Annotated in this window: 53 protein-coding genes (2 of these 53 cut by a window edge); 28 read left to right on the forward strand and 25 right to left on the reverse strand. The window is 45.8% G+C overall.

Annotation, left to right across the window (positions count from 1 at the left end; all coding sequences use genetic code 11):
* A protein-coding gene (locus AC0VYA_RS00960; RefSeq protein WP_475489772.1) for a hypothetical protein crosses the window boundary here: on the reverse strand, positions 1-831 show its 5' portion. 282 nt of this gene lie to the left of the window's left edge; only the first 831 of its 1,113 coding nucleotides appear in the window; its start codon is at positions 829-831; its stop codon lies off the left edge, out of view.
* 168 nt (positions 832-999) lie between these two features.
* On the opposite strand from AC0VYA_RS00960, the gene AC0VYA_RS00965 reads away from it, so the two are divergent.
* Positions 1,000-1,602: a glutathione S-transferase N-terminal domain-containing protein gene (locus AC0VYA_RS00965; protein WP_473477474.1), complete on the forward strand. Its 603-nt coding sequence runs from the start codon at positions 1,000-1,002 to the stop codon at positions 1,600-1,602.
* 64 nt (positions 1,603-1,666) lie between these two features.
* Here the strand turns inward: AC0VYA_RS00965 and AC0VYA_RS00970 are convergent, their stop codons facing one another.
* The 4 genes from AC0VYA_RS00970 to AC0VYA_RS00985 form a co-directional block, all read right to left on the reverse strand.
* A complete protein-coding gene (locus tag AC0VYA_RS00970; RefSeq protein ID WP_475491012.1) occupies positions 1,667-2,119 on the reverse strand; it encodes an NfeD family protein in 453 nt (150 codons plus the stop codon).
* Positions 2,103-3,059: an SPFH domain-containing protein gene (locus tag AC0VYA_RS00975; protein WP_006992346.1), complete on the reverse strand. Its 957-nt coding sequence runs from the start codon at positions 3,057-3,059 to the stop codon at positions 2,103-2,105. Before AC0VYA_RS00975 ends, AC0VYA_RS00970 begins: the two co-directional genes overlap by 17 nt.
* 134 nt (positions 3,060-3,193) lie before the next feature.
* Positions 3,194-4,525, reverse strand: a complete 1,332-nt coding sequence (gene pepQ / locus AC0VYA_RS00980; protein WP_011573135.1) for a Xaa-Pro dipeptidase — start codon at positions 4,523-4,525, stop codon at positions 3,194-3,196.
* Positions 4,526-4,619: 94 nt separating this feature from the next.
* Positions 4,620-6,533, reverse strand: coding sequence for a lytic transglycosylase domain-containing protein (locus tag AC0VYA_RS00985; protein ID WP_475489773.1), 1,914 nt, complete (start codon positions 6,531-6,533; stop codon positions 4,620-4,622).
* A gap of 307 nt (positions 6,534-6,840) precedes the next feature.
* Between AC0VYA_RS00985 and fadB the strand changes: the two genes are divergently transcribed.
* Genes fadB through AC0VYA_RS01000 form a run of 3 tightly spaced genes read left to right on the forward strand, consistent with a single transcriptional unit; the run spans position 6,841 to position 10,370 of the window.
* A complete protein-coding gene (gene fadB / locus AC0VYA_RS00990; protein ID WP_475489774.1) occupies positions 6,841-9,000 on the forward strand; it encodes a fatty acid oxidation complex subunit alpha FadB in 2,160 nt (719 codons plus the stop codon).
* Positions 9,001-9,021: 21 nt separating this feature from the next.
* On the forward strand, positions 9,022-10,182 hold the full coding sequence (gene fadA, locus AC0VYA_RS00995; protein ID WP_473477484.1) for an acetyl-CoA C-acyltransferase FadA: 1,161 nt from the start codon (positions 9,022-9,024) through the stop codon (positions 10,180-10,182).
* 50 nt (positions 10,183-10,232) lie between these two features.
* Positions 10,233-10,370, forward strand: coding sequence for a hypothetical protein (locus AC0VYA_RS01000; protein ID WP_475489775.1), 138 nt, complete (start codon positions 10,233-10,235; stop codon positions 10,368-10,370).
* A 272-nt stretch (positions 10,371-10,642) separates the two neighbouring features.
* On the opposite strand, the gene AC0VYA_RS01005 is transcribed toward AC0VYA_RS01000, so the two are convergent.
* Positions 10,643-12,598 carry a TonB-dependent receptor plug domain-containing protein gene (locus AC0VYA_RS01005; protein ID WP_475491013.1) on the reverse strand — a complete coding sequence of 652 codons (1,956 nt, stop codon included), beginning with the start codon at positions 12,596-12,598 and terminating at the stop codon, positions 10,643-10,645.
* Between the two features lie 479 nt (positions 12,599-13,077).
* On the opposite strand from AC0VYA_RS01005, the gene AC0VYA_RS01010 reads away from it, so the two are divergent.
* Both AC0VYA_RS01010 and AC0VYA_RS01015 read left to right on the forward strand, forming a co-directional pair.
* Positions 13,078-14,355, forward strand: a complete 1,278-nt coding sequence (locus AC0VYA_RS01010; protein ID WP_011573140.1) for an MFS transporter — start codon at positions 13,078-13,080, stop codon at positions 14,353-14,355.
* Positions 14,356-14,429: 74 nt separating this feature from the next.
* Complete coding sequence (locus AC0VYA_RS01015) at positions 14,430-14,927, forward strand: hypothetical protein (RefSeq protein WP_011573141.1); 498 nt, start codon at positions 14,430-14,432, stop codon at positions 14,925-14,927.
* Positions 14,928-14,994: 67 nt separating this feature from the next.
* Here AC0VYA_RS01015 and AC0VYA_RS01020 read toward each other — a convergent pair whose 3' ends face one another.
* A complete protein-coding gene (locus AC0VYA_RS01020) occupies positions 14,995-16,746 on the reverse strand; it encodes an FAD/NAD(P)-binding protein (protein WP_475489776.1) in 1,752 nt (583 codons plus the stop codon).
* Positions 16,747-17,159: 413 nt separating this feature from the next.
* On the opposite strand from AC0VYA_RS01020, the gene AC0VYA_RS01025 reads away from it, so the two are divergent.
* Positions 17,160-19,739, forward strand: a complete 2,580-nt coding sequence (locus AC0VYA_RS01025) for a CotH kinase family protein (RefSeq protein ID WP_475489777.1) — start codon at positions 17,160-17,162, stop codon at positions 19,737-19,739.
* 92 nt (positions 19,740-19,831) lie between these two features.
* Here AC0VYA_RS01025 and AC0VYA_RS01030 read toward each other — a convergent pair whose 3' ends face one another.
* A complete protein-coding gene (locus AC0VYA_RS01030; protein WP_475489778.1) occupies positions 19,832-20,722 on the reverse strand; it encodes a dienelactone hydrolase family protein in 891 nt (296 codons plus the stop codon).
* A gap of 229 nt (positions 20,723-20,951) precedes the next feature.
* On the reverse strand, positions 20,952-21,551 hold the full coding sequence (locus tag AC0VYA_RS01035) for a TetR/AcrR family transcriptional regulator (protein ID WP_475489779.1): 600 nt from the start codon (positions 21,549-21,551) through the stop codon (positions 20,952-20,954).
* A gap of 149 nt (positions 21,552-21,700) precedes the next feature.
* On the opposite strand from AC0VYA_RS01035, the gene AC0VYA_RS01040 reads away from it, so the two are divergent.
* Entirely contained in the window at positions 21,701-22,435 is a 735-nt protein-coding gene (locus AC0VYA_RS01040) for an SDR family oxidoreductase (RefSeq protein ID WP_475489780.1), read from the forward strand.
* A 354-nt stretch (positions 22,436-22,789) separates the two neighbouring features.
* Complete coding sequence (locus AC0VYA_RS01045; protein ID WP_475489781.1) at positions 22,790-23,668, forward strand: ADP-polyphosphate phosphotransferase; 879 nt, start codon at positions 22,790-22,792, stop codon at positions 23,666-23,668.
* Between the two features lie 3 nt (positions 23,669-23,671).
* Here AC0VYA_RS01045 and AC0VYA_RS01050 read toward each other — a convergent pair whose 3' ends face one another.
* Positions 23,672-24,694 (reverse strand): patatin-like phospholipase family protein, encoded by a 1,023-nt coding sequence (locus tag AC0VYA_RS01050; RefSeq protein WP_475489782.1) that lies wholly within the window; start codon positions 24,692-24,694, stop codon positions 23,672-23,674.
* Between the two features lie 242 nt (positions 24,695-24,936).
* On the reverse strand, positions 24,937-26,133 hold the full coding sequence (locus tag AC0VYA_RS01055; RefSeq protein WP_475489783.1) for a pyridoxal-phosphate-dependent aminotransferase family protein: 1,197 nt from the start codon (positions 26,131-26,133) through the stop codon (positions 24,937-24,939).
* Between the two features lie 357 nt (positions 26,134-26,490).
* On the opposite strand from AC0VYA_RS01055, the gene AC0VYA_RS01060 reads away from it, so the two are divergent.
* Positions 26,491-27,174: a YitT family protein gene (locus AC0VYA_RS01060; RefSeq protein WP_475489784.1), complete on the forward strand. Its 684-nt coding sequence runs from the start codon at positions 26,491-26,493 to the stop codon at positions 27,172-27,174.
* Here the strand turns inward: AC0VYA_RS01060 and AC0VYA_RS01065 are convergent.
* From AC0VYA_RS01065 to AC0VYA_RS01100, 8 genes are all read right to left on the reverse strand, one after another.
* Complete coding sequence (locus AC0VYA_RS01065; RefSeq protein ID WP_475489785.1) at positions 27,156-27,575, reverse strand: VOC family protein; 420 nt, start codon at positions 27,573-27,575, stop codon at positions 27,156-27,158. The two genes, AC0VYA_RS01060 and AC0VYA_RS01065, sit on opposite strands and share 19 nt — an antisense overlap.
* A 123-nt stretch (positions 27,576-27,698) precedes the next feature.
* On the reverse strand, positions 27,699-28,997 hold the full coding sequence (locus AC0VYA_RS01070) for an adenylosuccinate synthase (protein WP_011573151.1): 1,299 nt from the start codon (positions 28,995-28,997) through the stop codon (positions 27,699-27,701).
* Positions 28,998-29,078: 81 nt separating this feature from the next.
* Positions 29,079-29,264: a DUF2065 domain-containing protein gene (locus tag AC0VYA_RS01075; RefSeq protein ID WP_011573152.1), complete on the reverse strand. Its 186-nt coding sequence runs from the start codon at positions 29,262-29,264 to the stop codon at positions 29,079-29,081.
* A gap of 56 nt (positions 29,265-29,320) precedes the next feature.
* Positions 29,321-30,820 carry a sensor histidine kinase gene (locus AC0VYA_RS01080; protein ID WP_475489786.1) on the reverse strand — a complete coding sequence of 500 codons (1,500 nt, stop codon included), beginning with the start codon at positions 30,818-30,820 and terminating at the stop codon, positions 29,321-29,323.
* On the reverse strand, positions 30,820-31,539 hold the full coding sequence (locus tag AC0VYA_RS01085; RefSeq protein WP_475489787.1) for a winged helix-turn-helix domain-containing protein: 720 nt from the start codon (positions 31,537-31,539) through the stop codon (positions 30,820-30,822). The genes AC0VYA_RS01080 and AC0VYA_RS01085 overlap by 1 nt, the downstream gene beginning before the upstream one ends.
* A gap of 105 nt (positions 31,540-31,644) precedes the next feature.
* On the reverse strand, positions 31,645-32,364 hold the full coding sequence (locus AC0VYA_RS01090) for a spondin domain-containing protein (RefSeq protein WP_011573155.1): 720 nt from the start codon (positions 32,362-32,364) through the stop codon (positions 31,645-31,647).
* 10 nt (positions 32,365-32,374) lie between these two features.
* Entirely contained in the window at positions 32,375-33,079 is a 705-nt protein-coding gene (locus tag AC0VYA_RS01095) for a spondin domain-containing protein (protein ID WP_011573156.1), read from the reverse strand.
* Positions 33,080-33,263: 184 nt separating this feature from the next.
* Positions 33,264-34,349, reverse strand: coding sequence for a hypothetical protein (locus tag AC0VYA_RS01100; RefSeq protein ID WP_011573157.1), 1,086 nt, complete (start codon positions 34,347-34,349; stop codon positions 33,264-33,266).
* A 377-nt stretch (positions 34,350-34,726) separates the two neighbouring features.
* Here AC0VYA_RS01100 and AC0VYA_RS01105 point away from each other — a divergent pair, with 377 nt between their 5' ends.
* Positions 34,727-34,948 (forward strand): hypothetical protein, encoded by a 222-nt coding sequence (locus tag AC0VYA_RS01105; RefSeq protein WP_011573158.1) that lies wholly within the window; start codon positions 34,727-34,729, stop codon positions 34,946-34,948.
* An 85-nt stretch (positions 34,949-35,033) separates the two neighbouring features.
* Here AC0VYA_RS01105 and AC0VYA_RS01110 read toward each other — a convergent pair whose 3' ends face one another.
* On the reverse strand, positions 35,034-36,107 hold the full coding sequence (locus AC0VYA_RS01110; protein ID WP_475489788.1) for a peptidase M42: 1,074 nt from the start codon (positions 36,105-36,107) through the stop codon (positions 35,034-35,036).
* 81 nt (positions 36,108-36,188) lie between these two features.
* Complete coding sequence (locus AC0VYA_RS01115) at positions 36,189-37,091, reverse strand: phosphoribulokinase (protein WP_011573160.1); 903 nt, start codon at positions 37,089-37,091, stop codon at positions 36,189-36,191.
* 377 nt (positions 37,092-37,468) lie between these two features.
* Here AC0VYA_RS01115 and ompR point away from each other — a divergent pair, with 377 nt between their 5' ends.
* Both ompR and envZ read left to right on the forward strand, forming a co-directional pair.
* On the forward strand, positions 37,469-38,194 hold the full coding sequence (ompR, locus tag AC0VYA_RS01120) for an osmolarity response regulator transcription factor OmpR (protein WP_475489789.1): 726 nt from the start codon (positions 37,469-37,471) through the stop codon (positions 38,192-38,194).
* Positions 38,195-38,219: 25 nt separating this feature from the next.
* Positions 38,220-39,518 carry a two-component system sensor histidine kinase EnvZ gene (gene envZ / locus AC0VYA_RS01125; protein ID WP_011573161.1) on the forward strand — a complete coding sequence of 433 codons (1,299 nt, stop codon included), beginning with the start codon at positions 38,220-38,222 and terminating at the stop codon, positions 39,516-39,518.
* Between the two features lie 54 nt (positions 39,519-39,572).
* Here envZ and hslO read toward each other — a convergent pair whose 3' ends face one another.
* Together hslO and hslR are read right to left on the reverse strand one after the other, a co-directional pair.
* A complete protein-coding gene (gene hslO, locus AC0VYA_RS01130) occupies positions 39,573-40,466 on the reverse strand; it encodes an Hsp33 family molecular chaperone HslO (RefSeq protein WP_011573162.1) in 894 nt (297 codons plus the stop codon).
* A gap of 32 nt (positions 40,467-40,498) precedes the next feature.
* On the reverse strand, positions 40,499-40,915 hold the full coding sequence (gene hslR / locus AC0VYA_RS01135; RefSeq protein ID WP_475489790.1) for a ribosome-associated heat shock protein Hsp15: 417 nt from the start codon (positions 40,913-40,915) through the stop codon (positions 40,499-40,501).
* A gap of 158 nt (positions 40,916-41,073) precedes the next feature.
* On the opposite strand from hslR, the gene AC0VYA_RS01140 reads away from it, so the two are divergent.
* From AC0VYA_RS01140 to AC0VYA_RS01200, 13 genes are all read left to right on the forward strand, one after another.
* Positions 41,074-41,769 carry an SDR family NAD(P)-dependent oxidoreductase gene (locus tag AC0VYA_RS01140; RefSeq protein ID WP_473477518.1) on the forward strand — a complete coding sequence of 232 codons (696 nt, stop codon included), beginning with the start codon at positions 41,074-41,076 and terminating at the stop codon, positions 41,767-41,769.
* Positions 41,770-41,865: 96 nt separating this feature from the next.
* Complete coding sequence (gspC, locus tag AC0VYA_RS01145) at positions 41,866-42,768, forward strand: type II secretion system protein GspC (protein ID WP_475489791.1); 903 nt, start codon at positions 41,866-41,868, stop codon at positions 42,766-42,768.
* A 5-nt stretch (positions 42,769-42,773) separates the two neighbouring features.
* Positions 42,774-44,843: a type II secretion system secretin GspD gene (gene gspD / locus AC0VYA_RS01150; protein WP_475489792.1), complete on the forward strand. Its 2,070-nt coding sequence runs from the start codon at positions 42,774-42,776 to the stop codon at positions 44,841-44,843.
* A gap of 2 nt (positions 44,844-44,845) precedes the next feature.
* Positions 44,846-46,423, forward strand: a complete 1,578-nt coding sequence (gene gspE, locus AC0VYA_RS01155; RefSeq protein ID WP_011573167.1) for a type II secretion system ATPase GspE — start codon at positions 44,846-44,848, stop codon at positions 46,421-46,423.
* A gap of 1 nt (position 46,424) precedes the next feature.
* Complete coding sequence (gspF, locus tag AC0VYA_RS01160) at positions 46,425-47,645, forward strand: type II secretion system inner membrane protein GspF (RefSeq protein ID WP_475489793.1); 1,221 nt, start codon at positions 46,425-46,427, stop codon at positions 47,643-47,645.
* The gene (gspG, locus tag AC0VYA_RS01165) at positions 47,645-48,085 is read left to right on the forward strand and encodes a type II secretion system major pseudopilin GspG (RefSeq protein WP_006992299.1); all 441 of its coding nucleotides are present in this window, start codon (positions 47,645-47,647) and stop codon (positions 48,083-48,085) included. The genes gspF and gspG overlap by 1 nt, the downstream gene beginning before the upstream one ends.
* Before the next feature lie 42 nt (positions 48,086-48,127).
* Positions 48,128-48,736, forward strand: coding sequence for a type II secretion system minor pseudopilin GspH (gspH, locus tag AC0VYA_RS01170; RefSeq protein WP_475489794.1), 609 nt, complete (start codon positions 48,128-48,130; stop codon positions 48,734-48,736).
* Complete coding sequence (gene gspI / locus AC0VYA_RS01175; RefSeq protein WP_475489795.1) at positions 48,733-49,128, forward strand: type II secretion system minor pseudopilin GspI; 396 nt, start codon at positions 48,733-48,735, stop codon at positions 49,126-49,128. Before gspH ends, gspI begins: the two co-directional genes overlap by 4 nt.
* Positions 49,121-49,813 (forward strand): type II secretion system minor pseudopilin GspJ, encoded by a 693-nt coding sequence (gspJ, locus tag AC0VYA_RS01180; RefSeq protein WP_475489796.1) that lies wholly within the window; start codon positions 49,121-49,123, stop codon positions 49,811-49,813. The genes gspI and gspJ overlap by 8 nt, the downstream gene beginning before the upstream one ends.
* Positions 49,810-50,814, forward strand: coding sequence for a type II secretion system minor pseudopilin GspK (gene gspK / locus AC0VYA_RS01185; RefSeq protein ID WP_475489797.1), 1,005 nt, complete (start codon positions 49,810-49,812; stop codon positions 50,812-50,814). The genes gspJ and gspK overlap by 4 nt, the downstream gene beginning before the upstream one ends.
* Before the next feature lie 79 nt (positions 50,815-50,893).
* Positions 50,894-52,087, forward strand: a complete 1,194-nt coding sequence (gene gspL / locus AC0VYA_RS01190) for a type II secretion system protein GspL (protein WP_475489798.1) — start codon at positions 50,894-50,896, stop codon at positions 52,085-52,087.
* Position 52,088: 1 nt separating this feature from the next.
* Entirely contained in the window at positions 52,089-52,568 is a 480-nt protein-coding gene (gene gspM / locus AC0VYA_RS01195) for a type II secretion system protein GspM (protein WP_475489799.1), read from the forward strand.
* Entirely contained in the window at positions 52,565-53,308 is a 744-nt protein-coding gene (locus tag AC0VYA_RS01200; protein ID WP_011573175.1) for a type II secretion system protein N, read from the forward strand. The genes gspM and AC0VYA_RS01200 overlap by 4 nt, the downstream gene beginning before the upstream one ends.
* 93 nt (positions 53,309-53,401) lie before the next feature.
* Here the strand turns inward: AC0VYA_RS01200 and AC0VYA_RS01205 are convergent, their stop codons facing one another.
* Positions 53,402-54,373: a class 1 fructose-bisphosphatase gene (locus tag AC0VYA_RS01205; protein ID WP_006992291.1), complete on the reverse strand. Its 972-nt coding sequence runs from the start codon at positions 54,371-54,373 to the stop codon at positions 53,402-53,404.
* Positions 54,374-54,598: 225 nt separating this feature from the next.
* On the opposite strand from AC0VYA_RS01205, the gene mpl reads away from it, so the two are divergent.
* Together mpl and AC0VYA_RS01215 are read left to right on the forward strand one after the other, a co-directional pair.
* Positions 54,599-55,945, forward strand: coding sequence for a UDP-N-acetylmuramate:L-alanyl-gamma-D-glutamyl-meso-diaminopimelate ligase (mpl, locus tag AC0VYA_RS01210; RefSeq protein ID WP_475489800.1), 1,347 nt, complete (start codon positions 54,599-54,601; stop codon positions 55,943-55,945).
* Positions 55,946-56,004: 59 nt separating this feature from the next.
* Entirely contained in the window at positions 56,005-56,775 is a 771-nt protein-coding gene (locus AC0VYA_RS01215) for a S1/P1 nuclease (protein WP_011573177.1), read from the forward strand.
* Positions 56,776-56,849: 74 nt separating this feature from the next.
* Here the strand turns inward: AC0VYA_RS01215 and hemE are convergent, their stop codons facing one another.
* Positions 56,850-57,671 carry the 3' portion of a uroporphyrinogen decarboxylase gene (gene hemE / locus AC0VYA_RS01220; RefSeq protein WP_475489801.1) on the reverse strand. The gene runs 246 nt beyond the window's last position, so the window shows 822 of its 1,068 coding nt (coding positions 247-1,068); its start codon lies off the right edge, out of view; the stop codon is at positions 56,850-56,852.

A 57,671-nucleotide genomic window follows, 5' to 3' on the forward strand; every position in this document is an offset into this window, starting at 1 on the left:
AATCGCAGCAATGGTGCTATCGATGGCATGCCAAATTTGGTCGTGTTCGAAGGCTTGGCCAATAGGGGCGTAATAACCCATTACTTCCCATTCTAATTCAGCATTACCCTTGGCAATTGAACTGCCTATTTCCGCCGAATAAGCTAAATCAGGGCGCGCGCCGATATTGTAAGCATCAACGGATAAGCCCACGCACACAGCGATATCGCCAAAGCGGCTGGGAACATAGTAAATGGCTTCAAACGCCGCGCGCTTTACGCCCATCCAACCATGCACAACAGGCTCTTCTAACGCGAACTGGCGTACTTCATCAGGCAAGTCCTCACCGTATTTATCGATAAATAAATGGGACGGGTCTTGGGCGAGATGCGCGTCTTGTACCCACACTTCATATTCTTGACGATTGTCCGCTTTACCGCGGCTTTTGATACCGTATGACAAGTTAATAGGGCGACAAATGTCGCGATTTTCACCGTCTTTATGAAAAAACTCTGATCGAAAGCGTTTGATAAAAGGCGCATCGCTGCCAGCAATTGCGGCGGTCGGGTAACGAAAACCAATTTCACTTTTGGGGATAATATGAAAGCCCGCAATGCTTTTTTCAAGCTGGCTTTTAACGCTTCTCAGCACGTCTACATTCGGCACGACTATGCTGCGCTCTGGTTCAATGGTTAAGCGGCGCCCATCAGGGGTAATGAACTTAGGGGTTTTGTGAAACTCATGATGGTTCAAACCTAATTGCGTGACATATTCACTGCGCAACAGAGCTAATTCAGAGAACAAGGCATCGTGATTTCTAATGTGTTTAAACAAAGGGCGTTGATCAGCCATAGGTGCATTCTTCTCTATTGTGGGTTACTTTCGCATTTCGCTTGTGGTCATAAGTTTAATATTCTTGTTTGTTTATATGGATTTATGCAAAGAATTACAAGCGTTAAAGGTGAGTATAAAGTCAGTTTTATCAGCCCCAATTTTTGATTAAGTGTAAGGTAATTAAAGATGAAAATTTATGCGGATGCACAATCTGGCAATTGCTACAAAGTGCAATTGATGTGCGCGTTATTGAATATTGAGCACGAGTGGATCCATGTTGATATATTGGCCGGCGACACCAATGCCCACGCTTTTTTAGCCAAGAACCCCAATGGCAAAATCCCCTTGCTTGCTCTGGATGATGGTCGTCATTTATGGGAATCAAACGCCATTATTAATTATTTGGCCAGTGGCAGTGACTTACTCCCTAGCGACGTCTTTGCTTTAGCCAAAGTGCAACAATGGCAGTTTTTCGAACAATACAGCCATGAACCTTATATTGCTGTAGCGCGCTTTATTGCTAAATATCTAGGCTTGCCCGAGAGTAAAAAAGCCGAGTATGAAGCTAAGCAAGCGGGTGGGCACAAGGCGCTAGCTGTTATGGAGTCACAGTTAACCCAGACGCCATTTTTAACCGGTCAGAGTGTCACGGCGGCTGATGTTAGCTTGTATGGCTATACACATGTCGCGCATGAAGGAGGATTTGATTTGTCGCTGTATCCTAATGTGCAGGCGTGGTTGTCTCGTATCGAGGCTTTGCCCAATTACATCGCGATGGATGCAAGCTAGGGCAAAGCATAAGCGGTAAAGCCTTGTACTGAATGCCGAGCGCTGAGCGTCGAGAGCTGAGCGCCTAGGCGCAGGGGGCAATAGTAAATTGCCCTACATCTACAGCAATGACCTCAACTTTGGTGCCGCTAGTGATGGGGTGCTCGCTGACTAAGCGCCAATCTATCCCCGAAAAGTGGTAAATCGCCGGTTGTTCAGCGCTGGTGTCTGTGGCAAGTATAAAGCTGTGTCCAATCAGGTCATTACTGGCTTTTTTGGGATCCACGTCTTTTTGCATATTTTTAAGGGGTTTCCATAAAAATACCGCGAGCACTGCTGTAAATAACGACACAAACAAGGTCGCGTTGAGGGCGGTATCCGCCACAATACCAAATTGAATTAAAATGCCCGTTATAACGGCAGCACAACCCACAAAAAACAACACAAACGTGGAAAATCCCAGCACCAGAATTTCAATTGCTAACAGTAAGAGGCCAAGGCTGATTAAGCCTATGCCTAAATTATCGCTTAGCCACATCATGTTTTGCTCGATTTAGTGAGTTAATAATGGTGGTGGCTTGTGCCACAACGCCTGCGATATCAGTGCCGCTATCTGGCAGTAACACCACGGATGATTCTTTGGCAATTGCCTCTTTGGCCTCAATGGCTTTCGTGGCTAAGTCCAGCTGAATGGCTTTTTGGCCTTCTTCCGTTGCAGCGGCCTCACCGACTTGGCGTAGCGCCTCAGCCTGCGCAGCAGCAACCGCAACAATCGCCTTTGCTTCACCTTCAGCGCGCAATACGGCTTCTGATTTATCCGCTTCGGCGGCGAGTACCACGGAGGCCTTTTCACCTTCAGCGCGATTGATGGCAGCTTGCCTGTCACCTTCTGATTCGAGTATCTGGGCGCGTTTTACTCGCTCCGCTTTCATCTGGGCTTCCATGGCTTCCATAACGGATAGCGGCGGCACAATATCTTTAATTTCATAGCGCAGCACTTGAATGCCCCAAGGGCCTGATGCTTCGTTGATAGACGCAACAATATTGGTGTTTAGGATGTCGCGCTCTTCAAAGGTTTTATCTAGCTCCATTTTACCCAGCTCAGAACGCATGGTGGTTTGCGCCAATTGCGTTACCGCAAACACATAGTCATCGATACCGTACGTGGCTTTATACGGGTCAAGCACTCGAAAATACAATACGCCGTCTACCGACAGGGAAATATTATCTTTAGTGATCGCGCTTTGCTCGGGTACATCTACGGCTTTTTCTTTGAGTGAACGATCTGCAGCCACTTGGTCGATGAAGGGCACAATAAAATTTAGGCCTGCTTCCTTGGTAGATTGATATTTACCAAAACGTTCGATCACGTAAGCGCGGTTTTGCGGTACAAATTTGATAGAAGATTTGAGCAGCACAATCACAAACACTAAAAGCAATGTTTGCACTGAGAGTAAATAACTGAGTAGAACGTCCATATATCTCTTCCTATTTAAATGCCCTGTGGGCGCTAGCGTTGATGTTACTTATGTTAGCTTTTTTATTTTTGAATTCTGTTCTTATGTCAAGTTAACGCAAGGGGCAAGTCGCTACACAAGCCCCAGTCGCGAGCCTAGTTTAAGCCTAAGTCTCGGGTCATATTTTCGTTTTTATCACGATGCACAATAATATTGTCTTCAATGCGAATACCGCCGAAAGGCCTAAACGTATCAACAACATCCCAGTTAATGAATTTAGATTTCTCTGTGCTTTTTAAATCCGCTAGTAAGCTATCAATAAAGTACAAACCAGGCTCTATGGTAAACACTTGGCGCGCTTCAATCATACGGGTCGTGCGCAAAAATGGGTGCTCAGCGGGCGGCGGATTAGGCGTGCCGCGATCATCCGCTACATGGCCAGCCACATCGTGAACCTGTAAACCCAAGAAATGTCCTATTCCATGGGGGAAAAAGGTACTGACTATTTGCTCGGCCAAAATATCGTCGGGAGACAGGTTAACAATGTCAAACTGATGCAGCAATTGGGCAACTTGCGCGTGTGCGGCAATGTGTATGTCGCTGTATGGCACACCCGGCTTCAATGAATCCGCTAAGCTTAATGTGACCTGATGCATGCCGTTAATTAATTCAGCGAAGTGACTGCTATTGGGGATACTCCCGTTGCAATAGGTGCGGGTGATATCTGCCGCATAACCATGAAAACTAGCACCAGCATCAATCAAAAACGAGCGTGACTCACTTGGGGCAACAACGTCTTGCTCCATGTAATGCAATATCGCGCTGTTCTCATTTAATGCCACAATATTGTTATACGGCACCTGGTTATCGCTTTGACGCACAGCAGCTAAATAGGCTTGATTGATATCGAACTCACTTTTACCGGCCTTGAAAGCCGCGGCTGCCGCGTTGTGCCCGGCCACCGCTAATGCGTTGGCTTGACGCATACACACTAATTCATAGTCTGTTTTATAAGCGCGCTGGTAATGCAGATAGTTTAATACCCTATCAGGGTTCACTAAATCAAAGCCCAATGCTTTAGCCACTTCAATGTATTCACCGATGTAAGCGAAACGGCTTCTGTCATAAGGTAAGTGTTTCTCAACGGCATCAGCCTGAGTGAGCAGCACGACATCGAACTGTTCAACCCAAAAATCGTTAGGCTCGGGGGGGACTTTATGCCAGAAGTCTTTAGGGCGATAAAAAATCAGTTTGGGCTTGTCACTGCCGTTTACGATCAGCCAACAATTAGGATTATCAATGACCGGTAACCATGCTTTAAATTGTGGATTACATTTAAAGGGATAATTGTTGTCATCCAAGAACATGCGCTTGGCTTGGCCAGAATGAATAATTAAGCCATCAATACCCTCGCGCGATAACGCTTCTTTGGTGCGGGATTGTAATTCTGATATGTGTTGCGGATAAAGTTCGGCTAGCTGCTGCATTTTTGTTGTCCATTGCCCTTGGGTGTTTCATCCTTTTACGTTACCACAACCCAGGATCACCGCGCTAGCTAGGGTTACTTGAGGTAACTAAAAGTTATTGCTGTATGGGGGCTATCTGCATGTCCACCAACTCTTTAAACACCTGACTGGGTTGGCCTAAGCGCTGGGCGTATATTTGTTTATAAGCCATTACGGCTTTTACATAGTTACGGGTTTCTTTGTAAGGAATCGTTTCCACCCATATATCCATGGGTACGGCATCGCGCTCGGGTAACCAATCCAATACTTTGCGCCATCCGGCATTATAAGAGGCCGTAGCGAGTACCGGATTGTTGTCCATTTTATCCATTAGGTAGCGCATGTATTGGGTGCCAAAAGCCACGTTCTGCTCAGGGTCAAATAGGCTGCTGCCGCCCACTTTCTTTTTGGCTAAGTAGTTAGCCGTGCCTGGCATAAGTTGCATCAGCCCCCGGGCGCCCGCGTGTGAATTAGCATCAGGCATAAACGAGCTTTCGCGGCGCACAATAGCAAAGGCCCATGCGGGGTCGACTTGGTTTTTGTTGGCGCTGTTGATTAAGCTTTTATCAAAGGCGATTGGAAAGCGTCGCTCCAAATCGTCTAAATAGCCTACTCTGGCAAAAGTGAATATCGCTTGGTCATGCCACTTCCAGCTGTCTGCCAGTACGGCCGCCATCAAACTTTGTTGTTCGTTTAACCCTTGTTGTAAGTCGTACCATTCGCGCCTTGCACTCAAGCTTCGGTCAAGTTGCAAAAACTCATAGGCGCGTTTAGCTTGAGGCATATTGGCAACCTCCAATAATTGCTCAGGGCTAAAATTTAAGGTTTTGTCATGCAAGCTAGGCTGCTTAGCCAGTTTACCGCTGGCCATAAAGCCGTAGTAGTGACGTTGATCCGCTAATTTATTAAAGGTTTGTTGTGCTAAATCACCGGCTTCTAACTGCTCGTAAGTGCGGCCAAGCCAATATTGAAAGGCTAAATCTTGGGTGATGCCAGACGGGGCTGATTCAATTAGTTCCAGCGCATGTTGCCAGTTGCCAAGGCGCAATACGTGGGCCAGATGCCAGCGAAATAATTCGATGTCGGTGGAATCTGCACTGGCTTTATCAAGCCACAAATCAGCTTGTGGGTGATCAGCAACCGCCAAAGCAATAGCGAAGCGCTCGGTCATCGCTTTGCGCTGGGGAGCGCTAAAAGCAAACCGTTTCTCTAGCGCGTACCAGCTTTTTAAGGCTAAATCAGGCTGACTAAACGCTAGGCGCTTTAAACCGTAAATCAGTATTTGGGTTTCTTTGCTGACTAACTTGTGAGGAAATTTCGAACTACGGCTCACGTAGCTAGCGTCTCGGCGCACTGCTAGCCACAAGTCAGCTAGATAGCGTTCGTTTTCTGGTAGCAGTTTTTGTAAATAAGGCACTAGCGTGTGTTTGCCGCTAGTGGCAGCAAGCACTAAGCGCTGCCAAACCATGTCTTTGGTGAGTAAACCTTCTTTTTTCCATTCACGAAATACATAGTCACATTCCTTGGGTTGTGACTGACCCACAATCCATAATCTGGGTACTTCGGTTAACGCGACTTTGCGATCAGCAGGGTCAGACAAACGATATTCAATGTTTTTACACGCTAGTTGGACGTTGCCGGTATTAGTATACGCGGCCAAAAATTCCGTTTTGCGTTGCGACTTGGCCAAATATTGCAGCCATTTTTTGCGTAATGAACGGTCCAGCGGGGTATTTTCATATTTCCCTAAGAAGGCTTCTATTTCTGGACCATTTTTTCTATTGATGTTGTTCATCAATGCTTTCAACTGGACATACGGTAGCAAAGGATAGTCTACTAATTGCGCAACCAGCCTTTGGTAATCAGCGCTTTGTGGGTTGTTAGCCAATGATTCTGCTTCGACGAAGATTTCACGCTGATGTTGTAGTTTTTGCTCTGCTGAAGAAAGAGTTGTCGTTGCTTGAGACGAAAAGCATACCAGCAGTAGCAACAGAATATGGAGAATACGCAGAATAACCCTGCCTCATTCGTTGGTTAAATAACTTCCATAAGATATCTGCAATCAGGGCTAGGGGACAACCTAAGTTTCAACATATTTAACTGGCATGACCAGTTGAATTATGGCAACGTACCCCAATTTGATAATTGTTATAAATTAGTTGTTGTTTTGATATTAAGATATTAACCAAATCGTTGCTTCACGATTGCACTGACAGCAGCGGAAAGTCGGTGATCGAAATCTAAACAGTCATACAGTTTAATACCCTCAATCCTGGCCAAAGCCAAAGGAGAAAATAATGATATATGAAGGCAAAAGCCTCAACGTAACGCTGTTGCCAAACGGCATTGCAGAGCTTGTATTCGATGCTCAAGGTTCGGTGAATAAATTTGATCGCCAAACGGTTAGCGAGCTTGACGAAGCGACTCAAGCCCTTAAAAGTCAGTCAGATGTAAAAGGGGTCTTGGTGCGCTCGAATAAGTCGACCTTTATCGTGGGTGCTGACATTACTGAATTTACTGGCTTATTCGATATGCCTGCTGAAGAAGTATTAACTTGGGTAGCGAAAACGTCTCAGGTGTTCGATAGATTCGAGGACTTACCTTTCCCGACGATTTCGGCTATTAATGGCTTTGCGCTAGGTGGGGGTTGTGAAATGACGTTAGCCTGTGACCTGCGTGTTGCAGACACCACAGCAGCCATTGGCTTGCCTGAAGTGAAATTGGGCCTTATGCCTGGTTTTGGTGGCACAGTACGTTTACCTCGCTTAATCGGCGCTGATAATGCGCTTGAGTGGATGACCACCGGCCGTGACCGCAAAGCGGCCAAAGCGCTAGCTGAAGGCGCAGTTGATGCCGTAGTTGCGCCTGAAAAATTGCATGACGCTGCCCTTAGCATGTTGCAAGACGCTATCGACGGGAAATTCGGTTGGGAAGCACGTCGCGCCCAAAAGAAAGCGCCTCTTAAACTGAACAAAAATGAATCCATGATGAGCTTCTCAACAGCCAAAGCCATGGTATTCGCCCAAGCGGGTAAGCATTACCCAGCACCTCATGCCATGGTTGATACCGTTGCTAACGCAGCCCGTTTAGACCGCGCTGGTGCATTAGAGCTTGAAAACCAAGGATTCACCAAACTAGCGAAAAGCGATGCAGCGAAGGCCCAAGTGGGTATCTTCCTTGCGGATCAGTTAGTGAAAAGCAAAGGTAAAAAACAAGCCAAAGCCTCAACCAAAGACGTTAAGCAAACGGCCGTATTAGGTGCGGGTATCATGGGCGGCGGTATTGCATACCAGTCAGCTGTGAAAGGCACGCCGGTTATCATGAAAGACATTAACCAGGACGCATTGGATCTTGGTTTGAATGAAGCGGCGAAAATTTTAGGTAAAGGTATGCAGCGCGGTAAAGTGACCCCTGCTGTTATGGCCAACACTTTGAATAACATCGTACCGACCCTTGAATACTCAGCGATAAAAGACGTTGATTTGGTTATTGAAGCGGTTGTTGAGAACCCGAAAGTCAAAGGTATAGTGCTTAAAGAGACAGAGCAAAATGTGTCTGATGACACAGTGATTTGTTCTAACACTTCAACGATTTCAATTAACCAATTAGCAGAGAGCCTAGAAAAGCCTGAGCGCTTCTGCGGCATGCACTTCTTTAACCCAGTGCACAAAATGCCATTAGTTGAGATCATTCGCGGTGAAAAAACCACTGATGCGACCATTGCCACTGTGGTTGCAGCCACCCTGAAAATGGGTAAAACCCCGATTGTGGTTAACGATTGCCCTGGTTTCTTGGTAAACCGAGTGTTGTTCCCTTACTTCGCGGGCTTTAGCAAATTGGTTATGGACGGCGCTGACTTTGTAGCAGTAGACAAAGTCATGGAGAAAATCTTCGGTTGGCCTATGGGCCCAGCTTATTTACTTGACGTAGTAGGCATGGACACCGCCGATCACGCATCAAGCGTAATGGCCGATGGCATTCCAGAGCGTATGCAGAAAATTGACAACGATCCGGTTACCTTGTTGTACAAATCTGAGCGTTTAGGGCAGAAAAACGGCAAAGGTTTCTACAACTTCAGCCTAGACAAGCGCGGTCGCCCAGCGAAGAAAGCCGCTGATGAAGCGTACGAATTGTTTGCACCACATTGCGCCGACAAGCGTGACTTCGACGCAGATGAGATCATTGCACGAGTCATGATCCCAATGGCAAACGAAGCGATTCGTTGTTTAGAGGAAGGCATAGTAGGCAGTGCAGCAGAAGCTGACATGGCCTTGTTGTACGGCTTGGGCTTCCCTCCCTTTAGAGGCGGCGTGTTCCGTTACATCGAAACCATGGGCTTGGCTAACTTTGTAGCCCTAGCCGACAAATACGCGGATTTAGGTCCGATTTATCAGATTTCTGACGGCGTGCGCGAAATGGCCGCTTCAGGTAAATCTTATTTTTCTCAATCAGCCTAAATTGCACCAGAGGACAAGAACATGAAAGAAGTCGTAGTAGTCGATTGTATTCGTACCCCAATGGGGCGCTCGAAAGGCGGTATTTTCCGCAATGTACGTGCTGAAACGTTATCAGCGCACTTAATGAGTAAGCTGATAGAACGTAACCCTAATCTTGATCCAAACGAGATTGAAGACATCATTTGGGGTTGTGTACAACAAACCAAAGAGCAGGGGTTCAACATCGCTCGTAATGCGCAGTTATTAACTGACATTCCACGCAGTGTGGCTGCCGTAACGGTTAACCGTTTATGTGGCTCATCTATGCAAGCTTTGCATGATGCAACAAGCGGCATCATGAGTGGCCGCGGTGATGTGTACATGATTGGTGGTGTAGAGCACATGGGCCACGTACCCATGGACTTCAACATCGACTTTCACCCAGGCATTGCTAAAACCGCAGCTCGAGCCTCAGGCAGCATGGGCATGACCGCTGAATTGTTGGGACGTCAAAACGGTATCACCCGTGAAATGCAAGATGCATTCGGCGCACGTTCGCACCAAAAAGCTCATGCGGCAGCTGTTGAAGGTCGCTGGAATGAAATCGTCGCCACTGAAGGCCATGACGCTGACGGTATACTAAAACTGATTGATGCAGATGAAACTATTCGTCCTGACTCAACCACTGAAAGTATGTCTGGCTTGCGCCCAGTATTCGACCCAGTCAACGGCACCGTAACGGCTGGTACATCTTCAGCGTTATCAGATGGCGCATCAGCCATGTTGATTATGTCTGCTGATAAAGCCAAAGCACTGGGTTTAACCCCACGTGCAAAAATTCGTGCTATGGCGGTTGCCGGCTGTGATGCCGCTATCATGGGTTTTGGCCCAGTTCCTGCGACGCAAAAAGCTCTTAAACGTGCCGGCATGACAATGGCTGACATCGAATTAGCTGAGTTTAACGAAGCATTCGCAGCACAAGCCTTGTCTTGTATTAAGCAGCTGGGTTGGTTGGATACTTACGAAGACAAAGTAAACCTCAATGGTGGCGCGATTGCGCTAGGGCATCCGCTAGGCTGCTCTGGTTCACGTATCTCTACGACCTTGATCAACCTAATGGAAGCGAACGATAAATCCATCGGCTTAGCGACCATGTGTATTGGTTTAGGCCAGGGTATTGCCACTGTGTTCGAGCGCGTATAACGCGTGTTTTGATTCAGTATTAAGAAGGGCGCCAGATAGGCGCCTTTTTTATGGCTTCGGCCACAAAATATACGCTGCGCGTATCAGCATCCTTGCTGGGTATGACAAACCATCCTTGGTCAGCCAGTGACTTCTTTCCAACAGCTAAGAAAGAGTCACCAAGACAAAATGGTTGGGAACCATTGTGAACATCCGAAGGATGATGCGAAGCATGAAGGGCATGGATAGCCCGAAATAAAGACCGCCCACCAGCAAGTCTCTATTCCCTGCGCGTCTTGACTGACGCTGGTTTAATTACAGGATGCCATAAGCAGAGCGCACAAGGTGAATTCGATACTGCACGTAGAACAGAGGTGTTTGAAAGCCACAATGTTCGCGAAGCGAATAGAAAGGCGTCAACGAGATCAGAAGGGGGAAACAGCATTAACATACTGACAAGTTAATGCTGTTTCAAAAATAACTAGCTACCGAACTTCACTCTAACGCCTGCATTAGCAATAAAGCCGTCGTTTCTTGACCAGATGTCTGTGGTCCATTGGCCGCTTGCTGCTCTAGATGGAAGTAACAGCGGGTGTTCGTCGGTTTGTTTTACATCTAACAGGTTTTCTAAATTGATAAACCAGCTGGCTCTGCCTACCGTGATTCCCCCCATGAGGCCTAAGTGCCAATAGGGATTCGATTCGTCTATGTACGGGTTGTCGTTCAGCCTTTGCGGGCCGGTGTAATAGGCTTCAAAGCCGACCCTGAAGTTTCCGTGTTGCTCCCACATGGCAACAAAACCAGCGGAATGCCTTGGAGTGAGCGCGATCTCTCTTCTACCGCTGTTGTCCGGTGAAACTTCCGTTGCATCTAGGTATAGGTAGCTTGCGGTCAGTTTTACGTCGCGCCAATAGTATCTTATTAATACTTCTGAGCCACGGATCTGAGTTTCGCCTTCGGCGTTTATGAGTCTTACTCTGTCGAGTTCATTTGTGTTGTTCGATGAAAAGGCTTGTAACTCAGTCACGTTTTCAACATTAGAGCCAAATGCTGTCACACTCGCTTCGATGCTCTCGAATCGATAGGTTACATCCAGTGATGCGGTTTCGGCCTGCTCTTCTTCCAAGTTTTGTAATGGCTCGAGGCGTGATAAGCCAGCGGCTTCAATCTCTTCAACAAAAGGTGTCGGGGCAAAATAACCCTGACCATATGAACCCCTTATGGTTAAATCACCAGGGCGATATAACATCGATATTCTAGGGCTGAATTGCGTGCCGTATTCACTGTGCTCATCTAAACGGGCGCTTACTGAAGTAGTCAGTTGCTCATTCCATTCATAATCTAACTGAGTAAATATGCCGGGTACTTCGTAGGTATAATCGAATTCGTTATAGGTCTCAGAGGTGAACTGTTCTGTTTGGTAAGCTAAGCCCACTAGCCAGTCAGCAGCACCGCTATAACCGGCAATACTGCTTTCTAATAAGTAGCTTTCATGTTTGTCGTCTTCTGCCAGAACACCATAAGTATGGTCGTGATCTTGCACCATAGCAGAGGCTCTGGCATTGAGGGTCAGCGTATCGAGCATCGGCATATTGAACACCAAGCCGCCATCAATACGCTGGGAGTCTTGGGTTTGTTCATAGGGGTTGCCGTCAGCAACGACTGCCCCAGGCATGGTGCCGCCTTCGCGCTGCTCGGTCATAAAACCTGCCGTCGCGTAAAGTGATTCACCGTTTTCACCTTCCCAAAACAATCGGGGGCGAGCGGTGTAGCGCTCGTAACTGGGCAGATCTATCCAACCATCATCGTCTATGTCTTCCTTGTTTTGATGATGAGCGCCTACTGTAAGAGAGCCTTTTACATCGTCACTTAGGGGGCTTTCCACATACGAGGTTAGGTCTTGCCCATTGCGCGTGGTTACATTGAGTAAGGCTTCGCCGTTGAGCGAATCTCCCGGCGTTCGAGATACGAGGTTAATTACCCCACCTAATGCTGAGCCACCATATAAGGAAGATGCGGAGCCCTTGATAATTTCAACCCGGCCAAGATCAGTCGGAGGAATTTGTAGTAAGCCAATGGATGATGCTTGGTTACCGTACAGGGGTAAACCGTCTGCCAGCAACTGAGTATAACGACCGTACAGACCTTGCAGCCGAATGTTTGCACTGCCAAGGGCAGGGGACGTGGTTTGCACTCGAACGCCACCTGTTTCTGCGACCAGCATTGAGATATTACCCGGGCGCATGGCTGCTTTTTCTTCTATTTCTTCTCTGTCGATAAGTTCCACACGTATAGGCTGGTCATCGGCGATGCGCCCTGAGCGTGTGGCTTGAACAACAATTTTTTCAACCTGTTCGGTATGCTCATGTTCGTCTGAGTGAGCCTCAATATTAAGATCGTTATTATGGGTGTCTTTCTTTTTTTCTGTGGTTTTCATTTCCTGAGCGTATTGCTCTGGTGTTTGGTTGGGATGGGCTAGTGGTGCGTTAATCGTATCAACGATTGGTTTCAACTCTTGGGCTTGAGTGAGTGGAGCAACGATAACGGACAAAACAAATGTACTAAAAATGGCGCGGGAGGGCATATAAACTTCTTGAATCAGCTAATAAAGATTTGGGCAATTCTAAAGGTTCTTGCCACTGGAAGGTCAAGCTAAAATGGGTGCGCACTTATTATTTAAATTCGAGATAAATTAAAATGCTATCAACTTTTATGGGCACTAGAGGCAAGTTTGCTCCTCAATGTTGATAAAGCCTAGCCAATCAATCAATTCATTCTGGACTTCATATGCCGAAACCACCACTATGTGGATCTTCAATATTTCAACGCTCTCAACTTTGCTTTAGCTTGTTTGAGCCCGTGTTTGTACCTGTCACTGTCGGTGGCTTAAGCTAAATTTTCGAATTGGATCGCGCTATGCCGACCTTGCTACAGTCTATGTTTTCCTTGTTGTTTTCAGCCGCTATTTTGCTCGTTGGCCATGGCCTGCAACTTACAATCGTGCCTCTTTATGCAATAAGTTTAGGGTGGGAGCCGGATTTAATTGGTTATATTGGCTCAAGCTACTTTCTTGGTTTTGTGCTGGGTTGTTTAACGGTTCCCCGTCTTGTAGCCCGGGTAGGTCATATACGGGTGTTTACCGTACTAATTGCACTTTTTACGGCTTCACTGCTGTTTATTGGTTTAGTTGATCATTTTGCACTTTGGCTCATTGCCCGCTGTCTTATTGGCTGGGGCATTGCGGGCATTTATATGGTCATTGAAAGCTGGCTTAATGATAAGACGAGTATCGAGCACCGAGGTAGCGTACTTTCTGTGTATACCGTGATCTCGCTTTCAGCTATCTGCGTGGGGCAGTTATTGGTGGGCTTTGAGCTTGGTTATGCTGGCTTATTTATGTTGGCGGCTGCATTACTGGTATTGGGTATTGTACCCGTGGGGCTAACTAGGCGGGCTGCTCCGCAGCCTATTCCGGCTGTAAGCTTCAGCTTTAGGCGCTTATTTGCTGTATCGCAAGTGGCCATGGTGGGAGCGTTTTTTGGTGGGCTAGTGACCGGTGGTTTTTGGGCGTTAGGGCCAGTGATAGCGGATGCTAATCAGTTGAGTGCAGGGCAAGTGGGTGTGTTTATGGCGGTGACGATATTAGGCGGCACAGCATTGCAATTGCCCGTCGGTCGCTTATCTGACCGGATAGACAGGCGCTATGTGATAACCGGTTTGGCCGTTGTTGCGGTATTAACCAGTATTGCAGCTATTATGCTTGATAGCCGCACGCCTGAAGTGATTTATGTGACCATGTTTTTGTTAGGCGGTTTGAGCTTTCCGCTTTATTCCCTGTGCTTAGCTCATGCCAATGACAATACAGACCTATCCATTATGGAAGTGGGCAGTGGGGTGCTGATGATGAATAGCGTCGGCAGTATTCTTGGGCCCCTTACTGTTTCTTTTTTGTTGGGGTATACCCATATGGCACTGTTTGTAGTGTCGGGTGTGGCGCTGTCAATTTTGGCTTGCTGGACCTTATATCGTATTCGCTTCCACGATGTCGCGCGAGAGCATTATGAGCCGTTTGTAAATATGCGAAACACCACTCAAGAAGTGGTCGAAATGGGCTTAGAAAGTGAAGAGCCTGAAGAGCCATTGAATACGAAAGTCGAGACGATAGAGACAGACGAGTCGCTCAGCAAGACATGATGGTGGAGTTCACTTTCACGTTTCGATAAAGTTTGATGGGTGTTTATTGTGCACTAATGATTAGGGATGAAGATATGAGATTATGGACAGCATTGTTAATACTATTGTTGGCGGGTTGCAGCAGTACTTCTCAAAATAGCGGTAATTCACTGCGCCAACCTGCGCAATTTGGCGGCGAGAGCGCAACCACAGATACCATGGCGTATCGCAACTTGGCCGCTGTTATTTACCCAAAATCTTTTGAGACAGGGGGTGTTTTCAAAGTGAAAGCAACAGGTCGTCTTGAGGGGCGGGTGTTTTTAAATACCGAGTACGATTACCGCGACCCAAGAAATATCACAATTGTGCTCTCACCTGAAATCGCTACCGAGTTTGAAAAAAAGCATGAAATGTCGCCTGAAGCTTACTTCTTGAAAAAGCGCGTTCTGGTAAAAGGGCAACTCGTTCAAGTGAAGATTTGGTTTAGTTCAAACGGTAAGCGCAGTAACAAGTACTACTACCAAACCCACATGCGCGTCGCTTCAATGGACGACATAAACCTAGTGAGTACCACGGCAGCGAATGTTGGTTAGTACTTTCCTAGCCCTTGGTGCTTCTGTACTTTGTGATTTCATTGTCTAAATACCGTGGATTACACCGTTAACTAGCATAGTGTTGAGGCAGTTCAGCGCAGAGTTTTTCCACTATGATAGTGGACACCTGTTCGCAGAAATCGAAGCCTGAATAGTCTGGATTAAAACCACTGATAAATGGCACCGCCATCATAAAATAACGTTCGCTTGGTTTGCCAGTGGCTAAAATAGGCTGGTAAGCATCGTTTATTGCAAAGCCTTTTAGTATCAAGTAGTACTCACCGTCTGCACCTATGCTGACATTGTCTCGACCAACACGCTGCTGTTTTTGCCCTTGCGCTTTCTCTTTGAAGCGTACACAAGCGGGCAGTACTGGTTCGGCCTCAAACATTGAGGTAAAGGGGAAGTCAGCCATGGGTAAATGTTTCTGCCCGGTGCAATCAACAAAAATCCGATATTGCTCTGTGACTGATTGCTTTGCACTATTTTCATAGTGATACGTAAAACAATGATCGCCTTCTATTTGCACGTTGCTGTTCGTATCAACAGAGATAACCTCAAGCGCTTTGCTTTCGTATAACGCTAAGAGTTGTACCGCCGAGGTTTGGGGAATATTGGCTATCATTAAGCCTATCAAGGGCAGTAATTTTTGCTGTAAGCGAAGTGTATCTTCGCCAGAGAGGTATTTGGCCGGATGGTTTATGGTGAAACTGAGCAAGGCAAGGACTTCTTTCCATTGCAGAGTTTGCTCATGTTTGATGGATTGCTCAGCCTGAATACATTCAATTTTAAACAGGGTAAACGGGTCGAAAGCCTTTCTCGATTCAAGTATCCAGTCGGTGAATTGCTCTAAGTTCTTATTAGCTATTTTCTGGTAGAAAGTGTTGTCACGCTTTGCAAGCACCTTCTTGAAATTATGCTCGAAGATGAAATCTAGGCTCAAAAAACCGTCGTTTTCAGCCCTATGCTCAGCGATTTGCTGTTCGCTTAGCATGCCTTCTTCAGACACTAATGGATCGTCTAAATGAAAGCGTATGTTAGGTAATAGACCATCCAGTGAGTGCATCACTATTTTAAAATCAGGCACGTCCTGTGCTCGTTTGAATTTTAGCTTCTCTTGGTCGTGATAAAAGTGCCCATTGGCTTTACTTAGAGTACGAATTGCATCAATCGCCGTCAGCGAACTGCCTTTTAACGCCACAGCGTGATTGTATTTATGTTGCAATTTAATGGGCGGGTAAGGCGAGTCAAAATAGCCAGCGACATTTCCTTCGTTCCTGCGCGGCCATGCATGACCAGTACAGATAATGACTTTATGGAATCCTTTTATCCACCCAGACACGGTATGTACATCGCTGGTTTGACTGTTTGTGCTGGGCTTGATATCTAAAACTTCACTGTTTACATGCAGATTAATATTTAGGCCATTGCTCGCACCCTTGTGTATAAGCGCGTCAAACTGAGCGTTTAGATAGTCGCCAAAGAGAAGCCTCGGGATAACATGTTTGACATGTAAATTGGCTTTATCGATGTCGTGGCGTGCGAGGTAAGCGTGACTTTGCTTACCTAACCACTGGGCTAATGTCTCATCAAATGGGGCTAATTCGTCTGAAGATATATTAGTAATGTGCTCAGCCGATGCGCCTTCTTCGCTGTATGGCATTCCTTTGCCTAAGGAAGAATTACGCTCAAAAATATCAATACTAAATCGGCTCGCCCCATGGCTTTGTTCTTGACGTAGTTCGCTGGAAAGTAATTTTTTAATAATAGTCAGAGCACTAGGGCCTCCGCCTATCAACGCAATTCGAATTTTACTCATGTGCTTGCCTCAAATCTTAAGGGGAAACATTGGTCAGAAAATATTGATGTAGCACGAGACATGCCGAAGGTTTGATTACCTAGACAGTTTTTTCCTTTATTAATCAAAGGTATAAGAAGCACTATTGGCTTCGAGAGCGGCTATAAGCACTTTAATTTTTTTAATGTGTAAAAAGCTTGAGTCGATGAGAAATTGTTACAAGCATTTTATCTTTGGAGGAGTCATTGATATTGACCGTTGTGGCTGCTACAAAGACCTTTGTATCACTTGTCTCCCGCTAAAAATTTATTGTTTATTTTAACACTTTATTTCCACACCAAATTGCACTGAATCTCCTTTTTTCCTGCACTGTGACTACGCACTTATGAGATAAGTTTATGCGATTAATGCACTTTTACATCGGAGATACTTTCATGCAGTGGACCACCCTAAATAAGCTTTTTCTCATGCTAGTGATTACGAGCACGCTTAGCGCTTGTGGGTCGTCGGAATCCTCGTCAGACAGCACGGTCAGTGACGATATAGTTCAAGATGATACGACTACAGATGACACCGCAACCGCTGCGCTAGTGGTGAATGAAATTGTGGCTTCAGCTACAGATGACGGCAATGATTGGATAGAACTTTATGCCAATTCAGATATTGCTGATTTGTCGATTTACAGCTTAGTTGATGATGATGCGGACCATGAAACCCAGGCGTTGCCTGGGGTGTCTCTAGCAGCGGGTGACTTTGTCATTATTCAAGCGATCGATGAAAGCGATACGCCCCCTGATGGCGGGTATTATGTGACCTTTAAATTGGGCGGCGATGACGCGGTTTATCTGTATGAGAGCGATACACTGATCAGCCAATTAGATTGGCAAGACGGTGAGGCCGAAGAAGGCTACAGCTATGGTCTGTATGTTGATGGCACGGGCAGTGCGCAAACCATGTTGCCCACGCAAGGCGCAGTCAATGTAGAGTTGACTGAAGATGTTGTGGTGGCAGATACGGTTGTTAACAACGACGCCCAACTGCGTATTAATGAAGTTGTTGCTAAAGACGAGAATGGTGGTTACGACTGGATAGAGTTTTATGCAGTAGGCGACGACGCTGTTTTCTTGGGAGATTATTCCGTTAGTGACGAAGGAGGGGAGTTATTCTCATTGCCTGATGTAACCATTGCGCCGGGGGAATTCTACCGAGTGTATGCCACTACCGATGAACTAGACGATTTTGCTACGGTTGACTTCAAACTGGGCTCATCTGATAAAGTCAGCTTGTTTCTTGATACAGATTTAATTGACCAACTTAGCTGGGATAGCGGCGAGGCGCTAATTGGGTTTAGTTATGGTCGATATCCAGATGGCAGCGATGCAACGGCTACCCTCGCGCCTACGCCTGTGGCAGCCAACAGCTCAGCTAGTCATGGCCCATTGGTCATCAACGAAGTCGTGGCCTCGGCCGAAGATGATGGCAATGACTGGTTTGAATTATATAACAACAGCGCTGACGCGATCTTATTGAGTGACTATCAAGTACTGGACAGCAGTGACGATATCGAACCGTTTACGTTGCCTGACATTCTATTAGCAGCGGGCGCGCGCATTGTGATCTACGCGACAGATGAAGACCCAGGCAGTGATTATGTGCCCTTTAAATTAGGCAAAGAAGATGAGCTCAGCCTAATTAAGAATAATGAAACCGTGGATTACCTCGAATGGCAGGAAAGTTATGTATCACTAGGATACAGTTATGGGCTAACAACCGACGGAGGCTGGGCAATCAACACGCTGGCTGTCACGCAAGGGACGGCCAATCAACTACCTGATATTTACGCCAAAGATGTAGTGGAATCTATTTATTTTGAAATCGACGAAGACCAGTGGCAAGACTTACTGGATAATGCCTTAGATGAAGAGTATCACCTTACATCGGTGACTTTTAAAGGCGTAACGCTGGATGAAGTCGCGATACGCACTAAGGGTAATTCAAGCCTGCAATCTGTTTACCAATCGAATAGCGAGCGCTTTAGTTTTAATATAGATGTGAATGAATACGTGAGCGGCCAGAAGCTGTTGGGCATGAAAAAGTTTGTGCTCAATAATATGTACAATGACCCATCTTATATGCGCGAGTATATAGCCTACGAATTGATGGACGAAATGGGTGTGACAGCCCCTGATCATAGCTACGTTAATGTGTATGTGAATGGCGAATTGAAAGGACTGTATTTGCTGGTGGAGTTTGTCAATGAGCAATTTCTTGCTAAGCATTTCAGTAATGCGAATGGCGATTTATACAAACCCGATGGTACAGGTAGCGATTTACAATATATCGATGACAACTTTTCGAGTTACAGCGGTGTGGAATTAAAGACTAACGAAGACAGTTCAGACAATGGCGCATTTATGGACTTCGTATATGACATGGAATACAGCGATGGATTAAGTGTGATTGACCAAGATTCTGTGCTGCGTTATTTATCCGTTAGCGTGTCGTTATCGAACCTTGATAGTTATCACGGCTCGCTGGCGCATAACTATTATATCTATGATCAAGATAACGTTTTTACTATGTTGCCTTGGGATTTAAACGAATCGTTTGGTTCTTTTAGTCAAGGATGTAACAGTGCTGATATTCGTGAATTGTATATCGATGAGCCCACTGACGGTGCCCTTGCTGATAAACCTCTAGTGGCACGTGCATTAGCGAGCAGTGATAACTTAGATATCTACCACGGTTACTTAAATCAACTCATTGATGGGCCACTCTCTAGCAGTGAGTTTGCTGAGCGGGTAGCCAATATTGACACACTGATTAGTGAACATGTGGCTAATGATCCGAGCGCTTTTTATTCATTTTCTGAATATGAGCAGAATCAGACCTCTACCGTGGGACGCTTTTACGGATTAACCTCTTTTATGAGCTATCGCACAGCGAATATGACGCAACAGTTAAATGGCAGCATTGCATCAGCTGGGGACGGTAATGGGTTTTGTAGCCGATAATTCGTTATTGGTTTGCGTTGCACGTTCTGTAACTCGGTGCACGCAGATTGCATGCACCGAGTCACCGTTTTTACTTTGCCCATGTGTTAACGCTATGCCAAGTTTGTTTTGAAGAAATCCACTGTGCGAGACCAAGCAAGCTCTGCTGCTTCAGGGCTATAGCGGCTGGTGGAGTCATTGTGAAAACCATGTTGGGTGTTTGGATAAATATGGGCGTTATAGGTGACATTATTGGCTTTAAGTGCAGCTTCATAATCAGGCCAACTCGCGTTGACGCGACTATCGTTTTCTGCAAAGTTGAGTAGAAGCGGGCCTTTGACTTGGCTGACTAAGTTGTCAGCGGCCGGGGTCCCATAAAACGGAACAGCAGCGCTAATAACGTCAGGTATTTTAGCTGCTAAAAAGTTACTGATGTAACCGCCAAAACAAAAACCTACTACGCCTATTTTATCCGTCGTTTTTTCGTGTTGCTTAATAAATTTGGCCGCTGCAATAAAGTCATTTTCAATTTTTTCACGCTCCATACTGCGCTGCATTTTTTTGCCCTCATCGTCATTTCCAGGGTAACCGCCCAGAGGGAATAATGCATCTGGGGCAAACGCAATAAACCCTTCTTTCGCTAATCTGCGTGCAACGTCTTTTATATAAGGGTTCAAGCCGCGGTTTTCATGCACCACTAGCACCGCTGGTGCGGGCTTGAGCATATCACTTGGCACCACTAAATAACCTTGGCCTGTGCCGTGTCCTTCGGGCGAATCAAATTTTTGGTAGCTGGCAGTAATCGCTTCATCGTTGAATGACACTTGCTCGGCTAAGGCGTAATTGGGGGTCAATGCACCGCTTAGCGTGCCTATGCTCAATCCCGCGACTGACAATGAAGCCAAACGCGACATAAATGTTCGTCTGTCCATGTCGCCATGGGCGTATTCGTCATACCAATCAAAGGCTTGTTGTGGGATGTGTTTAGGGTCGATATGTGACATGGATCTTCTCCGGTAGATGAGCAATGTAAGCCTGTGCCAGCCGTTATTTTGAAGCTTAACTATCTGCCCATAAGAACTACAATTCAAGCTGCATTAGAGGCAATGCTTGGGATAACTGTGTTGAAATGTAACGCCAGAGTAAGATCTATTAAAAATGAAGGAAGGATAGCTTTCTCCCTTCTGATCGGCTGTTGGTTAGTGACCAGCCTAATCCCTCTTAAGCGGGTCGTTAAGATACGAGCCCGATGCCGCGTAGGCTATGTTCGACTACGTCTTCTAACTCACTTAATGTAACGCCAGCTCTTGCCATTGAGGCCGTGCCTCTAAGTGTCGTAATGATACATAAAGCGATACTGGCTGCGCGAGTGTCTAAGCCAAGGGCGATTGCTTCTGGGTCCGTGGTGAAAATATTGATTAATTCTTCTTGAATTTTATTGCCCGCCTCAATCAACAAATTACTGGGAAGCTCAGGGATATCGCCACCGGCAATTTCAGATTGGCACAAGAATATGTAACACCCTTTTGGATCGCTCGGGGTGCATTGCTCGCTGACCACAGACACCATATAGTTTTTTATGCGCTTATCTAACGATACGCCGGCCTGATGCAGATAAACAAAGTGCGGCATGGCATTTTGTTCGATGTATCTTTGCGTCGCTTTTAAGAACAAGGCTTCTTTGTTACCGAATGTGCGATACATGCTGGGCTTATTGATCCCCATACTTTGGGTAAGTTCAGCCAAAGACGCACCAGCGTAGCCTTTCTTCCAAAAGACGCCCATAGCTGACTCAAGTGCCTTTTCATCGTCAAAAGTACGTTTACCACTCATCGCTATGAACCTCGCAAAAATGAATCTAGGGATCTATTTGACGTATGTTACCGATCGGTATAACATTAATCAACGTTACCGATCGGTACAACTTTAAATACTTTTTTAAATACTTTTTAAAGTACTTAGTACATCAACAGGAGCAAACAATGACTGATTCAATTCAAGGTAAAGTAGCACTCGTCACAGGCGCAAATCGCGGAATTGGTAAAGCAATCGTCGATTCACTTATCGAAAATGGGGCAACTAAGGTTTATTTAGCGGTACGCAACCCAGAATCAACCAAAGACATCGAAGCGCAATACGCTGGTAAAGTTGTCACATTGACTGCCGATGTAGCCGATACCGCGTCAATTCAGCGTTTGGCTACTCAAGCCAGCGACGTAGAAATTTTGGTTAATAACGCAGGTATTATGCACGTGACTTCACCTCTGGCTGAAAATGCAGAAGAGTCATTGATGGGGCAAATTAACGTGAACGTGTTTGGTTTGATGCGCGTTGCCAATGCATTCGCTGAAACACTAGAGCGCAATAAAGGCGTATTGGTTCAGTTGAATTCTATCGCATCAATCAAAACCTTTGGAGACATTGCCACTTATTGTGCATCTAAAGCAGCTGCGTATTCGATCACCCAAGGCTTAAAAGACAAGTGGGCTGATAAAGGTATTCGTGTATTAAGCGTGCACCCAGGGCCAATTGGCACAGAAATGGGGGATTCAGCAGGCTTCGAAGGTGCGCCTGATGCAACTGTAGTAGCACAAGCCATTGTTGCTGCACTTGAAAGCGGTGACTTCCACTCGTTCCCTGACCCAGTGGCGAAGCAGCTTGAAGCGGCTTACCAAAGTTATTCCGATGCGATTATCACCGGTGACTTATCTTTATAAGTGCTTAACTTAGGGCGGATATTACCCGCCTTATGCTCTTGAGCTGGGTGCAACACCCAGCTTTTTGGTTCTCTGTGAAATATTCCGTGGTAATTTTTCTCAAACTTTAATCGCGTGCTTCGCTTTCACCCTCTTCTTTAAGCCTTTCTCTCATTTCTTCTTAACGTTACCGTTAGCGTCCTTTTGGAATAGGCTAGTGAGCCTATTTTCTTTGGTCTATCTAATTGACACGGCTCTTTATAGGGCACAAGGTAAGGACGATATTAATTCCAACTCCTTTAAATTCTCGCTGAGTGGCTAATTATTCGATGGCGTTGGTATAAAGTAATTCGATGCTGATAAATAAGGGAAAAAATGAAAGTTAACCCAAGAGATTTTAAAGCACCCCAGGGGGAGTCGTGTGATTTGAGCCAGCGTCCCACCGCTGTTGCCCCTTTGTATACGTCCAAAGCGCATTATAAACAGAAGCTCAAAAAGCAAATCGGTAAAATGAGTGATTTGCAGCGCATGTTATACGCTGCTAATGAGCATTCGGTGTTGATCATTTTTCAGGCCATGGACGCAGCGGGTAAAGACAGCTCAATTCGTCATGTTATGTCGGGTATTAACCCCCAAGGTTGCCAAGTACATAGCTTCAAACACCCTAGTCAGAATGAGCTAGAGCACGATTTTTTGTGGCGTTCGAACCTAGCGTTACCGGAGCGGGGACGTATCGGGATTTTCAACCGCTCATACTATGAAGAAGTGCTAATTGCCCGTGTGCATGCTGAAATTTTGCACAGCCAACACATCCCTGATGAAGCAATGCACAAAGAGCATATATGGCGCGAACGTTTCCGCTCGATCAATGATTTAGAGCAGCACTTGACGCGAAATGGTACGCGCATCATTAAGTTCTTTTTGCACTTGTCTAAAGAAGAGCAGCGCAAGCGCTTTCTAGCCCGTATCGATAACCCAGATAAAAACTGGAAATTCAGCGATGCCGATATACAAGAGCGGGAGTTCTGGCCGCAGTATATGCACGCCTACGAAGATTGTATTGGCTCCACTACCAGCAAAGAGGCCCCCTGGTATGTGATCCCAGCGGATGACAAGCGTAACGCACGCCTGATCATCGCCAAAACCATAGTAGAAACCTTCGAATCATTGGATATGCATTACCCAGAAGTGGATGAGCAGCGCAAACAAGAATTGCAACGTATGCGCGGGTTGTTAGTGGCGCAAGCCAAATAATCCTCACCCTGGTTTGTATTGAATGGGCTGCCCCGTATTTGCATCAATCCTGTCGAGGGAGGGCCCGTCATAACTATTGTTAAGCAGCTCGACCACGGCTTCACCATACTGGCTATACCAAAAATCCCCCATGCCTTTTAAGCGCTTAATATTGGTTTGGCTAATGTCATCCATGGCATCATCGGGGGCTTTGGCTAAACCGGGTTGAGTGCGCATTTCAGCGTTAACGCGGATATAACTTCCAGGTGGTGTAATGGTTATTGCCTGATAAGCGACAACTTTTTCATCTGATAACACATCAATAATACAGCCTTTTAGCATCCATTGTAGTGCTCCCCAACTACGTGAATCAGGTCCATTTATTTTGCGTGTTTGGGTACCCGTACCAATCGACAGCACGCGTCTATTGGCATCTGGCCATAACCGGCATGCTTCGGCAATAGCACACATGGTTGGGTTGTTTGCTACTACGCCGCCATCGATTAACCATGTTTGTTCGTTATCCGGGGGGAGGTTCATGACTTGGGTGGGGAAGTAGGTTGGCCCTGCGCTTGAAGCATCAGCCACTTGATACGAAAGTAAGTTTTGAAATTCGCTACGGGTTGATTTAATTACGTGCGGGCGATGTTTCTCGACACCATAGGTTATAGCAAGTATATGCTTCCCCTCGGGCACATCTTTTATTTTTGCCTGACCGAGGGACTTTTTAAGAATGTCAGTTTTACCTTTGGCTTCATATTTAGGCGCGTTGATGCCGTCTAGTTCAAATGCGCCGCGGTTTTCGACAAAGATTTTTTTCGCATTCGCGTAGCTATACAGCTTATTAATATCTTGTATGTCCATGTCGGTGGTGGCAAGTGCTAAAGCAATAAGGCTTCCCGTACTGGTACCCGCATAAAAATCCACGCAATCCCGTAAGGATTTTTGATGTTTTTCTTGAAGGGCTTTTTCGACATGGGTTAAAAATTGCGTTGTGGCTGCGCCGCGAATACCGCCGCCATCCAGTGAAAGTATCAGCTTAGACATACTGTTCTCCTTTATTTTCGCCTAGTAGCATTGTTAATGAGTCCGTTTTAACACAAGGGAGGCACAGCAAAATGACAGTCAAAATTAACACTCCCTTTGTCTATTTAAGCATAGATGAATTTACATCAGTTGATAGCAGCAGAGGAGGCTTTTAAGAGGAGGTGCAAAGCAACAGCGCATCGCTTTGCACCTACCCGATAGAGGGTGTTGTTAACGGGTCATATCGTTAACGCGTCATTTTTCTAACGCATATTGTCTAGAGTGCTTTCGAGTGCGGCCATACCGGTAGGCAAATCTAATTTGTGACCTAAATCGATAAAGGCAGAGCCTAGTGCATGAATGGTGCGGAACAAGTTATGAGTACGGCACTGTTCACCCATTTGCCCTATGCGCACAATATTCGGCCCAAACGAGCCGGATATCTCAACTCGATAGCGGTTTGACATCGTACTTAGTACATCTTTGCCGACGATGTTTTGCGGTAAGCTGATCCCCACCACAGATGCAAGACGCGCATGTGGCTCCACGTATAATTCTAGCCCCATGCCTTCGACTGCTGCTTGCAGCGCTTTTGAACAACGTTCATGGCGGGCAAATCGCACCGGTAAGGTTTCTGTGCACACCAAACGTAGCGCTTCATGAATAGCTAAAATACCAGATACGGGCGCGGTGTAGTGATAAGACTTTTTGTACCAGAATTGGTGGCCTAGCTTGGCGTCAAGGCACCAGTGTCGCAGTTGGTCGGTGCGTGATTCAATAAAGGCCCACGCTTTCTCTGAAAAACCCACTAAGGATATGCCAGGAATACACGACAAGCCTTTTTGGCCGCCAGTGATCACAGCATCGATACCCCAATCGTCCATGTCTAATACCATCGTGCTCAGTGTGCAAACTGCATCGACAATGACCATACAGTTATGCTTTTTGGCTACGCGGCAAATCTGCTCTAGCTCGGCATTATGCACGGTATTTGAGGTTTCGCCCTGCACTATGGTCAATACGTTGGGTTGGGTACGAATGATATGCTGTTCGATGGCTTCGGCACTCGCCGCCTGACGCTCATCGATCAGGATCTTGGTCACATCAGCTTGTAAACGCCCAGCCATTTCAGCTAAGCGGCTACTAAAAAAACCGTTACAGATGCTAAGCACTTTATCGCCAGGGCGAACTAAATTCGCTACTGCCATTTCCATAGCAGCTGAACCCGGGCCTGCGACGCCTAAAATCAAGCCGTTTTCAGTTTGAAAAACATAGCGCGACATGACTTTAACTTGTTCGATAATTTGCGCCATGGTGTCGCCGAGATGGTTGATCACTATGCCATTCGCCGCCGCTACTTTGGCCGGAATAGGTACCGGACCTGCCCCCATCATCAGTAAGGGTTCATCGGGTAAAATGTTATCTAGCGAAATAATTCCTTGTGGCACACAAATCGACACTGGGTCTCCTGAGTCATTAGACTGCTTAAAAAAGTGGATCCCTAGCATATCGCCAAGCAGCAGGTAGGCATAGTGCAAAATTGAAACAAATATATTTAATCAATCGTTGGTTTTGCACTTATAAACGCCCTAGATCATTTACTCACAAATATGTGGCTAAACCGTCTGAGTATTAATGCCTTTTTACAAGTAATATCAATAATTTACATCACGTTAACCTGAAGGGCGATAAGGCTTGTGAGGGAGTATTTTTACTGTACAATGCCGCCCCTCGAAAGCATAGACTTGCTCAAAATATATCCAGTAACGAGTTTGAAACACGTTTAGACACTGGAAGAATCTAGGAGAAATTCAAGTATGCATTCCTCAACACATCGATTTTACGAAGATGTACTGGCCATCTTAAGCGGTACGGTCTTCGTTAGCTTAGGTTTAGCCATCTTTAAAGCGTTAGGTTTATTGATTGGTGGTACGGCAGGTATTGCGCTACTGCTGAGCCAATTTGTGCCGGTTAATTTTGGTTTACTGTTCTTTCTTGTGAACTTGCCGTTTTATTACATTGCGCTGAAACAGTTAGGCTGGCGTTTTACCTTGAATACCTTTGTGACCATTTCACTGGTGTCTTTGCTGGTGGAAAACATGCACTTGTTTATATCCTTGAGTGACATTCAGCCGGTTTTTGGTGCTGTTGTAGGGGGAATGCTAATTGGTATGGGCATGCTGATTTTATTCAGGCACAAATCCAGTTTAGGTGGCCTGGGTATTTTAGCGTTTTATCTACAGGGCAGCCGAGGCATTCGCGCTGGCACGTTTCAACTGGTGGTAGATAGCCTGATTGTCGTCGGGGCGTTATTCATTATGAACCCGATTTTATTGGCCATTTCATTGGCAGGCATGGTGACGACCAACGTAATACTCGCGGTGAATCATAAACCCGGGCGATATCACAGCAACTATGCAGAAACCATGGCCGAGTTAACCTCTCAAACTGCGCAAGAAGTAAAAGCAGCACAGGTTTCAGATCAACCAGCAAATAGCTGATTCATATCATCGAACGCCTTAAACTCTAAGGCATTGCCGCAAGGATCGAGTAAAAAAAGTGTGGCCTGCTCACCAGGCTGCCCTTTAAAACGCACATAGGGTTCAATCACAAAACTCACCTCAGCGGCTTGCAGTCGATGAGCTAAGTTTTGCCAATCTTTCATCTTAAGCACAACCCCGAAATGCGGCACAGGTACGGCTTTCTCATCCACCTTATTGGGTGCGGGTTGGCTCGGCATTGCTGCAACTAAATGTGTGACTAATTGATGCCCAAAGAAGTTCCAATCTATCCATTGCTCTGAAGAGCGACCTTGCTCGCAACCGAGTAATTCACCATAAAATTCTTTACTGGCGACTAAGCTGGTAACGGGTATGGCTAAATGAAAAGGCATAACTGACATGGTGTTTCCTTTTGGCTGTACGTGAGCAATGTACTAACGAAAACGCGCTGGTGAAGCGATGGCAACCGCCCAGGCATAAAAAAAGCCGCTTAAAAGCGGCTTTCAGAATATAACAATTGGCTATTACACCTCAAATGGGTGACGCAAAACGATGGTTTCGTTGCGGTCAGGGCCCGTTGAGATAATATCAATGGGTACGCCCGTTAACTCTTCTAGGCGTTTGATATAGTTTTTAGCCGCTTGTGGCAAATTATCATACTCGGTCACACCGAAAGAGTTTTCACTCCAGCCCGGCATTTCTTCATACACAGGGGTGATGAGTTCATAATCATCAGCAGCCATAGGCGGTACATCTTTTACTGTGCCATCTGCATGTTTGTAACCAGTACATATGCTTAAGGTTTCTAAGCCATCCAGTACATCTAGTTTGGTTAAGCAAAAGCCAGTAATAGAGTTAATTTGCACTGCGCGTTTCATGGCAACAGCATCGAACCAACCCGTGCGACGTTTACGCCCAGTGGTTGCGCCGAATTCATGACCTTTAATGCCCAAATGCTGGCCTACATCACAACCTAATTCCGTTGGGAATGGGCCAGAACCTACACGCGTCGTGTAAGCTTTAACAATACCTAGCACGTAGTCTAAATGTAGCGGGCCAAAGCCTGCGCCTGTTGCAACGCCACCAACAGTAGTATTGCTTGAGGTGACATAAGGGTAAGTACCGTGGTCAATATCAAGCAAGGTGCCTTGGGCGCCTTCAAACATAATTTCGTCACCGCGTTTACGGGCGCGATCCAATACGTCAGTTACATCAACCACCATGGCTTTTAATATGTCAGCCACGGCCAATGCATCCGCCAGTGTTTTCTCATAGCTTACTGGCTCAACTTTATAATAGTTGGTCAGCATAAAGTTATGATACTCAAGCACCTCTTTTAGCTTTACAGCGAAATCGGTAGGATTAAACAAGTCACCCACTCGCAAGCCACGACGAGAGACTTTGTCTTCGTATGCCGGCCCAATACCGCGACCAGTGGTGCCGATTGGCTTGTCGCCACGGGCTTTTTCACGGGCTAAATCAAGCTCGACGTGAAAGGGGAGAATAAGTGGGCAAGCCTCACTGATACGCAAGCGCTCCTTTACCGGTACGCCGCGCTCTTCAAGCATCGCGCTTTCTTTCAGCAATGCTTCAGGGCTAAGGACAACACCGTTGCCGATAACACAGGTTACGTTTTCACGTAAAATACCAGAAGGAATGAGGTGCAAAACGGTTTTTTCGCCGTCAATGACCAGTGTATGTCCTGCGTTGTGTCCACCTTGATAACGAACAACATAGGTTGCTTTATCAGTTAAAAGATCTACAACCTTACCTTTACCCTCATCACCCCATTGGGTTCCGAGTACCACTACATTTTTAGCCATGGATTAGAGAAGTGTCAGAAAATTAGGCGGGGATCCTATCAAATTTCAAGCGGCATCTGAATACAAAAATGCGCTTAATTTTTATATCAGGAAAAACAGGCTGACGGCACCTATAGTCACAAGCACGCCACCGACGCTACGTAATTGATTTACAGGCTGTTCTAACATTTGTTGCAGGTAATTCCGCCATTTATTCGGAAACAACATAGGGCCGATGCCTTCGAGGATCAGGACTAATGCGAAGGCAATAAGGAGTGTATGCAACATAAAAACGCTCTAAAACGAAACAGGCGGCATATGATATAGCAAATTGATCCCTCACCCTAATGGGCTAATGCATGGCTGTTTACCAGTGTTAACTCAAAGCTAAAGCAGGTGCCTTTGCCAAGTTTGCTTTCAACCGTTAAGTCTGAATTGAGCAGCGCCATTAGTTTTTGACAAATGGCTAAGCCTAAACCAGCGTGGCTGCAGGTGTCTTTTTCGGTGTTACTTGCTTGGTATCGCGCATCAAAAATAAAAGCGATTTCTTTGTCACTGATACCAACGCCAGTATCGCGAATATCCACCCTGAGTTTGTCGTTGTGTATCGCAACAGCTAAATCTATTTTGCCTTGTTCAGGGGTATGGCGAATGGCGTTTGCGATTAGGTTGGTCAGCACCCTTTCCAATTTACCTATGTCTGCAAACACGTGATACTCGAAATGATTAGGAATGACGCGGATCTTTATGTTTTTGCTTTGCGCTTCTAAGGCGAACTTGGCCGCCACATCATGAAGTAGCTCCCCAAGAGGGAATGGCTCTTGATGCAAGGTGACTTGCCCGCCTTCTAAATAAGCGAGCTCGAATATTTGGTCAATAAGGTGTTTAAGGTTTTTAGCATTTTTAAGGGACACATCAACGAAATGCTCTCGGTCTTGTTTGGATAAGCTTTCACCATTTAACGCTAGGGTTTCAATATAACCCTGCAAACTGGCCAGCGGTGTGCGCAAATCATGGGATAAATCGGCTAAAAGTACACGGCGCTGGGTGTCTATTTTGCTTAGCTGTTCGAACTGGTTATCGATATGCGTCAGCATATCGGTGAATGCACAGCCGAGTCGGTCAACTTCGTTGTGGCTGTTTTTATTCCACACGGCTAAATCCCGGGGTACCTGTTCACGATGAAAATCAGCTTCACGCACCTTTTCCATGTCGTCACTTAGGCGCCTCAATGGCGTGGTAAAATACTTGAACATGACCAGCAATGCGATTAGCAACAGCATTAAACCGACCACCAAGAATATAGCAATTTCACGCATGCTTTGGCTGTTCTTTAAACTCGCCAGAATGGAGTCATAACGCTCGCCGCCAATGATGACATACAAATAACCTTGTAGTTTGTCATCGTTATAGACAGGTGCAGCGGAGAAAATTTTATGACGCCCAAGTTGCCTAGGATCATCTCCTTCAACAGGAAAGCTCCGATTGTCGCCAATCAAATGCTTAATCGGGGCAATATCCACTGATGTGGCTTTTACTTTGCCAGGTTTCGCCGAATAGGTGAGTATTTTCCCTTGCGGGTCTAGGTAGTAAAACTCAAAGTTTGGCCCCAGTATCATCAGAGAATGGAAGAGGTTTCCTAACGCGTCATAGTCATATACGCCTTCTTTTAGCAGTGGGTTGTCGCGCACTAGGTGCTCGGCCAAGCCTATGTGTAGTTTTTGTTCTGCTTCTTGTTGGGTTAGTTTTTGCAATTCATTAGTGGAGTAAAAGCAGGCAATCATGACCAGCATAAATACCGCCACCAGTGAAATTGCTAAGCGTTGATAGAAGCAGATTTTCATTAGCCTGATACCCCTTGAGGATTAAATTTGTAGCCCACGCCCCAGACGGTTTGCACAATTTTAGGAGAGGTGGCATCGTTTTCCAGCTTGGCCCGCAGTCGATTGATATGAGAGTTGACCGTATGCTCATAGCCGCTATGGTGATAACCCCATACCGATTCTAATAATTGGCTTCGGCTAAACACTTGGCCAGGGTGGCTGGCGAGATGATGCAGTAGTTCAAACTCGGTGGCGGTTAGTACCAGTTCTTGCTCTGCTAAAAATACCTGATGGGTTTTTTGGTCTATTCGTAAATCACCTGTATTTAACGCTTCATCAGGTTGCTGTGACGGTACGTGAGACTGGCGCAAAGCGTGCACTTTACGTAACTGTGAACGCACCCTGGCTTGTAGCTCGCGCACGCTGAACGGCTTTGTCATGTAATCATCTGCGCCTAACTCTAATCCCAGTACCCTATCGGTTTCAGAGTTTTTTGAGGTCAGCATGATGATGATTTGCATCGGGCGTTCATCACGAATTTTACGACAAATATCTAAGCCGCTCATGTTGGGTAGCATGACGTCTAGTAAAATAACGTCATACTCGTTACTTAGTGCTTGGTGTAGCGCAGTTTCGCCGTCGACCTGATGATCTATTTCAACACCAAGTTCGAGTAAATTAACTCGTATTAGGTTGGCTATATCAAGGTCGTCTTCAACAATGAGGATGCTATCTGTCATAGGGAGTACCACTATTTAAAAACATATAGAGCGATAAAAAAGCGCTTATCTTTCATTCGATCAGCGCTTTTTATTTTAAACACCTATCTCCTCACGTTATTTTTGTTATTCCGTTCGCGTAATGCGCACTCGAATGACAGGGTTGTCGAACTTGTGTTCAACCGTTAAAGCTGAGGTACTTAAGCCATCGTCAACACTAACCACACCTGGATGCATGGAGATAAAGCCAGTGTCATCACGGGTAGGGTTAAAGCCTTCACCGCTTGCAGCTGGGCCTGGCACAGTTGCTGCACTTTCGGTGTTTTTCTCAGTGCCTGCATCATATGCAGGGCGGTTGCTTGTCCAGCTGTCACCTACCTCCAATTGAGACAAATCCCATGCATTTAAGCCGGTAAATGCATCATTGGTATTGCCTAGCATTGCCGCGATAGTCAACTTAGCATCAGTGATGTCTTGGATGGTGACACTGATAGTTTGCTGGTCGCCAGGCATAATTGGGCCTTCGCCACCGGCACTTGTCATCCCTAGGGTGAGGAATGACTCAGAGTCGCCGACTTCTGCGATTCGCTCTAACTCAACAGAAGGTACCTGACCTACTGCCCATAAATTGCCATCGGCGTGAAGAACAATCGCGGGAGGTGATACAGGTTGTCCGTTGGTTAGGTTGATAACCGTTACATCGTAGCTCACGTCAACGGGCGTAGGCACCGGTGCGGGGACTTCAACTTCAACAATCACTTCTTTGGTGTCGTCGCCACAGGCGCTCAATGCTAAGGGCAGCGCCAGTAGAAGTGCTTTCTTATAATGTTTGATTAAATTTGGCATAACAGTCTCCTTATCTGACGGTTACTGTTACTTTTGCGACCGGGTTCAACCAACGGTGCACGCTATTGTTTACATCGCTTGTGCCATCGGTCATTGAATCGTCACCAATGTTACCGCGGTGAATATGCACAGTAGCATTGGTATCGGCACCAGCTACTCCGCTACCGCCCGTGCCAAGTAACGGGTCTAACGGTGGTGGAACAGGCATGCCTGGCATACCTGGTGCGCCGCTGCCGCGTAGTTCGTCATTGGCTTCTGTACCCGCATCATATGCATTTAGAAATACAGTATAAGTGCCTGCTTCGGTTGGGATTTCCCAATTATCGAGCCCCACGAAGCCATCGTTAGAAGGTAAAACCATGGCCACCACAGACAACATGACGTTACCGTCTGTGGTCATAACATCCCCAGAGGCACTCATTGTTGGGGCAAGTAATCCGCCTGCAGGGTTGGCAATCATGTCAGCACTAGCAGCGGTAGCGACTGTGGTGATTCCGTCGATGCTGCCGCCCTCAGCCATCATCTGTAATTCTGTACTGGCGGCTTCGCCTACTTCAAACAAGCTGACATCTGGGGTATGAACAACTGCCGCTATGGGAGTGAAATATAAACCGTGGGTTAAATTTTGTACTTCGACACTGATGTCGGCGGCCAAGCTTTGTTGGCTTGATAACGCTAGCATTGCTGCCGCAGATAGAATAGTTGTGCGCTTCATGATCGTTCCTCAATAGTGAATTTGTGTTAATGCACAATCAATATTGCGAGGTAAATATCCCGAAAGTATCACGGAAAAAACACGATTTTGTTCTACTGGTCAAACAATGGATATTTCTTAAAAAAGGCAAATTGAGGTGGGTTAGAAGGGCAAAAGATGCCCCTACATGTGACTGAATAACGGTTTACGATTGACGGGGAATTGCCGGTTCAGGCTCTGTTGTTGGGGTTAATTTAGCAGGCGCTCCCTCAGGAGACTGCGCTGGTGACGACGGAGGAACCGCGGGGGTGTCCAGTTTAGGCGTTGGCACTACAGGCTTAAGTTTGGGTTTAACTTTGATTGACTTCTTCATTTGTTTTCTAACGGGAATTTTCTTCGCTTTGTCCAATTGGATACTGTAACCATTACCACCAATGCCATTAAAGACCTCGTCAGTGAAAATAATGGTATTGTTGTCAGCAGCAAATGTCACGGCTTCCTTTTGCGTGACTATGCCTAAATCAATTTGATAAGCGTCGCCAGAAAAGAAGTCATCGCCTTTCCAATTTTCGAACAACCACAAACGCTCTGAATCGAGCAATACCAGTTTGGTGCGGTCTGGGCTAAGCGCAGCTGACGTCACCCAGCACAGTTCTTTTATGATGGTACAGGTCGAAAATTCATTAATGTATTCTGCGTCAAAATTCGCTGCGTGATCCCCAATTTTGTAAATGCGTGTTTTCCCGTCAAAAGGGCTCGTACGATTTTTGGTGAACAGATACAAATTGCGCTTAAAATAGATAAAGGCTTCAACATCGTAATGTACATTTTTACGCGGTTTTTCACCTTTTATGGCCTTGAATTTGGGGTAGGTAAACTTAATGATTTCGGCAGTGGTGGTATCTCCTTTTATGTCGATAGGATTTTCAATTTTGTAGATGGTTAACCATTCGCGATCATTGTGGTTGTTGCCAAAATCACCAATAAAAAAGTGGCCAAAATAGTCCTGGGTCATGTCTTCCCAGTCAGAATTTTTGGCATTAGTGATTTTGATGCTACGGACGATGTCACCTGTATCGCCAAGTTGATACAAGCGCGGCTCATCTCCGCCATCATTAATTGCCCACAAACGCTGCCTTTTATCGAACTCAATACCGGAAATTTCTTTTAAGCGGCTATCAAAACTGATGAATTTAACACTATTGAGCAACCACACGCGGTAACCTTGCACTGCAATGAATATGGCTGTGGTCGCCAATACGAGATAAGTAATGGATTTTTTGGTCAGCATGAAAAATAGTAGAGTTTGAGTGTTGGGCTAAGTATACCGCTATAGGCCCAAAAAAGGTGCCTATATTGCTTAGCAAAGTGCAAAAAAGTGTTACTTGCTAGTGACACCTTTTGAAAGCCGTGATTAAGTGGCTAATATGTCGTTAAACTGCGACAGAATCTGACTATATTAGGCGGTGTTAAAGTAAATCTAAGTTATTGAAAATTATGATTTTTAAAAGACACTATTTGAGCTGTTAATTATTTTCAATATCAAGGTTAAATTTTCTTGACGAGATTTGAAATTGGGCGTAAAAATCCGCCGATTGCAGACAAAAATTGCTGCAAGAAATAAGCGTTTCTATCGCCGTAAGGCATCCTTATTTTGGTGAGGAATTTATGAAATTTTTACTAGGATTGATGTTATCACTGACATTGTTCGGTGCGGTTGCTGATGAAGGCGACGTTGCCGATGCAGCATTGATTGCAGAGTTAAAACAGTATTGTAATGACATAGCTGAAGAAGACGGTACAGGCGGACAAAACCTAAATACGTTTTTGCTTGAATGTGTAAACAACGAGCTGACAAATGAAGGTTACCAAAAAGTAGAAAAAATCTAAGCTAATCCTTGGCAAATAACATATTAGCCACGTCATAAGACGTGGCTATCTAGTTGCTGCGTTATCTCATTATTCTTGTCGCTGTTTATCCTTTCGCCAGTACCGCTAGCATACGCAAAAAGCCTGCAACAGAAGACAATGGCGCGGACTCCTGCATGGTGTGGTAGCCCGAAGATGGAATTTGTAAGGTTGTGCCGTCTACCAGGCCATTAGAAGCAGAGATTATTCGGCCTAACTCCGTGGCACCGAGGGAATAAGGAGCGTCGCCATTGGCGATGAGCTTAGCATTTTGCGCTTCTACGTAGGTGTCTTTAAATTGATAACTCAGGCCCAAATTTTGACATTCAGCCATCAAACGTTCGGTTAAACGCGGGTTAAACACAGCATTGGCGTCTTTGTGGCGCAATATAAGGTTCTGCTGTGCTGCACTAGGTAAATCCGGGTAGGGGCTGGTATCAACGACAATTAACTGATTAGTCGAGCCGCCGAAACGTCTGAACCATTCCAATAAATAACGCCAACTTTTTCCGGCTTCTTCTTGAGCTGTAAAAAAAGCGGTTCCTTGGAATCCACCTTCGAATAAATGCACAAGAGCAGCTGTGGTCAATATATTATCGAGTTGGCCTACTAGCGCTTGATCTGTAATGCTGAGTTTGTCAGTAAACGCCACAGGTGTGCCCGCGACAACGTGTTCTAAGCCATCGACTTCAAAAATTAGGTTATTGCGATTCTCACAGATATAGGCTCCTTTGATGGTGCCGCGCCCACGATATGCACCGGACCAAGGCTCGTAAGCATAAACCGATTCATCATCGAAACGGTCGACTATTTTACGCATCAAGCTCTCGCTGACAGAGTTGCCTAGCAAGTCAGAGCGAGCACCCGCCACAAAAGCAGCGTACTGGAATTCATTTGGGCCAGTGCAGACTAAACCATGGCGGTCAATATGCGCCGAAAACATCATGCTATCCGGGGCGTTGCCCTGAGCCACAAGCAAGCCTTCATACCAAGTCACTTTTGCACCTCGTTCTTCTAATTCGCGTTGCAACACGCGAAAAAATGAATGCTCTGCGCCGACCACACTGGGGCTGCGCATTAGGCTGCTGAGCAATTCAATAAAACTGGCTGGCAAATCGACTTGGGCAAAAGGGTGGGGCATAACGTACGACCTGATTTTGGTTTGCCTGTAGGGCAACTAAATGAATAAGGTTGCGTTATACCATGTTAATTGCTCAATGGATTATTTATCTGAGACCCAGTCCATTTGAAAACCCGCTCGGCGTTTTTTGTCGAGGATCTCTTCTAATAAAGGCGTGAGGATGAGCTCCATGGCCAAGCCCATTTTACCACCTGGCACCACTAAGGTGTTGATACGAGACATAAAAGCACCGTCGATCATCTGCAGTAAGTAGGGGTAATTAACGGTTTTCATTTCTCGGCGAAAACGCACAACAACAAAGCTCTCGTCTTGGCTGGGAATCTCCCGGGCGCTAAAGGGGTTTGAAGTATCAACTGTTGGTACACGTTGAAAATTTACATGGGTACGAGAAAACTGCGGTGTAATATATTGAAAGTAATCGTCTAGGCTGCGCACTATGCTGCTCATGACGGCTTCTCGTGAATGACCACGCTCTGCGGTATCGCGCACTATTTTCTGGATCCATTCTAAATTTACGATGGGCACCATGCCGACCAATAAGTCTACGTGGGTTGCAACGTCGGCCTCTTCCGTGACTACGCCACCATGTAAGCCTTCATAAAATAACACGTCGGTATTGGTTGGCAGTTCTTGCCACGGCGTAAAGGTACCCGGCATTTGATTAAACGGCACCGCTTCGTCAAACGAATGCAAATAGTGGCGGTGTTTGCCTTTACCCGTTTCAGCATATTCACTGAACAATTGTTCGAGCATCACGAAATCATTGGCTTTGGGGCCAAAATAGCTAATGTGTCGCCCTTGTTCTTGGGCTTTACGAATTTCGACTTCCATCTCTGGGCGTGTAAAACGGTGAAAGCTATCGCCAGCCACAACAGCAGCATTCACCGACAAATTACGAAAGATATGGCGGATCGCATTGGTGGTTGAAGTGGTGCCAGCCCCAGAAGAACCAGTGATTGCAATAATTGGGTGTTTTACAGACATGTAGGTTTCTTGATGGAAAAAATGAGTACCATTTAAATGCAAGCGGCTAGTTAGGGTCAAGCGCTATTCTTATTTAGTTATAAATACTGGCGTTGCATAAGACAGGGTTTGCCTTGTGCGAAAGCGAGCTAGGCGTATGTCAACGCGAGTTAGTACGTGGTGTTTTTTTCACATAGATTGTTTTGCTAGGTTGAGCAGTTCAAATAAACTAACGGATTGCGTCACGACTAAAAATGTAACACTACATCGCTACATGGCTGATGTGACGTGCGTCACGGGACAAACTTTGTAACAAACCAAAATGCTGCAAATCCAGAGGATGCTTTGGAATTTCAGCGCTTTACCTTATAGTGGCTGTAATGTGATAAAGGGATCCGATGATGGGACAAGAAACCACAAAAATTTTAGTAGTAGACGATGATATGCGTTTACGCAGCTTGCTTGAACGCTATTTGGTCGAGCAGGGTTATCAGGTGCGAGCGGCTGCCAATGCAGAACAAATGGATCGCATGCTAGAACGTGAGAATTTCCATTTAATGGTACTTGATTTGATGTTGCCTGGGGAAGATGGCTTGTCTATTTGCCGCCGCTTACGTCAAAAAGAAAATGAAATTCCTATTGTGATGCTAACGGCCAAAGGCGATGAGGTTGATCGTATTATCGGTCTTGAAATGGGCGCAGATGATTATTTACCCAAGCCCTTCAACCCTCGAGAGTTATTGGCTCGGGTGAAAGCGGTGTTACGCCGAAAAGTCGTTGAAGCACCTGGTGCGCCGTCTCACGCTGAGCAAATTGTTGAGTTTGGCAAGTTCAAATTGAATTTGGGCACGCGTGAAATGTCGAGTGAAGGTACGCCAATGACATTGACCAGTGGCGAGTTCGCTGTGCTTAAGTCTTTGGTCACTCATCCTCGCGAGCCGTTATCGCGGGATAAATTAATGAACTTAGCGCGTGGCCGTGATTACAGTGCACTCGAGCGTAGCATCGACGTGCAAGTATCTCGTTTACGCCGCATGCTTGAAGAAGATCCTGCAAACCCGCGTTACATTCAGACCGTGTGGGGCCTAGGTTACGTTTTTGTACCAGACGGTGGTGGAGCCTAGCCGTCGCTAGCGTAGTTAATAGAACGTGAGATTCCTTCCTAAAAGTGCTTTCGGGCAAACGGTACTGCTGATTGGTATGTTGTTGCTGATCAATCAAGTGGTATCGTATCTGTCTGTGACCTACTACTTCATCCGCCCCAGTTACCAGCAAATCAATAATTTGTTGGCCACCCAGATCAACCTCGTCTTTATCGAAGAAATCGACCATAAAGATCCCGAGCTGCATAAACGCTTTTTTGCCGCGACTGGCATGCGCTTATTGAGTAATGAAAAAGCGCAAGAGGAAGGGGTAGAGCAGGCGATTTATTATCCTTATTTGTCGCGCCAAATGAGTTTGAAACTCGGCGGCGAAGCGGAAGTACGTATTACTCAGGGGAATCCGTATTTGGTCTGGGTTAAACCGCCACAAGATCCTAGCGTCTGGGTCACTATTCCCATGCTAAGCCACGGTGAGTCAGATATTTCGCCATTGACCATTTACTTGCTGGTGATCGGTATTTTGAGTGTCGCGGGCGGTTGGATATTCGTGCGCAGGCTGAATAAACCATTACAAGCCTTGCAACATGCGGCTATTGAAGTAGGGCGAGGAAATATACCGCCGCCGCTCGAAGCGCAAGGCTCAACTGAATTAATGGCTGTTACTCAGGCATTTAATCAAATGGCCAAGGGAATAAAGCAACTTGAAGATGACAGGGCGCTGTTAACGGCCGGTATCTCTCATGATTTACGCACACCCTTGACCCGCATTCGTTTAGCCACCGAAATGCTCCCTGAAGCCCAAGATTGGCTAAAAGAGGGCATAGTGAACGACATTGAAGACATGAACGAAATTATTGATCAGTTCATTAATTATGTGCGTCAAGATCAACAAGAAAGCATGGTTGGCGTGGACGTCAACGATCTTATCCGTGATGCAGTTCAAGTACGCAACATTGAAGAGCACCACAATATCCACTTACACCTAAAACCTATTCCTACCGCTTGTATGCGCAGGGTCGCGCTTAAGCGGGTGTTAGATAATCTGATTGAAAATGCTTTTCGCTATGGTAGCGAAGACATTGAAATTCGCTCTGGTTACGATAAGGCGCGTAATTTGCTGTTTTTCTCGATCCGAGATTTCGGCCCAGGTATTCCTGATACGCAAATCGAAGGTTTGTTCAAACCTTTCACTCAAGGCGATAAGGCCAGAGGCAGTTTGGGCTCAGGGTTAGGGCTTGCCATTATCAAGCGAATTGTCGATATGCACAGCGGCGAAGTGACATTAAAAAACCACCCTGAAGGTGGTTTGATCGCCAGTATTTTTATTCCCCACACTTGCCCTTAACGAACAAGGGCAAGTAGGGTTTACGCTTGTAAGCCTGATTGCTTGGGCTTGCAATTATTGGTCGTTTTGAGTGTCCATCGCAAACGTGCCCGCGTGAATTGCGTGTACGTCAATTTCATCAAAGCGATACTCACGATGACAATATTGGCAGTTCATTTTGATAGCGCCTTCAGTGGCAACAATATCCAATAATTCTGCTTTTTCCACTGCAGCTAATGCATTCGCGCTACGTTCTCGGCTGCAACTGCATTTAAAAATAATGTCAGCTGGCGGGTAAACCTCAATCTCTTCCTGATGGTAAAGGCGATAAAGAATATCTTCAGCGGGTAAGCTAAACAGTTCTTCATTTTTAATGGTTTCAGTCAGCTTCGCTAAATGCTCGAATCCGGTGTCGGTGGTTGCTGTCGCCTGACTGCTGGTGGGCAGAATTTGCAAGAACATGCCACAGGCCTTTGCTCCGCTATCCGTTTGCTGGGTACGCAAAATGACTTTGGTCGCAAGTTGCTCTGATTGTTGAAAATAGCTCTCAATGCATTCTGCTAAGGTCGGTTTATCTAGCGCCACCATTCCTTGATAACGCTCACCGTCTTCAGGGGTGATAGTGATCACTAAAATACCTTTTGTAAACAGCTGACTAAAGTCAGTAGGTAATTCAGCCAACGACTCATCCCATCGCGCTACGCCGCGTAACTGTTGATCATGAGTACCGTTGATAACGGCGTAGTTTACCGGGCCATCGCTTTGTAATTGCAGGGCAATATCCCCTTCAAATTTCAATGTGGCAGTCAGTAGTGATGTGGCTGCCATTAATTCACCAAGTAGTTTCTGGATGACAGGTGGGTAAGCGTAAGAATCCAAAATAGATTGGTAGCTGTTTTCTAATCTAACGAGCTCACCACGCACATGAGCTTGATTGAAAAGGTAACGATGCAATTGGTCAAAAGACATAATAATTTCTCTATGTAGCAGCTTTTCGCTGATTACTGGTGTTTAAGTTGGATAATTTGTCGGCGTTGTTTCTTGTCAGGGCGCTGATCAGGCTTGGGGCTATGAAAAGCACTTAACTTTCGCATCTCAGCATTTTTTTCACGTTGTGCGAGGCTTTCCGGGGTTTCCTCGAACATCCGCTGGGCTAACGGAGCAGAACGACGATGTTCGACTAATTCTACCACGATGATCTCTTTTACATCGTATCCTTGGGGAACTTTTATTGTAACTTTGAGCTCTACCGCCTTGCTAGGTTTACACCGTTGGCCATTGTAACTGACCTTGCCTGACATCACTGCTTCTCTGGCGAGAGCACGTGTTTTAAAAAAGCGCGCAGCCCAAAGCCATTTATCTAAGCGAACACTTTGTTCTGTAAAAGAATTTTTGCTGTTTTGCATGTTGTTTGGCATAAAGAGTGGCCGATATGTAATATTTTCGTAACGAATGCTTAATAGAGTTGTGACCCCGATGGCGACTCGTTATCATTGGTGGAAAGAAAATTAAAAATAATAATAAAATATAAGTGGTTTATGTTACGCCCACAGCCCCTAAAAGGAAAATTTAACCGATGAAAACTGTGCTTGTCACAGGCGCTAACCGTGGTTTGGGTTTAGGGCTATGCCAGCAATATTTTTCACAAGGGGATGTGGTTATCGGCGTCTGCCGTGCAAGTGCTGATCAAACAGACTTACTCGCGTTAAAAGCGCAAAATGAAGATAGGATGCACATCATGCACGCTGATCTTCATTCACAGGCGTCAATCGAGCAGTTGGCAGAGCGTGTGCAAGATCAGTTCAAAATTGATGTGCTGATTAATAATGCCGGTGTGAGCGCCAACGAACCCCTAGGTGAATGGACGCAGACAGCCTTTATGGATAATTTTCTGGTTAACAGTGTGGCGCCCAGCTTAATGTGCCAAGCATTGCACGATACGTTAACCTCACAAGCGCGCGTTATTCAGTTATCCTCAGGGGTTGCCTCTATCGCCCAAAGTGACAAGTTTGCTCAAGCACCGTTAGACGCTTACGCCATGAGTAAGGCGGCGTTGAATATGTTTACGCGTCGTTTTGCAATCCAGCATCAGGCTAGCCAGCAAGTTATTTGCGCGCTAAGCCCAGGTTGGGTTCAAACTGATATGGGTGGACAAGATGCAACAAGTACAGTACAAAATGCGTCGCGAAAAATAGTTACCTTAATTGAGCGGTTAACCATAGCGGATACCGGTCATTTTTTTGATGAAAATGGGGTGCAGCTCCCTTGGTGAAGCATTTAGTTTATGCTCGTCTGAGTATTGCTCAGACGACGATTTATAAGATTCAACAACGAGAAAAGAACTATCACTAACTATAATTTCAATCACTTGTGGCTAAGCTTAATTAAGTACCAGCAGCTGATAAATCGCGTTGTTGTGGCGGTATTAGTGATTTTCATATTAGCCTATTTAGCCGAGTTGACCTGGCGCTTATGGCCCAAAAGCGAATTGGCACATAATGATGCGCCATTTACGCGTCTTGCCCCGATAGCCTCAGGCAATAATTCCACTCTCAATTTAAACGCCGTAAAACGACTTAATTTATTTGGCGATTTTCAAGCCTCTCCTGTGGCTGAGCAAACCGTTACTGATGCACCTGAAACAAAATTAAACCTGACATTGACTGGTGTAGTCACCAGCTCAGTGCAAGAGCAAGGTGCCGCTATTATTGAAAACCGAGGTAGTCAAGACACCTACGGCCTAGGCGAAAAGATCATTGGCACCAATGCTACGTTACGCGAAGTGTTTCGTGACCGAGTCATTATCCGTAATGGTGTGGTAAATGAGACCCTTATGTTAGATGGTGTTGATTTTGATGAAGCCAATAAAAAACGCACGAGTACACCTCGTCGCCCTGCACCTGCAATTTCTCCCTCGCCGATACAAGATAACGTGATTACTTTATCTGATGACGTGATAGATGCCACGCGTATGCTTCAGCAGCAACCTGCTAATTTTACTGAGTTTATCTCGGTCGCTCCCCATAGCGCCGATGGTGAGTTACAAGGCTATCGCGTCAGTCCAGGTAAAAAGCCTGCGCTGTTTAAAGCGGCAGGTTTGCAAAGTGGTGATGTCATTACTGATATCAATGGTTTGAATTTAACCGATCCTCAGCAAGCTGTTGAGGCCATGGGCGAATTGCGCGGTGCGCAATCCTTACAAATTACCGTCAGCCGAGACAACGATTTGCTGACCTTGTTTTTAGAATTACCCGATGCGGAACAGGAATAACTAGAATGAATTTTATCCAGCGAACAAGCCGTAATATTTTACCCAGCTTGTGCCTTATTATTGGGGCCGCATTTTTCTCTGCGTCAACTTTTGTAGCAGCCAACGAATACTCACCTAACTTTAAAAATACTGATATCGGTGAATTCATTAATATTGTGGGTAAAAACCTCAAAAAGACCATCATTGTTGACCCCAATGTGCGCGGCAAAATATCTGTTCGCAGTTACGATCTGTTAAACGAGGAACAGTATTACCAATTCTTTTTAAACGTGTTGCAAGTGTATGGCTATGCCGTGGTTGAAATGCCGACGGGTATAGTCAAAGTGGTACGTTCAAAAGACGCAAAAACGTCAAACTTGCCCGTTGTTGAGGGCACACCGTTCGACGGTGATGAAATGATCACCCGAGTAATGCCGGTATATAACGTACCGGTACGTGAACTTGCTCCTATTTTGCGTCAGCTAAATGACCAAGCAGGTGGCGGCAACGTTGTCAGCCATGATGCATCAAACGTAATGATGCTTACGGGGCGAGCAGCAGTGGTAAATCGGTTGGTGGAAATCATTGAGCGGGTAGATAAAGCCGGCGATGAAGAAGTGGAAATCGTTAAGCTAAAATTCGCGTCGGCCACGGAATTAGTGCGCATTATCGAGAGTATTAATAAAACTACGGGAAAAGCCAGCGCAAGTGGCAAAGACGCTCCTCGCGTAGTGGCGGATGACAGAACAAACAGTATTATGGTCAGTGGTGATATCAAAGCGCGCCAGCGAATCGTGAATTTGATTGAACGCATGGATCAAGAATTAGAAACCAGCGGCAATACGCGAGTTATCTTCCTCAAATATTCCAAAGCAGAAGAACTCGTCAAAGTATTGCAAGGGGTTAGCGCCAGCATTCAAGCCGAAGAGCAAGGAGCGGCGAAATCAACCAGTAAAGCGGCGCGTGATATCAGCATTGAAGCCCACGAAGATTCCAATGCCCTCGTTATCACCGCCCAGCCAGATATGATGCGTTCATTAGAAGACGTTATCCGCCAACTAGATATCCGCCGCGCACAAGTACAAGTGGAAGCGATAATTGTTGAAGTGTTTGAAGGCGACGGCACCACGGTTGGTGTGCAATGGGCAAGTGAAAAATACGGTGCGCAGCAGTTTAGCAATGGTAACGTGGTAGGCATTGGCTCATTAGCCGTGGCCGCAGAACAAGCAGAAGATACAACGACAACCACAGTTGGTTTTGATGATGATGGCGACCCGTACTCATTTGATGAAACAACAGAAGGAGACTACACCGCCCTTGCTTCACTGCTTGGTGGCGTAAATGGTTTCTTGGTGGGGGCAGTAAAAGATGGTTGGGGCGCAGTGCTGCAAGCGGTAAGCACAGATACTAACTCTAACGTACTGTCTACCCCGCATTTAACGACCCTTGATAATGAAGAGGCCTTCTTTATTGTGGGTCAAGAAGTACCGATTATCACAGGCTCCACAACCGGTTCGAATAACACCAACCCATTTCAGTCTGTAGAGCGTCAAGAAATAGGTATTAAGCTTAAAGTTACCCCACAAATCAACGAAGGTAACGCAGTACAACTGCTTATAGAGCAAGAGGTATCAAGTATTAGCGGCGCAACCTCAGTGGATATTCTGATCAACAAACGTGAGATCAAAACCACCGTTATAGTGGACGATGGAGGCACGATTGTACTGGGTGGATTAATTGATGATGATGTGCAAGAGAGCGTGTCTAAGGTGCCTATTTTGGGTGATATCCCTTATCTTGGAAACTTGTTTAAGTCGACCACTACCAGTAAATCTAAACGTAATTTGATGGTGTTTATTCGTCCTACGATTATTCGCGATGGGGTAACAGCCAGCGATATTAGTCGTAAAAAGTACAATTACATTCGCGCCGAGCAGCTTAAGCGCCAGTCAGAGGGCATCCCGTTAATGCCATTTTCTGAAAACCCAGCGTTACCAGAATGGGACGATGGCTTAGCTTTGCCGCCTTCCTATGGCGAGTATATGGAAAAAAGAGAGCAATCTGAAAAAGCCGCGCAGCAAAAGGATGATGAGTAGCCATGAGCTCTGATTCAACGATCACAGAGTCAATAAGTACTGTGGAAGCCGAAGAGCAGGCCCTCGTTGCTGCGGGCACAGATGTAGATGCCCCCATAGAAGATGCTGAACACAAGCAGCTTGCGTTCAGTTTTGCTAAGCGCCATAAAGTGCTGCTAGAAACCGCGGAAACGCCTGCACTGCTTTATCATACCAATGAGACAGACTTTGCTATTTTTGCTGAAGTCAGGCGCTTTTTGGGGCAGCCTTTTCAATTGCGAGAAATTGAAAGCGGCCAGTTTGAAACGTTACTGACCAGCGCATTTCAGCGCGACTCGTCAGCGGCTAAACAGCTAATGGAAGATATTGGCAATGAAAGTGATTTATTTGCGCTTGCCGAAGAGTTACCTGACACAGAAGATTTGTTAGAAAGTGAAGATGATGCACCGATCATCAAATTGATTAACGCCATGTTGGGCGAAGCCATCAAAGAAGGCGCATCTGATATTCATATTGAAACCTTTGAAACCCAGTTGTTGGTGCGCTTCAGGGTTGACGGTGTATTACGAGAAATTTTAAAACCGAATCGTAAGATGGCTTCAATGTTGGTGTCTCGTATTAAGGTTATGTCGAAAATGGACATTGCCGAGAAGCGTGTTCCCCAAGATGGACGCATTACCTTACGCATTGCCGGTCGAGCGGTTGATGTGCGGGTATCGACCATGCCATCAAGCCACGGTGAGCGCGTGGTGCTGCGTTTGCTTGATAAGAATAATGTACGCTTGAATCTTGAAGATCTAGGGATGACCAAAGTTAACCGCGGGCATTTCTCCGGTCTTATTCGCAAGCCCCATGGCATTATTTTGGTGACTGGCCCTACAGGTTCAGGTAAATCTACAACCTTGTATGCCGGTTTAAGCGAGATTAACTCAAAAGATCGTAATATTCTTACCGTTGAAGACCCAATAGAATTTGATTTACAAGGTATAGGGCAAACCCAAGTCAATGCTAAAGTCGACATGACATTCGCACGAGGCTTGAGGGCGATTTTACGTCAGGATCCTGATGTGGTTATGGTTGGGGAAATCCGAGACTTAGAAACCGCGCAAATTGGTGTGCAAGCCAGTTTAACAGGCCATTTGGTGATGTCGACACTGCATACCAATACCGCTGCAGGGGCGATTACGCGCTTGGAAGATATGGGCATAGAGCCATTCTTGTTGTCGTCTAGTTTATTGGCTGTTTTATCACAGCGCTTAGTAAGAACCTTGTGCCCACAATGTAAAACCACCCACGAACCTAGCGCCCAAGAGTGCAGTATTTTAGGTGTGGCTATTGGCAGCGAAGCCAGTCATCAGGTGTGTCGACCTAAAGGTTGCGCGGCGTGCAACCATACTGGTTATCGCGGGCGTACCGGTATTCACGAATTATTGATTGTCGATGAAGGCATACGCGAGCTGATCCATAACGGTCACGGCGAGCAAGCTATTGAAAAATACATACGTCAAAATACGCCTAGCATTCGTGATGATGGTTGTCGAAAAGTCTTGAGCGGAGAAACTTCACTAGAAGAAGTCCTGCGTGTAACGCGAGAAGACTAGAATGGCAGCGTTTGCATATAAAGCGATTGATAAAAGCGGTAAAAATAAAAGTGGCGTACTAGAAGGTGACAATGCTCGCCAAATACGTCAGCAACTGCGTGAAAAGCAACTTATTCCGCTAGAAGTCGAACAAGTCGCGGAAAAGGAGCGCCAGTCCGCCAAACAGTTTTCATTGTTCAAACCGAAAATTTCTGCCTCTGATTTAGCCTTGCTAACGCGTCAGTTAGCGACTTTGGTAGAGTCCTCTTTGCCCATTGAAGAAGCGTTAATGGCTGTGGCGCAGCAATCTGAAAAACCTCGCCAGAAAAACATGATGATGGCGGTACGCAGTAAAGTGGTAGAGGGATACAACTTAGCGGATGCCATGGCGGAATTCCCTCACGTATTTGATGAGCTGTTCAGAGCTATGGTCGCAGCGGGTGAAAAGTCTGGCCACTTAGATACGGTGCTTAATCGCTTAGCGGATTACACTGAGAAGCGTCAACAAACCCGCAGCCAAATAACCCAAGCCATGGTTTACCCCACGCTTATGATGTTTTTTGCCATGGGAATAGTGATCTTATTACTCACAGTGGTGGTGCCGAAAATTGTCGGCCAATTTGATCACATGGGGCAAGATTTACCCACCATTACTAAGGTGCTGATCAGCGTCAGTGAATGGATGCAAAACTACGGTTTGCTATTGATTGTGGTCTTTGCATTGGCGGCTGTTGTTCTAAGTCGCGTGCTGCAACAACCTGCGATGAAAAAACGCTACCATCATTTTATTCTAGGTTTACCCTTATTGGGAAAGGTCTCTAAAGGGTTAAATACTGCACGTTTTGCTCGAACATTAAGTATTCTGACCTCTAGCTCGGTGCCTTTACTTGAGAGCATGAAAATTTCCAGTGATGTGTTGGCGAACTTGTACATTCGAGACGAGGTCAAAGGTGCATCAGTCAATGTAAAAGAAGGTTCAAGCCTGCGTGCGGCTCTAGAGCGTACCAAAATGTTTCCACCCATGATGATGCATATGATTGCATCGGGGGAGCGCAGTGGTGAGCTGACGCAAATGTTAGGGCGCGCAGCGGACAACCAAGACAGAGAGTTTGAATCCTTGGTTGGGGTATCTTTGAAAGTGTTCGAGCCTCTTTTAATTGTCTCTATGGCGGGTATTGTGCTGTTTATCGTAATGGCCATTCTGCAACCTATTTTAGCTTTAAACAACATGGTGAATCTTTAATGAAAACGTTACAACGTACACAGCGCGGCTTTAGCTTGATTGAAGTCATGGTGGTTCTACTAATTATCGGCATTATGGCATCGATGATTGCCCCGTCTATTTTAGGTAATCAAGAACAAGCGCAACTGAAAAAAGCGGCAGTGGATATTCAGCAGCTTGAAAGCGCACTAGAAATGTACAAGCTGCGTAATAACGTGTTTCCTACCAGTGAACAAGGCCTTGATGCCCTAGTTACCATTCCTACCATCGATCCCATCCCTCGTAATTATCAAGACGGTGGATTCATCAAGCGTCTACCTGAGGACCCTTGGGGCAATCCCTATCAGCTAATTAGCCCAGGGGAAGTCGGGGTGATTGATATTTTCTCAAATGGACCTGATGGCGAAGCCGGCACTGATGATGATATTGGTAACTGGAACCTTAATGACTATTTAGGCTAGCTTGCAGGTGCCCAGAGAGCTTCATACAAAACGAACAGCATTATGACTCGCATACAACGTGGTTTCACCTTATTAGAGGTGATGTTGGTGTTAGTTATTATGGGGCTTTTGGCGGGCACTGTGGTGTTCAATATCAGTGGTCAAAGTGGGCAAGACAGGCTTAAACAGCAAGTACAACGCTTTCAAGTCGTGTTTAGTATGGCCTCAGATTACGCAGTGCTGAACCAACAACAGCTTGGTTTGTATGTAGATGAAGACAAAAGCCAATACAGCTTTGTGATGTTGGATGAGGAGCAAAACTGGCAGCTTATATCTGGTGATAAAACCTTTGAAGCGCATACCTTGCCTGATGAGTTCACCTTTGAATTAGCGTTAAACGATCTGCCTTGGGATACTGACGACAGCTTGTTTAATGAGTCATCTATCGATGCTGAATTGTCTTTCAGTGATGATGAAATAAGTATCGGTGATGAAGAAGAGAAAAAATTGCCGCCTCCTCAAGTGTTTTTATTGTCCAGCGGTGATATCACCCCGTTTTCATTGGCATTTTCCTTTGAGCCTGATTTTTCGTCTGAAGCTGCCAGTTATTTTCGAGTGAATGTACAAGATTCTCTGCCGGTTTCGGTAGAAGGGCCGTTGGAAAATTTATGAGGTCAGTTGCCAGAGACTGCCATCAAAAGGGTATGACACTGCTAGAGGTGATGGTTGCCTTAGTGATTTTTGCCATGACAGCCACCGCCATAATGAAGGCCGCGAGTGATCACCTGGGCAGTATTGGCCAAATTGAAGAAATTACCTTTGCTACTTGGGTGGCGAATAATCGCCTGACACAATTACAGTTATCGAGCCAGTGGCCCCCAAAAGATAATGCCAAGGGGGAGCAAACCATGGCAGACCGCACATGGTATTGGCAGCAAAAAGTCACCAAAACGAATGATAGCGAGCTTATGTCGGTGGAGGTGAGCGTTGCCCTTGACGCGAAGTTATCTGCGCCAATCACATCTGTGGTGACCTTTGTGGCTAAGCGAGATGAAGATGTGTAAGCCAGCTCTCGCCCCTACTTGCCAACTTGTTTCACCTGCAGGATGTTTAATAACTTCAGTAAAGCGTAGGGCAGAGCACGGCTTCACCTTGTTAGAGATTCTTATTGCCATGGCGATTTTTACCTTAATTGGTATCGCCAGCACAGGTGTACTGACAAGCGTAATCGATAGCGATGAGCTCTCCACGGAACGTTTTGAGAAACTACAAACATTGCAGCGAGCAATGCTGACACTTGAGCGTGATATATTACAGGCTGTTGCGCGTCCCGTTAGAGTGGAGGGCGAAGCGAATGAGCGCGTCATGCTAGGTGGTGACGGGGTGTTAGACAGCTATCATGACGGGTTAGTTTTTGTGCATGGCGGCTGGCATAATCCGCAGCTACGCTTGCCTCGTAGCACATTACAAGGTGTGGGTTATCGGGTGCAGGAGCGCCAATTACAGCGTTTGTACGGCAACTATGTGGATAATGTTATTGGCTACGAGCCCAAAGTGAAAGTGCTACTCGAGAACATTGATGATTTTAAAGTGTATTTTATACCGGTTGATGAGGATGAGGAGGGCGACTCTGCGTGGCAAGATGATTACAGCGATGAGGTTTTGCCTAAGGCTGTCGCCATAGAAATTACCAGTCAAGACTTTGGGCTAATTCGCCGTGAGTTTTTGTTATCAGGCGCGAGTTCATGAGGTTGAGCGTTGCAACTGTAAAGCACCAAAAAGGCGTCGCGCTGATTATTGTATTGCTGATTGTTGCCCTAGTAAGTGTATTAGCAACGCAAATGGGCTCAAGGTTACAGCTACAAGTAAAACGCGCATCGAATATCAAGGACAATAACCAAGCTTACTGGTATGCCATGGGGGCTGAACAATACGCGCAAAAGTCGATAAAGTTCCTACTTGAGAATAGCGACGGAGTGATTCATCTAGACCAGCAGTGGTCAGAGCCTTTCGTTTACCCACTTGAAGGTGGGGGAATACAAGCTCAGCTATTTGATATGCAGAGCTGTTTTAATATTAATAGCCTACAAGCAAGTGCGCAAAACAGTACAGGCTCTGATTCAAATTCAGGTGTCAGCGAGCGTCAGTTGGCCTTTAAGCGTTTAATGACCAACATTAATGCTGATATCAGTACCTATGACATTGATACCTTTAGTGATTCGCTCGTCGACTGGCTCGATGCGGACAGCCAGATGAGTCAACAGGGCGCAGAAGATAGCGAGTATGAATCTCGTCAGTTTCCCTATCTTGCGGCAAACAGTTTAATGGCGCATAAATCAGAATTACGTTTAGTTAATGGCGTCAGTAACGAATGGTTAGACGATATTTTAGAGCAGGTTTGCGTGATACCAGGTGATGATCAATTAAAAATCAATGTGAATACGATAAATGAAGACAGCGTGGTGGTACTAGCTGCTTTAACGGGTCTAGATGAGTCAGGTGCACAAGATGTTATCTCCAATCGCCCAAATGATGGTTATAAAACCAAAGATGACTTTTTGGCCGTGAATACGGTGTCAGCTTTAAACATGCCTACCGAGAGAGAAGATTGGTTTGATGTCACCACGCAGCACTTCTTATTGAAGGTGAAGACTACGTATAATAACGCCACATTTTCCATGGTCACCGTATTCACCGTAGATGACAGCCAGAACGTGAGCATACTGCGAAGAGAGTTTGGCATACAATGATAAACGCTAAAAATGAAAATCCACCGGCAGTGAACAGTGGGGACAACGAAATGTGTATTGACCAAAGCAGGCTAGCATAATGGAACAGTTAATAGTTAGATTGGGTTCGAATGATGACGATGTTATCCATTGGATTGTCTGCTCTTCCAATGAGGATGACGTCATAGCCAGCGGTGAACTTCCCGGTGTAGCGCATTTATCGTCTTTAAAAGACCGAGCGGGGCAACGTCCCATCACAGTACTGGTACCGACTAGCGATGTATTACTCAAATGGGTCACGCTTCCTAGTAAAGTCGGGCGCAAAGCACTATCGGCTATCCCGTTTATGCTCGAGGATGAAATCAGCGGCGATATTGACAGCCAGTTTTTCGCGCTCGGTGGGCGTAAAGACAACCAACAAGCAGTTGCTGTGGTGAGTAAAATACGACTGCAAGCGTGGCGAACTCAATTGGCTGATGCAGGTTTGCATTGTGAGCGAATTGTGCCAGACATTTTGGCCGTGCCTGAACCTACATCTGGCTGGGCAGTGCTCGAATTGGGTGAGCAATTACTTATTCGACAAGATCAGTGGGCGGGTATTCAAGGTGAGAAAAACTGGTTGGTTCAGGCCATTAACCATCACGCAAAGCAGCAACCAATTCCCTTGTCGCTGGACAACTTCAGTCGTTTGTCTTCGCAAGAATTAAATAACGTGCTGCTGCAAGAGCAGCACGTTGATATGCCGATGAAAATACTGGCAAGTGGTTTACAAACAACGCAGTTCAACTTGCTGCAAGGTGAATTTAAATCGCGTAAAAAGCAAGGCGGGGAGTTCAAGAAATGGCGTTTAGCCGCGGTATTGGCCATTGTCGCGCTGTGCACAACGTTGATTGACAAGGTTGCTTTACAGCAGCAATTAAGTAGCGAAAGAGCGCTGGTTTCCAGTCAGATAAAGGCGGAATTTACGCGAGCCTTCCCAAACGCAGGGGCTTATCGTGATGTTCGTGCAACTATGCGCGCCAAGTTAGCCGCGCTTGAGCAAGGCACAGGTGGCTCATCTATGCTGGTGATGATGGACCAGCTTGCAAATGCCTTTGCTAAAAGCCAAGTAAAGCCCTCTAGCGTAAAGTTCGATGCATCAAGAAGAGAACTACGTATGCAAGCGATGGCAGCTAACTTCGAGTCTTTAGAGCTGTTCAAGCGTTTAGCCGAAGCGCAAGGTTTTGAAGTAGAGCAGGGCGCCATCAATAACCGCAACGATCTGGTTTACGGCTCATTGTTGGTAAGGAGTTAAGATGAATACCCTTAAGCAAAAATTCAGTCAATTGACCGAACGAGAACAGCGCTTGGTGCTTATTTCAGCCGTGGTGGTGATCGTTGGAATGTTTTACTGGTTGGTGTGGTCTCCGTTAAACCAAGCGATCGAACGAGATCAAAAGGCGCTTGATTCGCAAAAATCATTATTAAGCTGGGTTCAGAAAAGTGCTAATCGTGCAATACAGTTACGCGCGGCTAAAGGAGTAAGCGCAGGATTTAACGGTTCACTCGCCCAAGCGGCAAATCAGACTGCTGCGAACGCTAATATTCCTATTGCGCGCATGCAGCCGCAAGGTGATGAGCTGCAAGTGTGGGTTGATCAGGCGCCGTTTAACGGAGTGCTAGATTGGCTTAAGTCGCTTGAGGAGATGGGAGTCAGCATTTTGGATTTAGATATTGTTGAAGCCGATGCTCCAGGACAAGTCAAAATTCGTCGTTTGAAATTAGGTAAATCATGAAGTTAGTTGTGAAATGGGTAATTGCTTGCCTGATTATTTATGTTGTTTTTTTGATTGCTAAACTCCCCGCAGTACACGTGATTGCAAAGGTTCAGTTACCACCTGATATTACCGTCAGCGGAGTCTCAGGCACCATTTGGAACGGACAAGCAGATACCGTCACGTTACAGGGTTTACCCATACGAGATGTTAAATGGCAATTGGCATTTTGGCCGTTACTCACTGGCACGGCCGCCATCGATGTCGATGCAGGTAATATTCGCGAAGTGGACGATATCTCTGTTAAAGGTCATGTGGCGATATCTAATGGACATGTGCAAGGTGAAGATGTTCAAGTTTTCTTACCTACTCGTTTAGTGATTACTAGTTTGCCTTTGCCTATTCCAGTGAATGCCAGTGGGCGTTTCAAAATATCCCTGCAGGAGTTGGATTATACCGAGCAATGCCAAGTACTAACTGGTCAAGGTTTATGGCTTAAAGCGAAAGTACAGGGCACTCAGCAAGATATAGAGTTGGGTAATTTTGAAGCCAACCTAAAGTGTGAAAACAAAGAAGTGGTTATGACGATTAATGAGCCGAATAGCTTTGGGTTAAGTGCCGTTGCGCATATTCCTAGTGACTTGGCATTTCGCATCAATGGCCGCTTTAAACCAGATGAAAATCTACCGGAAGAAGTGCATCAAGCGGCGCAATTTTTTGGTAAGAAAGATGCACAAGGCTATTATCCTGTTAAATTCTAGTGTTGTCGCGAGGATACGTAACAAATATAAAAAAGGCGCTTAAAAGCGCCTTTTTTATATATACCAACTATTGCAAGACAGTTTGAGCGAGGCTTAAGCCTTGTAATAGCTCAAACAGGTCTCTACTTCTTCTTTAGAGCCTAAAATGACAGGTACTCGTTGGTGAATCTCAGTGGGCATGACTTCTAGTATTCGCCCTTGTCCTGTAGAGGCTAAGCCGCCGGCCTGCTCCATCAAAAAAGCCATTGGGTTTGCTTCATATAGCAAACGTAATTTCCCCGGCATCTCAGGGTTACGTCTATCAAATGGGTACATGAAAATGCCGCCTCGGCTAAGTACCCGGTGAATATCGCCTACCATGGCGGCTACCCAGCGCATGTTAAAATCTTTTTCTCTAGGGCCGTCTTCACCGGCAATTAGATCGCCAATGTAATTTTGTACCGGGTCTTCCCAGTGGCGCTGATTAGACGCATTGATAGCAAACTCAGAGGTTTGTGCAGGTACTTGAATATTTTTTTGAGTTAACAAAAAGCCACCGTGGGTTTTATCAAGCGTGTATAAATGCGTACCACGCCCTGTGCTAAGTGCGAGCATAGCGCTTGGGCCGTATAGCACATAGCCAGCAGCGACGATCTGCGTACCTGGCTGTAGAAATGCTGATGGATCATCGGCATCCATCCACTGCGGAGCGTGGGTAATGGAGAATATCGTACCGATCAAGCTGTTGATATCCGTGTTTGATGAGCCATCAAGGGGATCGAAACTGACTAAATAGTTCCCGTTGGGATTACAAGCCACTACGTCGTCTTCTTCTTCAGATGATATGGCTTTTACATAGCCAGATTCACTGAGTATGTCTTTTAAAATTTGATTGGAGATAACATCCAGTTTCTTCTGTGTTTCGCCTTGTACATTTTCACTTAGTGTTGAGCCTAACACTCCAGCTAACGCCCCTTGGCTGACCCTAAATGATATCTCTTTGCACCCTGCTAAAAGTGTTCTCAGTAGCAGGATGAGCTCCATCGGAGCGCCGTCTTCTTGCAGTTGCGAGTTGAGTCTTTTCATGTGTTATTTTGACCTTTTATCATGATTGTAGGGACAGAAATACCGGCGAATATTGTTGTTTTTATGCTCGCTAAGTACGTAAAGACCAGTGTAACTGGATTTTTCGCAAAACTCAGCACCGAATAATCCTGTTTGTAGACTTGTTGATGAATTTGTCATCTTGTCAGTGCGAACCGGCATAGGAATCTGGTAATCTACCTCCCTATTTATCCCAGAAAAGATTATATGCATCTACATATTTTAGGTATTTGCGGGACGTTTATGGGCGGCATTGCGGCAATAGCTAAAGCGATGGGTCATAAAGTTACCGGTTCTGATAATAATGTTTACCCGCCAATGAGTACGCAGCTCGAGGCACTAGGCATTGAGCTAACCCAAGGTTTCGGTGAAGACCAGTTTGATCCACAGCCTGACATGGTGGTGATCGGCAACGCGCTTTCCCGGGGCAATCTTGCAGTTGAATACGTACTCAACAGAGGAATTCCCTATACTAGTGGCCCGCAATGGTTATTGGAAAATGTTCTTAAAGACCGCTGGGTATTAGCGGTCTCAGGTACCCATGGCAAAACCAGCACATCAAGTATGTTGGCGTGGATATTAGAATCTGCGGGAATGTCACCTGGTTTTTTGATTGGTGGTATTCCACAGAATTTTGATATTTCTGCTCGTTTGGGTGAAACGCCGTTTTTTGTTATCGAAGCAGATGAATACGACAGTGCCTTTTTCGATAAACGTTCGAAGTTTGTTCACTATCGTCCGCGTACGTTAGTGATTAACAATATCGAGTTCGACCACGCTGATATATTTGATAGCATCGCAGATATTCAAAAGCAGTTTCATCATCTTATCCGAATGATACCCGGAAACGGATTAGTGATTGCGCCAAAGACAGATAACCAGATTACACAAGTGCTAGATAAAGGTTGTTGGTCGCCAGTGCAATTTGTTGGTAGCGATTGGAAAGCAGAAAACGGCTCTGCAGATGGCGGTGAGTTTGATGTGATCTACAAGGGTAAGTTCTTTGGAAGGGTGAAATGGTCGCTGTTAGGCCTGCACAATGTACAAAATGCCATGATGGCCATTATTGCTGCTCGTCACGCAGGTGTGTTACCTGAAGTGGCTATTGAGGCGTTAGGCAGTTTTGTGAATGCTAAGCGACGTATGGAGATATTAGGCACTGTCAATGGCATCACGGTGTACGATGATTTCGCACATCATCCCACCGCTATTGCTACAACCCTGGAAGGACTGCGAGCAAAAGTAGGCGATGCCCGTATTTTAGCGGTGCTTGAGCCTCGCTCAAACACAATGAAGATGGGTGTACATAAGCAAACACTCGCGAAGTCTTGGTCTGCGGCGGACCAAGTTTTCATTTATGAGCCAAGTAACCTTAGTTGGTCAATGGATGCGCTATTGGCGCAAAGTGAGGTAACGGCATCACTGCACAATGACTTGAACATATTAGAAAAGTCTATTTTGTCTTACGTTCAGCCTGGCGATCACGTGTTGATTATGAGTAATGGTGGATTTGGTGGTATACACCAGCGGCTATTACAAAAACTGTCACAGTAGAAGTACACAATTATTAATACTCTGTCTTCGTATAAGTAAAATTTTAGGACTTTTCATTCATGTATAAATTTATAGTTGGCCTTCTTATGGCTTCGTTCAGCGTCAATGTGTTGGCTTGGGGGCAAATAGGGCATCGAGTAACAGGTGCAATTGCGCAGCAACATCTCACGCCACAGGCTCAAGCAGCTATCAGTGCTTTGCTACCAACTGAAGACTTGGCCGAAGCCTCGACTTACCCCGATGAAATGCGCTCAAGCCCAGATGATTTTTGGCAGAAAAAAGCAGGTCCGTTTCACTATGTGACTATTCCTAAAGGCCAGACTTATGCAGATGTCGGTGCACCTGAGCAGGGGGATGGCGTATCGGCTTTAAAAATGTTTACGGCAAATTTAACCAGCAGCCAGACCAGCAAAGCAGAAAAGCAACTCGCACTACGCTTTATCGTGCATATAATCGGAGATTTGCATCAGCCTTTGCATGCTGGAAATGGCACTGACCGTGGCGGTAATGATTTTAAAGTGAACTTTTTTTGGCAGGATTCTAACTTGCACAGGGTGTGGGATAGTGAGCTTCTTGATCAGCGTCAGCTTTCTTATACTGAGTGGACAGCAATATTGAATCGCAAAATTAGCGCGCAGGATATAAATGACTGGAACACAACTGATCCTAAAGTATGGATAGCAGAAAGTGTGAAAATTCGCGACGAGATTTACCCTTCGCAAGAAACGATATCTTGGGATTACTTATACCATCATTTACCGCAAGCGAAGCAGCGCCTAAAAATGGCAGGTATTCGAATTGCTGCTTATTTGAATGAGATTTATAAATAAATATTGGCCAGTAGCAGATAGCAAAAAGGCAGCGAATTCGCTGCCTTTTTATTAGATGTACTGGTAACTAATGTTTAGCCTTTGTGATACTGAGCACTGTATTTATGCACTGCGTCGACAAATACTTTAGCGTTTTCAGGGGGAACATCTAAATGAATGCCGTGCCCTAAATTAAACACGTGCCCTGGGCCTTCACCGAATCCTGCTAGTATTTTCTGTACTTCTTGCTCTATACGCTCTGGTGCGGCATAAAGCATGGATGGATCCATATTACCTTGTAAAGCAACCTTATCACCCACGCGGGCTTTAGCGTTGTCGATATCGATAGTCCAATCTAAGCCTACCCCATCACAACCCGTCGCGGCTATGGACTCTAACCACATACCAGCGTTTTTGGTGAATAAGGTGACAGGTACTATACGCCCATCATTTTCACGGGTTAACCCATCAACAATTTTATGCATATATTGCAGTGAAAAGTCTTGATAGTCGCGAGGCGATAATACACCGCCCCAAGTATCAAACACCATGACGGATTGAGCGCCAGCAGCGATTTGAGCATTAAGATATAAAATGACAGAGTCAGCGAGTTTATCGAGTAATAAATGCAGCGCTTGAGGATCGCTAAACGCCATCTTTTTAATCTTAGTAAACGCCTTGCTGGAACCGCCCTCAATCATGTAAGTGGCTAGTGTCCAGGGGCTGCCAGAGAAACCAATAAGTGGTACTTCACCTTGCAAGTTTTTACGAATGGTACGCACTGCATTCATCACATATTGCAGTTCTTGCTCAGGATCCGGTGCGGGTAGATTTTGGATGTCCGCCATAGATGTAATTGGTTTAGAGAATTTCGGGCCTTCCCCTTGCTCGAAATACAATCCTAAGCCCATCGCATC

The organism is Paraglaciecola sp. QJM3NY_14, assembly GCF_056173245.1.

Bases quoted from the DNA above. Each gene is read 5' to 3' on its own strand.
- AC0VYA_RS01035 (WP_475489779.1), bottom strand. From the start codon at position 21,551: ATGAGTGGTAAACGTACTTTTGACGATGAAAAGGCACTTGAGTCAGCT.
- hslO (WP_011573162.1), bottom strand. From the start codon at position 40,466: ATGTCTTTTGACCAATTGCATCGTTACCTTTTCAATCAAGCTCATGTG.
- gspM (WP_475489799.1), top strand. From the start codon at position 52,089: ATGAATACCCTTAAGCAAAAATTCAGTCAATTGACCGAACGAGAACAG.
- gspD (WP_475489792.1), top strand. From the start codon at position 42,774: ATGAATTTTATCCAGCGAACAAGCCGTAATATTTTACCCAGCTTGTGC.
- AC0VYA_RS01010 (WP_011573140.1), top strand. From the start codon at position 13,078: ATGCCGACCTTGCTACAGTCTATGTTTTCCTTGTTGTTTTCAGCCGCT.
- AC0VYA_RS01110 (WP_475489788.1), bottom strand. From the start codon at position 36,107: ATGCCCCACCCTTTTGCCCAAGTCGATTTGCCAGCCAGTTTTATTGAA.
- ompR (WP_475489789.1), top strand. From the start codon at position 37,469: ATGATGGGACAAGAAACCACAAAAATTTTAGTAGTAGACGATGATATG.
- AC0VYA_RS01205 (WP_006992291.1), bottom strand. From the start codon at position 54,373: ATGAAAAGACTCAACTCGCAACTGCAAGAAGACGGCGCTCCGATGGAG.
- AC0VYA_RS01090 (WP_011573155.1), bottom strand. From the start codon at position 32,364: ATGCCAAATTTAATCAAACATTATAAGAAAGCACTTCTACTGGCGCTG.
- AC0VYA_RS00965 (WP_473477474.1), top strand. From the start codon at position 1,000: ATGAAAATTTATGCGGATGCACAATCTGGCAATTGCTACAAAGTGCAA.
- AC0VYA_RS01030 (WP_475489778.1), bottom strand. From the start codon at position 20,722: ATGTCACATATCGACCCTAAACACATCCCACAACAAGCCTTTGATTGG.
- AC0VYA_RS00970 (WP_475491012.1), bottom strand. From the start codon at position 2,119: ATGTGGCTAAGCGATAATTTAGGCATAGGCTTAATCAGCCTTGGCCTC.
- AC0VYA_RS01100 (WP_011573157.1), bottom strand. From the start codon at position 34,349: ATGCTGACCAAAAAATCCATTACTTATCTCGTATTGGCGACCACAGCC.
- AC0VYA_RS01000 (WP_475489775.1), top strand. From the start codon at position 10,233: ATGGCTTCGGCCACAAAATATACGCTGCGCGTATCAGCATCCTTGCTG.
- AC0VYA_RS01025 (WP_475489777.1), top strand. From the start codon at position 17,160: ATGCAGTGGACCACCCTAAATAAGCTTTTTCTCATGCTAGTGATTACG.
- AC0VYA_RS01075 (WP_011573152.1), bottom strand. From the start codon at position 29,264: ATGTTGCATACACTCCTTATTGCCTTCGCATTAGTCCTGATCCTCGAA.
- gspJ (WP_475489796.1), top strand. From the start codon at position 49,121: ATGTGTAAGCCAGCTCTCGCCCCTACTTGCCAACTTGTTTCACCTGCA.
- AC0VYA_RS01050 (WP_475489782.1), bottom strand. From the start codon at position 24,694: ATGTCTAAGCTGATACTTTCACTGGATGGCGGCGGTATTCGCGGCGCA.
- AC0VYA_RS01015 (WP_011573141.1), top strand. From the start codon at position 14,430: ATGAGATTATGGACAGCATTGTTAATACTATTGTTGGCGGGTTGCAGC.
- AC0VYA_RS01005 (WP_475491013.1), bottom strand. From the start codon at position 12,598: ATGAAAACCACAGAAAAAAAGAAAGACACCCATAATAACGATCTTAAT.
- AC0VYA_RS01115 (WP_011573160.1), bottom strand. From the start codon at position 37,091: ATGTCTGTAAAACACCCAATTATTGCAATCACTGGTTCTTCTGGGGCT.
- AC0VYA_RS01060 (WP_475489784.1), top strand. From the start codon at position 26,491: ATGCATTCCTCAACACATCGATTTTACGAAGATGTACTGGCCATCTTA.
- fadA (WP_473477484.1), top strand. From the start codon at position 9,022: ATGAAAGAAGTCGTAGTAGTCGATTGTATTCGTACCCCAATGGGGCGC.
- gspF (WP_475489793.1), top strand. From the start codon at position 46,425: ATGGCAGCGTTTGCATATAAAGCGATTGATAAAAGCGGTAAAAATAAA.
- AC0VYA_RS01095 (WP_011573156.1), bottom strand. From the start codon at position 33,079: ATGAAGCGCACAACTATTCTATCTGCGGCAGCAATGCTAGCGTTATCA.
- AC0VYA_RS01085 (WP_475489787.1), bottom strand. From the start codon at position 31,539: ATGACAGATAGCATCCTCATTGTTGAAGACGACCTTGATATAGCCAAC.
- gspH (WP_475489794.1), top strand. From the start codon at position 48,128: ATGACTCGCATACAACGTGGTTTCACCTTATTAGAGGTGATGTTGGTG.
- hslR (WP_475489790.1), bottom strand. From the start codon at position 40,915: ATGCCAAACAACATGCAAAACAGCAAAAATTCTTTTACAGAACAAAGT.
- AC0VYA_RS01065 (WP_475489785.1), bottom strand. From the start codon at position 27,575: ATGTCAGTTATGCCTTTTCATTTAGCCATACCCGTTACCAGCTTAGTC.
- AC0VYA_RS01040 (WP_475489780.1), top strand. From the start codon at position 21,701: ATGACTGATTCAATTCAAGGTAAAGTAGCACTCGTCACAGGCGCAAAT.
- AC0VYA_RS01080 (WP_475489786.1), bottom strand. From the start codon at position 30,820: ATGAAAATCTGCTTCTATCAACGCTTAGCAATTTCACTGGTGGCGGTA.
- gspG (WP_006992299.1), top strand. From the start codon at position 47,645: ATGAAAACGTTACAACGTACACAGCGCGGCTTTAGCTTGATTGAAGTC.
- gspI (WP_475489795.1), top strand. From the start codon at position 48,733: ATGAGGTCAGTTGCCAGAGACTGCCATCAAAAGGGTATGACACTGCTA.
- AC0VYA_RS01045 (WP_475489781.1), top strand. From the start codon at position 22,790: ATGAAAGTTAACCCAAGAGATTTTAAAGCACCCCAGGGGGAGTCGTGT.
- AC0VYA_RS01020 (WP_475489776.1), bottom strand. From the start codon at position 16,746: ATGAGTAAAATTCGAATTGCGTTGATAGGCGGAGGCCCTAGTGCTCTG.
- AC0VYA_RS01215 (WP_011573177.1), top strand. From the start codon at position 56,005: ATGTATAAATTTATAGTTGGCCTTCTTATGGCTTCGTTCAGCGTCAAT.
- AC0VYA_RS01070 (WP_011573151.1), bottom strand. From the start codon at position 28,997: ATGGCTAAAAATGTAGTGGTACTCGGAACCCAATGGGGTGATGAGGGT.
- AC0VYA_RS01200 (WP_011573175.1), top strand. From the start codon at position 52,565: ATGAAGTTAGTTGTGAAATGGGTAATTGCTTGCCTGATTATTTATGTT.
- gspE (WP_011573167.1), top strand. From the start codon at position 44,846: ATGAGCTCTGATTCAACGATCACAGAGTCAATAAGTACTGTGGAAGCC.
- gspK (WP_475489797.1), top strand. From the start codon at position 49,810: ATGAGGTTGAGCGTTGCAACTGTAAAGCACCAAAAAGGCGTCGCGCTG.
- pepQ (WP_011573135.1), bottom strand. From the start codon at position 4,525: ATGCAGCAGCTAGCCGAACTTTATCCGCAACACATATCAGAATTACAA.
- AC0VYA_RS01140 (WP_473477518.1), top strand. From the start codon at position 41,074: ATGAAAACTGTGCTTGTCACAGGCGCTAACCGTGGTTTGGGTTTAGGG.
- gspL (WP_475489798.1), top strand. From the start codon at position 50,894: ATGGAACAGTTAATAGTTAGATTGGGTTCGAATGATGACGATGTTATC.
- AC0VYA_RS01105 (WP_011573158.1), top strand. From the start codon at position 34,727: ATGAAATTTTTACTAGGATTGATGTTATCACTGACATTGTTCGGTGCG.
- fadB (WP_475489774.1), top strand. From the start codon at position 6,841: ATGATATATGAAGGCAAAAGCCTCAACGTAACGCTGTTGCCAAACGGC.
- AC0VYA_RS00975 (WP_006992346.1), bottom strand. From the start codon at position 3,059: ATGGACGTTCTACTCAGTTATTTACTCTCAGTGCAAACATTGCTTTTA.
- mpl (WP_475489800.1), top strand. From the start codon at position 54,599: ATGCATCTACATATTTTAGGTATTTGCGGGACGTTTATGGGCGGCATT.